The following is a 49,455-nucleotide window of genomic DNA, read 5'->3' as shown; positions in this document are numbered from 1 at the left end:
TTGAGGAACATGCGCCACCAGCGCAACCGCGCTTGCACCTCCTCTTCCCGTTCGGTGGCGTGGATGTAGGAATAGAGATAATCCGTGGCGACCAGATCGAAGAAGGCGTTAGGGTTCACCAGAAACTCGCGGCCGCGTCTGGTTGGCAGCAGCACATCCTTTTTCCGACGAAGCAGCTTCAGATGANGGGTCATGTCGCGCACGACCCAGAGCGGCGGCATGTCGCGTTCATTGAGCACCTTGTGCATGCTGTAGAGATCTTCGGCTGTAAAGTCGGGCCAGAGGAAGTTAACAGCGGCCCAATGCACGAACTTGCGGTTCATGGCGCCGGTTGCCGTCAATCCTATGCCACCCTCACCGTCGGCATAGGCAACAGCAAGAAGCATGCCGCGAAGAAGTGGTGACAGCGCGGCGACATTGACGTCACCCTGCAGTTTGATTTCCGGAAGCATCGTGCGGCTTTGATCCCCAACTGCGCCATGCAAGTGCTAGCGAGTATCGAGCGGTAAAAGAACAATTGCCAGTGAGAAAGCTAAAGCCGAAGGGGAATGTTATCACCCGCCCCCGCTCCGCCCTTACAACCCGGCCCAGCCGGCCGGATCGGGGGCTGATTGTCAGAGCCAGTGTCGCATTTCTAAATGGCTGAAGACCCGCCCAAGGTGACATTTCTACTTTGCAAACCGGCGGACATTTCAACCTGGCCGCCACAATGGATTGTAGGGGGGTGGGTTCTAGAATGAAGTGCGACTTGCTAATGATCCCAATGGGTTATCAATTGCAAGGACGATGCAATGAAGCGCACCTACTCTCAGATTGGATTGGACGAACGCCGTAAGATTGCCCGTTGGAGGTTGGCTGGGCTCAGTATTGACGCCATTGCAGAGAAGCTCGGAAGGCATCGTTCGACGATCTTTCGCGAAGTCCGGCGCAACATATTCGTCGACAAGGAAGTTCCTGATCTCAGCGGCTACTACTGCGTGACCGCCCATCAAATGGCCTGTGATCGCCGATTAAAGCTGCGCAAGCTCGCGCGCTTCTCGCATGTCCGGCAATCGGTGATCGAGCGGATCGTACACGGCTGGTCACCGCAGCAGATTGCCGGTCGGATGCGCCTGGAGCACCATCCGATCTCGGTGAGCCACGAGACGATCTACAAATTCGCATACTCGGCCGACGGCCAGGCGATCAAGCTGTGGCGACATCTGCCGGAGCGTCGTGCCAGGCGCAGGCCAAGACATGCCAGACGCAAGCACGGTCAACGCTTTAGCTCGGATCTGAACATTTTGCGTCGTCCCGACACTGTCGCTGACCGCAAACAGTTTGGGCACTGGGAATGTGATCTTATCCAGTTCCGCAAGAAGTTTGGAAAGGCCAACGTCACGTCGCTCGTCGAGCGCGTTAGCCGATTTGCGATCTTCCTGCGTAACAACGACCGTCAGTCACGTCCGGTCATGGACGGCCTCATACAGGCCCTCAAGGCCCTACCCCATCTAGCCCGTCGCTCGATCACCTTCGACCGTGGCACGGAGTTTACGGATTGGCCGTATCTTCAGGCGAGCATCGGCACCCAAACCTGGTTCTGCGACCCGCAATCGCCGTGGCAGAAAGGCACCGTCGAGAATACCAATGGCCGCGTCCGGAAATGGCTTTCGAGAGAGGTCGATCCATTATCGGTCACAGATGCCGATCTGATCGAGATCTGCAACCGGCTTAACGCAACACCCCGCAAATGCCTTGGATATCGAACCCCGGCCGAAGTCTTCCGAAAGAAACTGCTCGCGCAGATCAGACATGCCGGCTAGCTTGATGAGCCACAAAAGTCGCGGTTCAGCATGAACTCACAATCCCGTAAGGAATAGCGCACGAAGCACGCCTACCAACACCCCTCCTGGTGATCTATGCTCTTTCCTTGTGCGTAGACTGCCCTAGAATTCCTAGGACAGCCGGAGCCGTTGCCATGCGCGCCTTTCTCGCAGTTTTCATTCTGTGTGCCGCGTCCTTCGTTTTGTTTGCGGCCGCTCAAGCCGAAGATCCGATCGACGCGACGCGAACGATGATCGAGGCGCAGATCAAGGCGTTCCTGAACGACGACGTCGACACGGCCTATTCCTTTGCCGCACCCGGGATCAAGGCGATCTACCCCGACAAGAACGTCTTCTTCGCCATGGTCAAGAAAAGCTATGAGCCGGTTTACCACCCTGGCAATTATGCCTTTGGGCGCAGCCGCTCGATCGACAATGGCGCGATGATCTATCACGAGGTGCTGATATCAGGCCGTGACGGCAAGGATTGGACTGCCGTCTACCAGCTGGCGCGTCAGCCTGACGGAAGTTACAAGATCAACGGTGTGCAGATCGTGCCAAATACCGAAAGCAAAGGCATCTAAAGAAATGCCGCGGAAAGCCTCTCGCGATTTTTCGTTCGGAATTCAGATCAGACCGGCTGGTTCCAAGGCATCAGGTTGAGCAGCTTCGCCATGCCGCACCAGCCGGATATGCCGGCAAAGGCAAGCGCCGCGCCAAACAGGCCAGCAACGACGAAGCCGGCTGGGCTGATGAAGAAGCCGGCAAGCACCGACAGCAGCACGAGGAAGCCGACGACGATCTGGACCTGACGGAAGATCGTTAGGCGCGGGGCGGCTGTGCCGACCACCGGCAGGCCTTCCGCTTTCCAAGCAGCGATGCCGCCCTCAAGATTGAAGACCGGATACTCGCTTCCCTCCTGGGCTACCAGCCGCTCGCAGGCTTGCTGGCCGCGACCGCCCTTCAGGCACTGGAATACGACCTTGCGTCCGGCCGGGACGGAAAGGACTCGGGTGAGGTTTCCGACCTCGGACAGAAGCAGGGAAAGGGCCGAAGCGATATGCTCGCTGCGGAACTCCTCCGGCTCGCGGACGTCGATCAGGACCGCCTCGCCCGCACCTATCCACTCTTTCGCCTGGCGCGGTGTCACCACCTTCATCGACTGCGTCATTGCTCAAACCTTCCTGCAGAAGCGGTTGTAGAGAATTTCCATTATCTCCAGAGCCGCCGGATCGTTGATAAAATAATAGAGCGTACGGTGGTCCCGCCGGAAATCGACGAGGCCTTCCTTCTTCAATTTCGCCAGATGCTGCGACATCGAGGTCTGGCCGATGCCTGTCTCCTCGACCAGCGTACCAACGCTCTTCTCGCCGGCGGCAAGAAGACAGAGGATCAGCAGCCTGTGCGGGCTTGCAAGTCCACTCAGGAACTCCGCAGCCCCTTCCGCCTTGCCGCTCATCTCCAGCGTGAAGTCCGTCATCGGCGCCTCTTTACATTTCGTATTTTATTGATATCACATTTTTGCGAAATGAAAAGCAGGAAATACGGAAACAGAATGATGAGCAAGGATTACAAGCAGATCACCCGTGATATCGCCGCCTATACCGGAGAACTGAGAAAGCTGGCGCCGGAGGCCATGCTAGGCTTCTACGCACTAGCGAAGGGCGCAAGCGGCGATGGCGCTCTCGACAAGAAGACGAAGGAACTGATCGCGTTGGCGATCGGCGTCACTCAGCGCTGCGACGGCTGCATCGGCTTTCACGCCAAGGCATTGAAAGAACTCGGCGCTACTCGTGAAGAGGTCGCCGAGGTCATGGCGATGAGTGTTTATATGGGCGGTGGCCCAGCGTTGATGTATGCCGCAGACGCGCTGCGCGCCTATGACCAGTTTGCCGAAGCTTAAGGCGGCTCAGACTGGATCGAGATCGCCCCTCGCCCATTCCTCCATGGTCTCGGCCATGAAATCGGCGAAACGGCCTTCGGCGATCGACTTGCGGATACCCTGCATCAGCTCCTGGTAATAGGCGAGATTGTGCCAGGAGAGCAGCATGCCGCCGAGGGCCTCACTGGCGCGCACGAGGTGGTGCAGGTAGGCACGCGAGTAGTCGCGCGATGCCGGGCAGTTCGATTGTTCGTCGAGCGGCCGCATATCCTCTGCGTGACGGGCATTGCGGATGTTGACCTTGCCGCGACGTGTAAAGGCAAGCCCGTGACGGCCAGAGCGGGTCGGCATCACGCAGTCGAACATGTCGATGCCGCGAGCGACGGACTTCAGGATATCGTCAGGCGTACCGACGCCCATGAGATAGCGCGGCTTCTCCGTTGGCAATACCGGAAGGGTCTCCTCGAGCATCTTCAGCATGACCTCCTGCGGCTCTCCAACGGCGAGACCGCCGACCGCGTAGCCCTTGAGATCGAGATCGGTCAGTGCCGCGGCCGACCGGACGCGCAGCGCGGGTACATCCCCGCCCTGCACGATCCCGAACATGGCTTTACCCGGCTGGTTGCCGAAGGCAACCTTGCAACGCTCCGCCCAGCGCAGCGACAGCTCCATGGCGCGCTCGATTTCCCGCGGTTCCGCCGGCAGCGCCACGCACTCGTCAAGCTGCATCTGGATGTCGGAATCGAGCAGTCCCTGGATCTCGATCGAGCGCTCCGGCGACATGTGATGCAGGCTGCCGTCGACATGTGACTTGAAGGTTACGCCCTGCTCATCGAGCTTGCGGAGACCCGAGAGCGACATCACCTGGAACCCGCCGGAATCGGTCAGGATCGGATGCTCCCAGCGGATCAGCCTGTGCAGACCACCGAGCCGGGCCACGCGTTCCGCTGTAGGGCGCAGCATGAGATGATAGGTGTTGCCGAGGATGATGTCGGCGCCCGTGTCGCGAACCTGGTCGAGATACACGGCCTTAACGGTACCGACGGTGCCGACGGGCATGAAGGCCGGCGTGCGGATCGTGCCCCGCGGCATCGAGACCTCGCCCAGGCGAGCACCGGCGTCAGTCTTCTTGAGGGTGAACTGAAAGTTCTCGGTCATTTAGTCTTTCCGGAAAAGAAGGCTGGAATCGCCATAGGAATAGAAGCGGTAGCCCGTCGAAATCGCGTGCTGATAGGCCGCATGCATGGTCTCGAAGCCGGCAAAGGCCGAAACGAGCATGAACAGGGTCGATCGGGGCAAATGGAAGTTCGTCATCAGCATGTCAACCGCCTTGAAGCGGTAGCCTGGCGTGATGAAGATACCCGTGGCGCCGGCCCAGGCCCGGATCTCGCCATTGTCCTGCGCAGCACTTTCGATCAGCCGTAGCGAAGTCGTGCCCACACAGATGATGCGCCCGCCCCTCGCCTTCACGGCATTGAGGCTCGCAGCCGTTTCGGCGCTGACATAGCCGCTTTCGAGATGCATCTTGTGGTCATCGGTATCGTCCGCTTTGACTGGCAAGAAGGTGCCGGCGCCGACATGTAGCGTCACGAAATGGCGCTCGACCCCAGCCTTGTCGATCGCGTCGAAAAGCGCGGGCGTGAAGTGAAGTCCGGCCGTGGGAGCGGCGACGGCGCCTTCCTCGCGCGCATAGATGGTCTGGTAGTCGGCGCGGTCGCGCTCATCCTCGGCGCGTTTGGCGGCGATGTAAGGTGGCAACGGAATATGTCCGACGGAATGGATGGCCTCGTCGAGCATCGGCCCAGACAGGTCGAAGGCAAGGGTGACTTCGCCGCCCTCGCCTTTTTCCTCGACCGTGCATTCGAGCTTGCCGAGCAGGCAGCTGGTGCCGTCATGGCCAAATGAGATGCGATCACCGATCTTGATGCGCTTACCGGGCTTGGCAAAAGCCTTCCAGCGGCTGGTGCCGGTGCGCATATGCAGCGTTGCCGAAACCTGCTGACCGCCGGCGCCCTCACGATAACGGATGCCCTCGAGCTGCGCCGGGATCACCTTGGTGTCGTTGAAGACGAGCGCGTCTCCTGTCCTTAGAAAGCTGAGCAAATCGCTAACCCGATGGTCCGACAGCTGCACTTCGCCCGCCGGGTCGACGACGAGCAGGCGCGCGCTATCGCGCGGCTCGGCGGGCCGCAGGGCGATCCGTTCATCCGGCAGGTCGAAATCAAAGAGGTCTACGCGCATCACTCAAATCCAGGCAAAGCGAAACCCGCCCCACGCTTTCACGCAAGGGCGGGTTTCAGCAAAAATCACAATCAGACGTCAGCGGCAACCCGCATCGAGACGATCGAGTCCGGATCGACGACCGGCTCGCCCTTCTTGATCTTGTCGACGTTGTCCATGCCTTCGATGACCTGACCCCAGACGGAGTACTGCTTGTTCAGCCAAGGAGCATCGGTGAAGCAAATGAAGAACTGCGAATTGGCAGAGTTCGGGTTCTGGGAGCGGGCCATCGAGCACGTGCCTCTGACGTGGCTGACCGCCGAGAACTCAGCCTTGAGGTCGGGCTTCTCGGAACCGCCCATGCCGGCGCGGCTCGGGTTGAAGCTCTCGCCGCCCTTCTTGCCGAACTTCACGTCACCGGTCTGCGCCATGAAATCGTTGATGACGCGATGGAAGACAACGTTGTCATAGGCCTTCTCGCGAGCGAGTTCCTTGATGCGGGCGACATGTTCCGGCGCTACTTCCGGCAGCAGCTGGATGACAACCTTACCCTTGGTGGTTTCCAGGATGATGGTGTTTTCGGGATCCTTGATCTCGGCCATTCGTCTTCTCCTACTTGTCTTGAAACTTACTTGCTGCCGACGGTGACCTTGATCATCCGGTCGGGATTGCTGACTTCGCCGTTCTGGCCCTCGCCGCGCTTGATCTTGTCGACATTCTCCATGCCGGAGACGACCTTGCCAACAACCGTGTACTGGCCGTTGAGGAAGGAGCCATCAGCAAACATGATAAAGAACTGGGAGTTCGCCGAGTTCGGGTCCTGCGAGCGGGCCATACCGACCGTACCCCGCACGAAAGGCGTCTTCGAGAATTCGGCCGGCAGGTCAGGCAGGTCGGAGCCACCGGTACCGGCACGGCTCGCATCGAAGCCCTTTTCCATGTTGCCAAACTTCACGTCGCCGGTCTGGGCCATGAAGCCTTCGATGACGCGATGGAAGGCGACGTTGTCATACGCGCCCTTCTTGGCGAGCGCTTCGATCTGCGCGACGTGCTTCGGCGCGACGTCCGGCATAAGCTGGATCACGACCGGACCGTCTTTCAGCTGGATCGTCAGCGTGTTGCCGGACTGCGCGAATGCGGCGCCCGCGAACGAGGCAAGGGAAAGCACGGCTGCAAATGCGAAAGAGAAAAGTTTCATAATGGCTCCGTTGCGGCGAAAAGGTCGCCTAGGATTTGCGCTTGGATTGAAGAGCTTTCAAGACGGCAGCCGGCACAAAGGCGCTGACGTCGCCTCCCATGGCAGCGATTTGCCGGACCAATGTGGCGGTTATGGGCCGCGAGGCCGTTCCGGCTGGCAGAAAGATCGTTTGAATGTCGGGCGCCATCTGGCGGTTCATCCCGGCCATCTGCATTTCATAGTCGAGATCGGTGCCGTCCCTGAGGCCGCGGATCAGTAGGGTCGCGCTATGGGATCGCGCCGCGTCGACGACGAGATTGTCGAATGCAACGACTGAGATGTCGCCGGTCTTTTCAGGCATTGCTTCCGCGAGCGACTGGCGAATGAGATTCGCCCTCTCATCGAAGGAAAAGAGCGGCGCCTTGCCGGGATGAACGCCGATCGCGACGATAACCTTGGACGCAACGCTCAGCGCCTGGACAAGAACATCCAGATGTCCGTTGGTGATCGGGTCGAACGACCCCGGATAAAAAGCTGTCGTCATGGGTCTAGCCATTTGTTTCGACGCCCTTTTGTCATGGATGACGGTTGCCCGCAAGTCATTTGCCCATCGCTGAACGGCGGATGAATGCAGCATTCAAGGCGGCTTCAGACCGGCTCGCTATAGTTGAGACCGTCAACACCCGATGTCATTCCGACATCGGTCAGCCCCGGAAAACGCCCATGCTGATCATCCTTGTTGTATTCGCTGTCATCGTCTCGCTGCTTGCCGAATTTTTCCACGGCTACGTGCGGGAAATGCAGGATGCAAGTTGGGTGCGGCCAAGCGTACGGGAACATTATGCAATCGTGCGTAGGACAGGAAATGTGGCGTTTAAACCGATTAAGGATTCTGAATGCCAGATGAACGGCGCATTCAAGGTCGCTTCAGAACGGCCTTGCTAAACGACCCGTCAATATCCCTGGAACCATTTTCGCACGCATGCGTTCACTCAACCAGCGTAACGCGATACGCCGCACAAGGAAGAAGATATGCCCAATAAAATTACCATGATTAATGCTGTCTGGATGGTAATGATGACTGGTATGCTTGCAGCGACTGTCGCGCTTTACGATCACAAAGTGGAAGCGTCCAAGGTATATGGCCCTTATGCGTCGGCTCGTGCGGCGGTAATGAGCCAGTACTAAGGGACGTGAACGCAAAGCCCAGGAGGATTGCTCATGTTCACGATACTAGCTGTGCTCACCGCCCTTATCAGCATAATGTTTATCGTGTCCGTGGCTTCCACCATCTCTGCCCTTCGCCATGAAAGCGAAGAACTGAAGAAGACCGATGGAAAACACAGCTGGTTCTAGCCGCTGTCGACATCTGGGATTGCATGTTTTCAATCGAAATAGGCCGGATGAACGAGGTTTGTCCGGCCTTTTTCGTGCCTAGAGATGCCGTTCTCTCGCGCATAGCTTAACGTCGCTTCTAGCAGAGCCTTGGCACAGCCGCCGCTCCTTTCACTTCGACGCACATAGACCATGATGAGCGTTGCCCGATGCACCATCTTACTGGCACGCTGGCGGCTCAGCCCCCATCATCCCGACGGGCTCACCCTGCTTAAGGGCCACGAGAACAGGCCCGTCGACCAATCGCCTACGCCATTCATCGTCTGAGAGCGCTTCCCAGTCGCCGACGGTGCTGGCAAAGGCTGCGGGTTCGGTCCGCAGCGCTCCAGCCGAATGACATTGAAGATGGCAACATCGTCAATACCGAGAATCCGGATCACTCTGCCCTCCATTTTGGCTGCAGCACCGCCAGCCGGTTCCCGCAGTCAAGGTGCCCCCAAAAAAAAACCGGGCAGTCGCCCGGTTTTCAAGATCAAACGCTTAGAACATCACGCTTCCGTGTCAGGCTCACCTTCCGGAACCGAGGCAATGTCGTCGCCATTCTCGACAACCTCTTCAGCCTCCTCCTCGGGCTCGCTAATGCGCTCCACGGATACGACCTTTTCATCCTTGGCAGTCGAGAAGATGGTGACGCCCTTCGTTGCTCGGCTCGCGATACGGATGCCGCCCACCGGAACGCGGATGAGCTGGCCGCCATCGGATACGAGCATGATCTGGTCGCCTTCGTTGACCGGGAAAGCGGCCACGAGTTCGCCGATCTCCCCCGTCTTCGACGTATCGGTGGCGCGAATGCCCTTGCCGCCACGGCCGGAAATGCGGAAGTCGTAGGAGGAGGATCGCTTGCCGAAGCCCTTCTCCGAAACCGTCAGGACGTACTGCTCGCGCGCCTTCAGTTCCTCATAGCGCTCGTCGCTCAGTTGACCTTCCTCGGTCACTTCCTCGCCAACCAGCGAGATTTCCTCGGCGTCACCCGTCGCGAGGCGGCGTTCGCTCGCGGCCCGCTTCAGGTAGGCTGCGCGTTCCCAAGGTTCGGCATCGACATGTCCAACAATCGTCATCGAGATGATGCGGTCGCCGTCACCGAGGTTGATGCCGCGAACGCCGATGGAGTTGCGGCCAGCAAAGACGCGGACGTCATCGACGGGGAAGCGAATGCACTGACCGAGCGCCGTGGTCAGAAGCACATCGTCATGCTCGGTGCAGGTCTCGACTGAGAGGATTTCGTCGCCTTCTTCCTCGAGCTTCATCGCGATCTTGCCGTTGCGGTTGACCTGAACGAAGTCGGAAAGCTTGTTGCGGCGAACTGTCCCGCGCGTCGTCGAGAACATGACGTCGAGCTTATCCCAGCTGTCCTCATCCTCCGGCAACGGAAGGATCGTGGTGATGCGTTCGCCGGGCTCCAGCGGCAGCATGTTGATGAGCGCCTTGCCGCGCGCGGTCGGCGTGCCGATCGGCAGGCGATAGACCTTTTCCTTGTAGACGATACCGCGCGAGGAGAAGAACAGAACCGGCGTATGCGTGTTGAGAACGAATAGCTGGCTAACAAAATCCTCGTCGCGCGTCGTCATGCCGGAGCGGCCCTTGCCGCCACGGCGCTGGGCGCGATAGGTCGTCAGCGGCACGCGCTTGATGTAGCCGAGATGGGAGACCGTCACGACCATGTCTTCGCGGGCGATGAGATCCTCATCGTCCATTTCAAGGCCGCCGTCCATGATCTCGGTGCGGCGCGGCGTGCCGAATTCGTCGCGAACGGCTGCAAGCTCTTCTTTGACGATCGTCTGGATGCGAACCCGCGACGACAGGATTTCAAGGTAATCCTTAATCTCTTCGCCTATCTTGTTGAGTTCGTCACCGATTTCGTCACGGCCGAGTGCGGTCAGACGGGCCAGACGCAGTTCGAGGATGGCGCGCGCCTGCTCTTCCGAGAGGTTGTATGTCAGGTCCTCATTGATGCGGTGACGCGGATCGTCGATCAGGCGGATCAGGCTTTCGACATCGGCGGCCGGCCAGCGGCGCGTCATCAACTGCTCGCGTGCGGTCTGCGGATCCGGCGCCTGCCGGATCGTGCGGATGATCTCGTCAATATTGGCGACAGCGATCGCCAGGCCGACCAAGACGTGAGCGCGCTCGCGGGCCTTGCGGAGAAGGAATTTCGTTCTCCGGCTAACGACTTCCTCACGGAAGGAAACGAAGGCGCGCAGCATATCGAGTAGCGTCAGCTGTTCCGGCTTGCCGCCGTTCAGCGCCACCATGTTGCAGCCGAAGGAGGTTTGCAGCGGCGTGTAGCGGTAGAGCTGGTTCAGGATGACATCGGCATTCGCATCGCGCTTCAACTCGACGACGACGCGATAGCCCTGACGGTCGGATTCATCGCGTAGGTCGGAGATCCCTTCGATACGCTTGTCGCGCACCAGTTCGGCCATCTTCTCGATCATCGTCGACTTGTTCACCTGATACGGGATCTCGGTGATGATGATCTGTTCGCGATCGCCACGCATCGGCTCGATGGTGGCAACGCCGCGCATGATCACCGAGCCGCGACCGGTCTCGTAGGCCGAGCGAATGCCGGCGCGACCAAGGATCTTGGCGCCCGTCGGGAAGTCCGGACCCGGAATAATCTGCATGATGTCAGGCAGTTCGATCGCCGGGTTGTCGATCAGCGCAATGCAGCCGTCGATGACTTCGGACAGATTGTGCGGCGGAATATTCGTCGCCATCCCCACGGCGATGCCGCCTGCCCCGTTCACTAGGAGGTTCGGGAACTTTGCGGGAACAACGACGGGCTCGGACAGCGTGCCGTCATAGTTATCGCGGAAGTCGACCGTTTCCTTGTCGAGATCGTCGAGCAGCGAATGCGCGGCCTTCTGCAGGCGGCACTCTGTGTAGCGTTCGGCCGCCGGCGGATCGCCGTCGACGGAGCCGAAGTTGCCCTGGCCGTCGATCAGCGGAAGGCGGAGCGACCAGTCCTGCGCCATACGCGCTAGCGCGTCGTAGATCGCTGCGTTGCCGTGCGGATGGTATTTACCCATCACATCCCCGGTAACGCGGGCGCATTTGACGTATTTCTTGTTCCAGTCGATGCCGAGTTCGGACATGCCGTAAAGGATGCGCCGGTGCACGGGCTTCAGGCCGTCGCGGACATCAGGCAGGGCGCGGCTGACGATAACGCTCATGGCGTAATCGAGATACGACCGCTGCATTTCCTCCATGATGGAGATGGGCTCGATGCCTGGCGGGAGCTTCCCGCCGCCGGGGGGTGTTTGCTCAGTCAAAACAGATCACGATCTCTTCTAGAATCACTTGAAGATTTATAGCGGAAAGCCTGTTCCTACGCTAATTTTGGCACGGGTTTTGAACAGACTTTTGCGGTCTTATGAGGGCAATGGGAGTCTCTGGGACGGTTATTTGCACCGCCCTAATAACACCATTTGCCAAAATGGTCTCTCCGCATCACAATCGCGAAAAAACCAAGTGTTTATATGGGCTCACGGAGAGACAATGGCAAGCGTCGACCAACTGATCAACGCCTTCACGACGCTGCTTGTCACGATCGACCCGCCTGGTCTTGCTCCACTCTTTCTCGGGCTCACGACCGGCATGAGCCGCAGCCAGCGAAAACAGGTGGCGCTGCGCGGCTCGATCATCGCCTTTGTCATTCTTGCCGCTTTCGCCCTGTTCGGGGCCAGCGTGCTCGGGGTGCTCGGAATCTCGATCGGCGCCTTCCGCATTGCCGGTGGTCTTCTGTTATTCTGGATCGCCTTTGAAATGGTGTTCGAGAAGCGGCAGGACCGTAAGGAGAAGACGAGCACAGCCGCAATCACCGTCGATCATATCCATAATATCTCGGTCTTTCCGTTGGCGATCCCTCTGATCGCCGGTCCCGGTGCCATTTCGGCGACGATCCTAATTGCCGGATCGATGCAGGCTTCGCTCGAGCGGGCGCAATTGATCATTGTCATCGCATTGAGTCTGCTGCTGCTGTTTCTCTCGCTGCTCATCGCCGAAAGACTTGATCGCTTCCTCGGCGTAACGGGGCGCGCAATTCTGACACGCCTTCTCGGTGTCATCCTGGCGGCGCTTGCCACGCAGTTCGTCGTCGACGGTTTGAGATCTACCCTCATGACGACGCCAGCCGGCTAGGTCAAAAAGCCGGTTACCTGCACGGCTTCCATCGCGGCAAGCTCGGGGGGCGTCCAATCCCGGAGATTGAAAAGCGGACGGCGCACCTTGCGGCGCGCCGTCCAACTTATGCCACGAATACTCTGCGATCAAAACGGGATATCGTCGTCGAGATCGCGCGAGAAGTTTCCACCGCCGCCGCCACCGCTGCTGCGGCCAGATGATTGCGACGGCGCGCCGTAGTCGTCGCCGTAGCCACCGCCGCCACCGAAATCGTTGCCGCCGGCATTACTGCCGCGACCACCGCCGAAGCCGGAGCTTGCGCCGCCACCCTCGCCGCGACCGTCCAGCATCGTCAGCGTCGAGCCGAAGCCCTGCAGAACGACTTCCGTCGAATAGCGGTCCTGGCCGTTCTGGTCTTGCCACTTACGCGTCTGCAGCGCGCCTTCGATGTAGAGCTTGGCGCCCTTCTTCACATACTGCTCGACGACCTTGCAGAGGCCTTCGTTGAAGACTACGACCGTATGCCATTCCGTCTTCTCGCGGCGTTCGCCGGAGGTGCGATCACGCCAGGTCTCGGACGTCGCGATGCGAAGGTTGGCGATCGGCCGGCCATCCTGGGTCCGCCGGATTTCGGGGTCAGCGCCCACGTTCCCGATCAGAATTACCTTGTTTACGCTGCCAGCCATACTTTCACCTTACCTGCCGCCCTGCCCGGCGGCGCTTGAAACAATCGGTGCACCTTAAACCATAGAGCGCCGGCGATGGGTGTCCATCGCCGGTTCATCCACAAGGAATTTTGTTCTTTATTTGTTCTAGTTTATCCCTATGATCCTGTCAACCGAATCGAAAACCTTGCAGCAGACGGACATTCAGCCTCGACTCGCCAGCCGGCATCACTAAATAAGGGGCTTGTTCCAGCACAGAAGCAGAAGACGATGAGCGAACTGAAGACGATTTCCATCCGCGGCGCGCGCGAGCACAATTTGAAGGGCATCGATCTCGATCTGCCGCGAAACAAACTCATCGTCATGACCGGCCTTTCGGGATCCGGCAAGTCGTCGCTTGCCTTTGACACGATCTATGCCGAAGGACAGCGACGCTATGTCGAAAGCCTTTCGGCCTATGCGCGCCAGTTCCTTGAAATGATGCAGAAGCCTGACGTCGATCAGATCGACGGCCTGTCGCCAGCGATTTCGATCGAGCAAAAGACGACCTCGCGCAACCCACGCTCGACGGTCGGTACGGTGACCGAGATCTATGACTACATGCGCCTGCTCTTTGCCCGCGTCGGCGTACCCTATTCGCCCGCGACCGGGCTGCCGATCGAGAGCCAGACGGTCAGCCAGATGGTCGATCGCGTGCTGGAATTCGGAGAAGGCACGCGTCTCTATATTCTCGCCCCGCTCGTGCGCGGGCGTAAGGGGGAGTACAAGAAGGAACTGGCAGACCTGATGAAAAAGGGTTTCCAGCGCGTCAAGGTCGACGGCCAATTCTACGAGATCGCCGACGTGCCAGCCCTGGACAAGAAGTACAAGCACGATATCGACGTCGTGGTCGACCGTATTGTGGTGCGGCCGGATACGGCGTCGCGCCTTGCCGACAGCTTCGAGACTTCGCTCAAGCTCGCCGATGGCCTCGCCGTTGCGGAATTCGCCGACAAGCCGCTGCCGCCGGAAGAAACTGCCGCCGGCGGCTCCGCCAACAAGTCGCTTAATGAAACGCATGAACGCGTTCTCTTCTCCGAGAAGTTCGCCTGCCCGGTATCGGGCTTCACCATTCCCGAGATCGAGCCGCGGCTTTTTTCCTTCAACAATCCAGCCGGCGCCTGCCCGACCTGCGACGGTCTCGGAGCGCAGCAGAAGATCGACGCCAACCTGATCGTGCCGGAGCCTGAGCGCACGCTGCGCGATGGCGCCATTGCACCGTGGGCGAAGTCGACCTCTCCCTATTACAATCAGACGCTCGAAGCTCTCGGTAAGCACTATGGCTTCAAGCTCGGCGCCCGTTGGAACGATCTTTCGGAGCAGGCGAAGGATGTCATCCTGAATGGTACCGACGAAAAGATCGAGTTCCACTATGCCGATGGCGCGCGGTCCTATACCACGCACAAGAATTTCGAGGGCATCATCACCAATCTCGAGCGTCGCTGGAAGGAGACGGATTCCGCCTGGGCGCGAGAGGAAATCGAGCGCTATATGTCGGCAGCCCCCTGCCCGTCTTGTGGCGGTTTCCGCCTGAAGCCGGAGGCGCTTGCCGTCAAGATCAATACGCTGCATATCGGCCAGGTGACCGACATGTCGATCCGCGTCGCCCGAGACTGGTTCGAGGTCCTGCCGCAGTCGCTGAGCGCCAAGCAGAACGAGATTGCCGTTCGCATTCTCAAGGAGATCCGCGACCGCCTGCGCTTCCTCAATGACGTAGGCCTGGATTATCTCAGCCTGTCGCGAAACTCCGGCACCTTGTCGGGGGGCGAGAGCCAGCGCATCCGGTTGGCGTCGCAGATCGGTTCCGGCTTGACCGGCGTATTGTATGTCCTCGACGAGCCATCGATCGGTTTGCATCAGCGCGACAACGCTCGGCTGCTTGATACGCTGAAGCACCTTCGCGATATCGGCAACACCGTGATCGTGGTCGAGCATGACGAGGACGCGATCTTGACCGCCGACGATGTCGTCGACATCGGTCCCGCCGCCGGCATCCATGGTGGCCAGGTGATCGCCCATGGCACGCCACAGGAGATCATGGCGAACCCTAAGTCGCTGACCGGCAAATATCTGTCCGGTGAACTCGGCGTTCCGGTTCCCGACGAGCGCCGTAAGCCCAAGAAGGGCAAGGAAATCAAGGTCGTCGGCGCCCGCGGCAACAATCTGAAGAATGTCACCGCCTCCATCCCGCTCGGCGTCTTTACGGCGGTCACTGGCGTATCAGGGGGCGGTAAGTCCACGTTCCTGATCGAGACGCTGTATAAATCGGCGGCCCGGCGCGTCATGGGCGCCCGCGAAATCCCGGCTGATCACGATCGCATCGACGGCTTCGAACACATCGACAAGGTCATCGATATCGACCAGTCGCCGATCGGCCGCACGCCGCGTTCCAACCCAGCGACCTACACGGGCGCGTTTACCCCGATCCGTGACTGGTTTGCCGGTCTGCCGGAAGCGAAGGCGCGCGGCTACCAACCGGGACGCTTCTCGTTCAACGTCAAGGGCGGACGCTGCGAAGCCTGCCAAGGCGACGGCGTCATCAAGATCGAGATGCACTTCCTGCCTGATGTGTACGTCACCTGCGACGTCTGCCATGGCAAGCGCTACAACAGGGAGACGCTCGACGTTACGTTCAAGCACAAGTCGATTGCCGACGTGCTCGACATGACCGTCGAGGAAGGCGTCGATTTCTTCGCTGCCGTCCCGGCTGTGCGCGACAAGTTGCAGGCCCTGAAGGATGTCGGCCTCGGCTACATCAAGGTCGGACAGCAGGCGAATACGCTGTCCGGTGGCGAGGCGCAGCGCGTCAAGCTGGCAAAGGAACTGTCGAAGCGATCGACGGGCCGCACCCTCTACATCCTCGACGAGCCTACGACCGGCCTGCATTTCCACGACGTCGCCAAGCTCCTGGAGATGCTGCAGGAGCTGGTCAACCAGGGGAATTCGGTCGTCGTCATCGAGCACAATCTCGAAGTCATCAAGACGGCGGACTGGATTCTCGATTTCGGTCCGGAAGGTGGCGATGGCGGTGGGGAGATAGTCGCCGTCGGCACGCCGGAAGCGATCGTCAAGGAGAAGCGGTCCTATACCGGGCAGTTCCTGAAGGAGCTGCTTGAGCGGCGTCCCACACGAAAAACTGTAGTGGCAGCCGAGTGATGCTGAGAGCGGCGTCGCTCGATGACCTGCAGGCTGTCGAGGCGCTGACCGGCGAAGCCTATGCTCGATACACGCGTCTCCTTGGCCGCCCGCCCATTCCCGTTACCGAAGACTACGCACCGCGCATCGGTCGCGGTGAGGTCTGGTTGCGGGAGGTGCAAGGAGAGCTTGCCGGCCTGGCCGTCGTTGAACGGCACCCAGACCATGTGATGCTCTTCAGCATTGCTGTCTCCCCGAAATTTCAGGGCGCCCAGTACGGCCTTGCCATTCTGAGATGGGTGGAAGAGACGGCGCGGGAATGGGGGCTTCCGGAAGTTCGTCTCTACACGAATGCTCGCATGGAACGGAATATTGCGCTCTACCGGGCGTTTGGCTTTCAGGAAACGGGTCGCCGCGAGAATCCGCATAGGCCAGGATGGGTGATTGTCGATATGGCAAAGCAAGTCGGCGGACTGAGATAATCAGAGGAGGAAGAAATGACGAAATCCGGCAACATTCGCGTCGGCATCGGCGGCTGGACCTTCGAGGCATGGCGGGACCACTTCTACCCCGGGGATCTGAAGCAGAAGGACGAACTGAACTATGCAAGCCGCAAGCTGAAGGTCATTGAGATCAACGGCACCTATTACAGTTCGCAGAAGCCGGAAACCTTCGCCAAATGGGCGGCGGATGTGCCTGATGGCTTCATCTTTTCGCTCAAGGCCAGCCGTTTTGTCACCAATCGTCGTGTGCTCGCGGAGGCTGGCGAGTCGATGGAGCGCTTTCTCACTCAGGGCCTGACGGAGCTCGGCCCGCACCTGGGCCCAATCCTCTGGCAGTTCGCCCCGACGAAGAAGTTCGATCCGGATGATTTCGAAGCCTTCCTCAAGCTGCTGCCGAACAGGCAGGATGGCTTGCCTCTGAAGCACGTCGTCGAGGTACGCCATGACTCGTTCAAGGTGCCGGAATTCGTGGCGTTGCTTTCGAAATACGGCGTTGCGCCTGTCTGCGCGGAACACTTCGATTACCCGATGATCGCGGATGTAACTGCCGACTTCGTCTATGCGCGCCTTCAGAAAGGTTCGGACGATATCAGGACCTGCTACTCGCCGGGCGACTTGAAAGACTGGGCTACGCGCCTCGAAACCTGGGCGGATGGCAAGGTACCCGGCGATCTGCCTCTCATCGATGGCGATCGCAAGGTTGCAACCGAACCGCGGGATGTCTTTGCCTTCATGATCCATGAAGGCAAAGTCAATGCGCCCTTTGGGGCGATGGCGCTACAGGAAGCGGTGTTGCGATAGGCTTGTCGTCAGAGCGGACGAACCTCAGTCGCCAGCTCTTCCGCGGTCAGTCCTTTGCCAGCGCGCATGCCGGCGTCTCCATGCATGTAGACGCCGGCCGCGGCCGCCTCGAACGCAGGAACGCCCTGGGCCATCAGCGCTCCAATGACGCCTGCGAGAACATCGCCGGAGCCGGCGGTTGCGAGCCAAACCGGTGCGTTGGTGTTGATGCAGGCTCTCCCGTCAGGCGAGGCGATGACGGTATCGGCGCCCTTGTAGACGATGGCGGCATTCGCCCGTGCCGCGGCAGCCTGCGCTTTTTCGACCTTTCCCATGGCTGTGTCAGCGGCGATATCGGGAAACAGCCGGCCGAACTCCCCCTCATGTGGCGTTAGCACCAGCCGCGGCTCGCCGGAGAACTGTAAAAATAGTTCATCCGGGGCATCCTTAAACGACGAAAGCCCGTCTGCGTCGAGCACGAGATGGCGGTCGGAAAGTGCGGCGACGAAGCGCCGCGCCTTGTCACCGACTCCGAAGCCTGGGCCGAGAACGAACGTCTGCAGCCGCTCGTCGTGCAGCCAGTTGCCGAGTGCGGCTTCCTCTTCGATCGGATGCAGCATGATCGCCGTAAGGTGCGCCGCATTCTCTGCGACTGCATCTCCCGGCGCGGCGATTGTCACGAGTCCTGCCCCGGCCTTCAGCCCCGCCATCGCCGACATTCGGGCGGCGCCGGTCTTGCCTGCCTCGCCGGAGAAGACGACGAGGTGACCGCGTTTGTATTTATGTGTTTCCAGTCCGCTTGAAGGCAGCACCTGGCGCCAACATTCCGGCTGGTTCTCGGCGATTTGCAGTTTCTTCTCGGCGCGAACGATACGGGCGGGTATGCCAATGTCGAAGACTTCCAGTTCGCCGCAGAGTTCGCGCCCGGGCATCAGGAGATGGCCGGGTTTCCGCGTCATGAAACTAACGGTCCGAACGGCCGTGAAGGCCGCCCCTCGGACGGTTCCCGTACGACCGTCCACGCCCGATGGCAGGTCGACGGCAATTACCGGCACCTGCGCCTGCTTCACTCGCTCAATCACGTCAGCGACGCTCTTCGGAACATCGCGGGCAAGGCCAGCACCGAACAAGGCATCGATGATTACGTCGCCATTCCGTGGCAGATACGTCTCAAGCGGCTGTACTGCGTTCGGAAAATTGTCCCTGGCCCGGGCGGCATCGCCCTTGAGCTTCTCCGGTTCGCCCATCTGGAATACGACGACGGCAACGCCGCTATCAGCTAGCAAGCATGCGGCAACATAGCCGTCGCCGCCGTTGTTGCCCGGACCACAAAGAACGACGGCGCGAAGAACCGCGGGAAAATCACGCAACAAACTGGCGGCGACGGCGGCACCTGCTCGTTGCATAAGGGCATAGCTAGGGATGCCGGACGCGGCGGCGGCCGTATCGACTGCTGTCATTTCTTCCGGCGTGAGGAGTAGATTGGAGATTCCCGCGGTCATCGCCGCATTCAATCAGAAATCGCCTAAATAACAACCTGTCGAATGATCGGCGAAAAGATCGAAAAATGTGCAAACGCACAAAGGTTAGGCGAATGGCGAGTTTTGCCATCGACTATTAGCGTGGAGGAATATTCCGAAAAATGAGCCGGATTTGCCGCTTGCATGTCGATTTTCGAAGAATTTCAGCCCAAAACCAGTGAAAATCTGCCCGATTATGGGTTCCTGCGCCTGATCTGCGTTAATTTCTGAAAAATCCGCTTCCCAACTGGCACGATAACTGCATCATGACGGAAAGCAGGTCTGAGCCTGCCATTAACGGGAGAAGCGGAGAGTCATTTTCTCATGAAAAAGATCGAAGCGATCATCAAGCCCTTCAAGCTCGACGAAGTGAAGGAAGCCCTTCAGGAAGTTGGCCTGCAGGGTATTACAGTTACGGAAGCGAAGGGCTTCGGTCGCCAGAAAGGCCATACGGAACTCTACCGGGGCGCGGAGTATGTCGTCGATTTCCTGCCGAAGGTGAAGGTGGAGGTTGTCCTCGCGGACGAAAACGCGGAAGCCGTCATTGACGCGATCCGCAAAGCCGCCCAGACCGGCCGCATCGGCGACGGCAAGATTTTCGTCTCCAACGTCGAAGAGGTTATCCGCATCCGTACCGGCGAAACCGGCATCGATGCCATTTAATCTTTATCGCCTTCGGGCGAACCAAAGTATCGTCATCTCAAATAAAGGAACTATTTAATGGCGACCGCAAGCGAAATTCTTAAGCAAATCAAGGAAAACGACGTCAAGTTCGTAGACCTTCGCTTCACCGACCCGAAGGGCAAGCTGCAGCACCTCACGATGGATGTGGTCTGTGTCGACGAGGACATGTTCGCTGACGGCGTCATGTTCGACGGCTCTTCGATCGTCGGCTGGAAGGCCATTAACGAATCCGACATGGTGTTGATGCCAGACCCCGAAACGGTTCACATGGACCCGTTCTTCGCGCAGTCCACCATGGTCATTCTGTGCGATATTCTCGATCCGGTCTCCGGCGAAGCCTACAATCGCGATCCACGCGGCACCGCCAAGAAGGCTGAAGCCTACCTCAAGGCATCCGGCATCGGCGACACTGTCTTCGTTGGTCCAGAAGCTGAATTCTTCGTCTTCGACGACGTGCGCTACAAGGCAGATCCCTACAACACCGGCTTCAAGCTCGATTCCACGGAACTGCCGTCCAACGACGACACCGAATATGAAACCGGCAACCTCGGCCACCGTCCGCGTGTCAAGGGCGGCTATTTCCCGGTTCCGCCGATCGACAGCTGCCAGGACATGCGTTCGGAAATGCTGACGGTTCTGTCGGAAATGGGCGTGGTCGTCGAAAAGCACCACCACGAAGTGGCGGCTGCCCAGCACGAGCTCGGCATCAAGTTCGACACGCTCGTCCGCAACGCCGACAAGATGCAGATCTACAAGTACGTCGTGCACCAGGTCGCCAACGCTTACGGCAAGACGGCAACCTTCATGCCGAAGCCGATCTTCGGCGACAACGGCTCCGGCATGCACGTGCACCAGTCGATCTGGAAGGGCGGCAAGCCGACCTTCGCCGGCGACGAATACGCAGGCCTGTCCGAAACCTGCCTCTACTACATCGGCGGCATCATCAAGCACGCAAAGGCGCTGAACGCCTTCACCAACCCGTCGACGAACTCCTACAAGCGTCTCGTTCCGGGCTATGAAGCTCCGGTCCTGCTCGCCTACTCGGCCCGCAACCGTTCGGCATCGTGCCGCATTCCGTTCGGCACCAACCCGAAGGCCAAGCGCGTCGAAGTCCGCTTCCCCGATCCGATGGCAAACCCATACCTCGCTTTTGCCGCCATGCTGATGGCCGGTCTCGATGGCATCAAGAACAAGATCCATCCTGGCAAGGCCATGGACAAGGACCTTTATGACCTGCCGCCAAAGGAACTGAAGAAAATCCCGACGGTGTGCGGCTCGCTGCGCGAAGCGCTGGAAAGCCTCGACAAGGACCGCAAGTTCCTAACCGCCGGCGGTGTATTCGACGACGACCAGATCGATAGCTTCATCGAGGTGAAGATGGCGGAAGTCATGCGCTTCGACATGACGCCGCATCCGGTCGAATACGACATGTACTATTCCTCCTAAGAAGAGAGAAAGCCCCGGTTCGCCGGGGCTTTCGCCTGACCGGATGTCACAGTTATTTGATAGCGGATGTGACACTCATGTGACGAGATCCCGCAAAAATCTTGATTTGAGCGGGGCCAATCACCAAATCAGGTGATGAAAGGAAGTCGTACCATGAAAGAAAGAGTAGCAAAGTTCAGTATCGGTGAAGTGGTTCGGCACAAGGTATTTCCGTTTCGCGGCGTGATCTTCGATGTCGATCCGGAATTCGCGAATACGGAAGAATGGTGGAACTCCATTCCCGCCGAAGTGCGCCCCAGCAAGGATCAACCCTTCTACCATCTGCTGGCCGAGAATGATGAAAACGAATACGTTGCCTACGTATCCGAGCAGAACCTGATCAACGATGAAAGCGGCGTACCGCTCCGTAACGAACAGGTCTATCAGATTTTCGATATGGCACCGACGGGGCAGTTCAAACCCAAGATGAACTTGGCCCACTAACGTCCGCTAATATCATTCAAAACCCCGCTCCTCCCGCGGGGTTTTTCTTTGCTTGGGTCGTGTAACAAAAAACCCGGCGCAAGGCCGGGTTCTTTGCGAATCCGATGGCTCAGAATTACTGAGCCTTGGCAGCCTTCTGGGCCTCTTCAAGCTTCTTGCGGGCTTCGTCAGCCTTCTTCTGCATGCTGTCCTGCAGGCTCTTCTGGCTCTCAGCAAGCTTGGAAGCGGAAACCGGTTCGCCATCAAAGGCGCCGGTGAAGCCTTCGAGCGAGATCTTGATCGGGTTCGGCGCGCGGCGGAAGTTGATCGAGGTGAGAACCAGATCGGTGCCCTTCTTCAGGCTGGCGACCATGGCGTCAGTCAGCGGGATCTGGGCGACACATCGGTCGGGCATGCACATCAGGTAGTCGATTTTCTGGGCCTTGCCGCCGTCGATCTGCATCGCGACACCTGGCGGGATCAGACGAGCCGGCGGAACCGAAACCTGAAGGCTCTTGTTGTTGATCTTGCCGGAAACGCTGATGAGGCCAACGCCCGTGACGAGCTGGCCGCCGCCTGCGAGAACAACGTTCTGAACGACGCAGACATCATTGTCTTCCTGCTTACTACAGGTCTTGTACCAGCCGAGACGCGGGGCGCCGGCAGCAGTAGCCGGGTCGGCGGAGGCCGCTGCATCCTGCGCGAAGGACGATACGGGAGCTGCTGCAGCACCGAGCATCACTGCCAGAACGGACAGGGCTGCCCGCGTTTTGTTTTCAGCCTTGAACATCATAACGAATTCCGTCTCCTGAAATCCCTTAGGGACGACAACGGTGCCATCCTCACCAACAGGGTTGTTCGCAATCCACCTCTTAGAACAATGAGGCAAATGCATGACCCCCCGACTTCGGGTTCCCCTGTTACATTGCGTCGGGCCAGATATCCAGTATTTCTTTGACCTTTTCGGGGTCATCCGAAAGAATTCGGCGCGGATGGTGAACTGCGGTGGCTGCATGATAGTCTTGCGCCGAATCGTGCCGTTCCCTGAAAGGACCTCAACGATGCTTCGGATCGTTCTTCCCGTCATTTTTACACTCGTTGGCAGCGCGGCTCTCGCTGAGCCGGTGCATGGCATCGCGATGCATGGCGTGCCGGCCCTGCCCGCCGATTTCAAGCACCTTCCTTACGTCAATCCCGATGTGAAAAAGGGTGGGAAGATCAGTTATGGCGTCGTCGGGACCTTCGACAGCCTCAATCCCTTCATCTTGAAAAGCATGCGCACGACGGCGCGCGGCATGTGGGATCCGGAGTACGGAAATCTCGTTTTCGAGACGCTGATGCTGCGCTCGCGCGATGAACCCTTCGCCCTCTACGGCCTGCTGGCAGAGTCCGTCGAATGGGACGAAGACCGGACGTTTATCCAGTTCAATCTCAATCCAGCCGCCAAATGGTCGGACGGGCAGCCGGTGACCCCCGATGATGTGATTTTCACTCTCAATCTGCTCAAGGAAAAGGGGCGCGTTCCCTTCAGCACGCGATTGAATGCGGTCGAGAAGATGGAGAAGGTGGGCGACCACAGCGTTCGTTTCACCTTCAACGACAAGGCTGATCGCGAATTCCCGATGATTTTGGCCGGCTCCACGCCGATCCTGCCGAAACATGCCATCGATCCAGAGACATTCGATCGTTCGACGCTCACACCTCCCGTGGGATCTGGTCCTTACAAGATCAAGTCTTTGAAGCCCGGCGAGAGCATCACCTTCGAACGCGATCCCAATTACTGGGGCAAGGACATTCCGGCCAAGGTTGGGCTCGACAACTACGATCAGATAACGGTGCAGTATTTCCTGCAGGACACCACCCTGTTCGAGTCTTTCAAGAAGGGTGACATCGATATCTATCCGGACGGAAGTCCCGGCCATTGGGCAAGTGCTTACAATTTCCCGGCAGTGACCTCAGGCAACGTCGTCAAGGATACGTTCGAACCCAAGCTGCCGAGCGGCATGTTCGGTTTCGTCTTCAACACCCGGCGGCCGGTCTTTGCCAACGCGAAGCTTCGCGAGGGGCTGTCGCTGGTCTTCGATTTCGAATGGGCGAACAAGAACCTCTTCTCGAACGCTTATATCCGCACTGCGAGTTTCTGGCAGAACTCGGATCTGTCGAGTTTCGGGGTGCCGGCGGACGAACGCGAGCTGAAGCTTCTCGGCCCGATCAAGGATCGAATCGATCCAGCGATCCTGGATGGCACCTACAAGCTCCCAGTCACCGACGGATCGGGCCGCGATCGCAATGTCCTGAAGCAGGCAGCCGCGCTCCTCAAGGAAGCAGGGTATACGATCAAGAATGGCAAGATGAGCGACACCGACGGACGTCTGCTTGCTTTCGAGATCATGACGCAGAACACCGACCAGGAGAAGCTCGCAGTCTCCTATCAGCGTTCACTGCAACTGCTCGGCATTGTCGCGACCATCCGCACGGTGGACGATTCCCAATATCAGAGCCGCACGAGCAGCTTCGACTATGACGTGATCATCAAGTCCTATACGTCGTCCCTCTCGCCGGGCATCGAACAGCTCGGACGTTGGTCTTCCGCGGCCAAGGAGCGCGAAGGCACAGACAATTTCGCCGGAGTTTCCGACCCTGACATCGATACGCTGATCCAGCACATCCTTATGGCCCGGTCGGCTGAAGACTTTACCGCGGCGGTGCGTTCTCATGATCGGATGTTGCTGTCGGGGCACTATGTCCTGCCGCTTTACCATGTTGATCAGCAGTGGGTTGCGCGCAGCAAGCGCATCGCTCATCCGGACTCCGTGCCGCTCTATGGCTACCAGTTGCCGGCATGGTGGGATCAGAGCGTCCAATAGCAGGTTCCTTTTTTCTGCCTGGTTGAAGTCGCCCGCCGCAGGGACTAGATGGCGGGAAGGTTTCGATTTGAGAAAGAAGGAAAAGCCCATGGAACGCATTACCATCGACGTTGTCTCCGACGTCGTCTGCCCGTGGTGCTATCTCGGTAAGGCCCGGCTCGAGCTTGCGATCGCTGAAGTTCAGGACGAGGTCGGCGTGGATATCAACTGGCGCCCCTACCGCCTCAACCCCGATTATCCGCCTGATGGCGTCGACCAGAAGAAGGCGCTGGAGGAGAAGCTTGGCGGTGCCGAGCGCGTTGCCCAAGGACACAAGATGCTGACTGAGCTTGGTCGTGAAGTCGGCATCAAGTTCGATTTTGACGCGATCAAGATCGGCCCGAATACGCTGGATGCGCATCGCCTGATCCATTGGGCAATGGTTGAGGACCGCGACAAGGCGGACAAGGTCGTCAACGGCCTGTTCAAGGCGAACTTCGAGGAAGGCCGCAATGTCGGCGATCATGCCGTGCTGCTCGACGTTGCCGAGAAGGCAGGCCTTGACCGCACGGTCACTGCGACGCTGCTCGCCTCCGATGCAGATAAGGTCCTGGTGGTCGAAGAGATCGAGGCGGCGCAGAAGATGGGCGTGAACGGTGTGCCGTTCTTTATCTTCGATCAGCAATACGCCGTCAGCGGCGCTCAGACGCCGGACGTTCTGGCAGGCGCGCTTCGCGACATCGCCAAGGCGAAGGCGGAAGCGCGCGCCGGCATGAACTGAGCCCTTACCCCTTCGCCATTTCCGCAAGCTGCGTCATGATAACGGCTGCGCCCTGCAGCCGCTTTTCCGGCGTCGGCAGATCGCGTGTGAGGAAGACGCTCTGGTCCGGCCGAATCTTTGCCATGGTCCCCTGCTTGGCGATGTAGCCAACCAGGTTCGCTGGATGCGGAAACTCCTTATTGCGGAACTGGATGACCACCCCCTTGGGACCTGCATCCAGCTTCTCCACGTTGGCGACCCGGCAGAGCGATTTCACATACACGATCTTTAGAAGGTGCTGGACCTCGATCGGCATGGGGCCGAAGCGATCGATCATTTCTGCGCCGAAGGCATCGATTTCCTTCAGTTCCGTGATCTCGCCGAGGCGGCGATAGAGTGCCATGCGCAGATGCAGGTCCGGCACGTAACCGTCGGGGATCATCACCGACGTGCCCACAGAGATCTGCGGCGACCAGCCGGTATCCTGGATTTCGTCGACGCCCTTCACCTCGGCCACCGCCTCTTCCAGCATCTGCTGGTAGAGCTCGAAGCCGACCTCCTTAATGTGGCCGGACTGCTCTTCGCCGAGCAGGTTTCCTGCGCCGCGGATGTCGAGATCGTGGCTGGCCAACTGGAAGCCGGCGCCGAGCGTGTCGAGCGACTGCAGCACCTTGAGGCGCCGTTCCGCCGTCGCCGTCAGCACCTTGTTGACCGGCAGCGTGAAGAGCGCAAAGGCGCGCACCTTCGAACGTCCGACGCGACCACGCAGCTGGTAGAGCTGCGCCAGGCCGAACATGTCGGCGCGGTGCACGATCAGCGTATTGGCCGTTGGCACGTCGAGTCCCGATTCCACGATCGTCGTCGACAACAGCACGTCATAGCGGCCCTCGTAGAAGGCGTTCATGATGTCCTCAAGCTCGCCGGCGGGCATCTGGCCGTGCGCGACCGCGACCTTCAGCTCCGGTACATCCGACCGCAGGAAGGCGTGCACATCCTCCAAATCGGCAAGTCGCGGGCAGACATAGAAGCTTTGGCCACCGCGATAGTGCTCGCGCATCAGCGTTTCGCGGATGACAAGCGAATCGAAGGGCGAAATGAAGGTGCGAACCGCCATGCGGTCGACCGGCGGCGTCGTGATCAGCGACAGCTCGCGCACCCCAGTCATCGCGAGCTGCAGCGTGCGCGGGATCGGTGTCGCCGAGAGCGTCAGCACATGGACATCGCTTTTCAGCTCCTTCAAGCGTTCCTTGTGCTTGACGCCGAAATGCTGCTCTTCGTCGATGATCAGCAGCCCGAGATTGGCAAACTTGATCCCGGCACCAAGAAGCGCATGGGTGCCGACGACGATATCCGTCTTGCCCTCTGCTACTTCCTTCTTCGTTAACGCCAATTCCTTCGACCCGACGAGGCGTGAGGCTTGCTGGATGCGAACCGGCAGGCCGCGGAACCGCTCGGCGAAGGTCTTGAAGTGCTGGCGCGCTAGCAGTGTCGTCGGCACGACGACGGCAACCTGTATGCCGTTCATCGCCGCAACGAAGGCAGCACGAAGCGCCACCTCAGTCTTGCCGAAACCGACGTCGCCGCAAACGAGGCGATCCATCGGCCGACCGGCTCCAAGGTCGGAGCGCACAGCCTCGATGGCATTATCCTGATCCTCCGTCTCGTCGTAAGGGAAGCGCGCGGCAAACTCGTCGTAAAGCCCTTCCGGCGTCGTTAGCACGGGCGCATGCCGCGTCAGTCGCTCAGCTGCGATACGGATCAGCGCATCCGCCATATCGAGCAGCCGCTTCTTGAGCTTGGCCTTGCGCATCTGCCATGCGCCGCCGCCGAGCTTGTCGAGTTGCGCTTCCGTCCCCTCTCCGCCATAGCGCGACAGAAGGTCGATGTTCTCGACCGGCAGGAACAGCTTCGCGTCGTCTGCGTATTGCAGTTCGAGGCAGGCATGCGGTGCGCCCGCCGCTTCGATCGTTCTCAGGCCGACAAACCGACCGATACCGTGCTGTGCGTGGACGACGACCGAACCTTCGTCGAGCCCGGCAACTTCGGAGATGAAATCGGCGGCGCGCTTGCGTCGCTTCGAACGCCGCACCATGCGGTCGCCGAGAATGTCCTGTTCGCCGATGACGACGAGATTGCCGACTTCAAATCCGGATTCGAGGCTGAGCACGCCGGCAGCCGCCTCGCCTTTGGCAAGGCCATCCATCTCCTTCAGCGCGCCGACCGGCTTCACGCGCTCGAGCCCGTGTTCGCTCAGCACCTGCAGCAGACGCTCCAGCGAACCTTCCGACCAGGCGGAAATCAGGACCTTCGCGCCAGCCGAGCGCTTGTCGGCAATATGCTTCACGACAGCGTCGAACACATTGATCCGCTCGGCATTGCCGCCACCCTCGGCATTCGAGCGTGCCCAGCGCTCGCCTTGTCGCGCGTCGAGATTGATCACACGCCGCGCCTCTCCCTCATGCTCGTTAAAGGGCGAGATTCGCATCGCGTTGAACGCGTCGAGCGTGCTGGCGAACGTCTTTCCGTCCAGGTAGAGTTGGCTGGGCGTCACGGGCTTGTAGGGTGTCCCTTGCGCCATCTGTCCCTTGCTGGGCTGCCCGGAACTGAGGCGGGCGTCATAGTAGTCGAAGACGAGCTTGGACCGTTCCTCGGCGGCCTGGCGCACAGTATGATCGGTGACCATCCGGAAGTCTTTGAGATAGTCGAATACCGTCTCCAGCTTCTCGTAGAAAAGCGGCAGCCAATGCTCCATGCCTGGGTAGCGTCGGCCCTCCGATATGGCGAGATAAAGCGCATCGTCGCGTGTCGCCGCGCCGAAGGAAGAGAGGTAATTCTTCCGGAAACGGCTGATCGTATCGGGCGTCAGTGTGACCTCGCTCATCGGGTTGAGGTCGAGGGAGCGCACCTGCCCTGTGGTGCGCTGACTTGCCGGGTCAAAGCTTCGGATGCTTTCCAGCGTGTCGCCGAAGAAATCGAGGCGAACAGGCTCCTCGGAGCCCGGCACGAAGACGTCGAGAATACCGCCGCGCACCGCATATTCGCCGACCTCGCGAACCGTTGCGACGCGGTCGAAGCCGTTGCGTTCAAGGCGCCCGGCAACATCGTCCATGCGCACCGTATTTCCGGGGCGAGCTGAGAAGGCAAGGCTTTCGATAATCTCTTGTGGGGCGACTTTCTGCAGCATTGCATTGACTGTCACCAGCACGATCGCGGCATGTGGCTTCTTGTGATGCGCGATCAGGCCGCCCAGCGCCGCGAGACGGCGTGCCGACGTATCGGCGCTCGGGGAAACGCGGTCGTAAGGAAGACAGTCCCAGGCCGGCAAGGTCAGAACCGGGATCTCCGGCACAACGAAGCCCAGCATCTGCTCAAGGTCCACCATCCGCTGGCCGTCGGAAAGCACGTAAGCGACCGGCTCTCCGGCGCGCGCCAGATCGGCCAGCAACAAAGCTTCCATACCTGTCGGCACATTGCCGATTGTCAGCGGCTCGGCGACGGCTGACAGCTTCCTTACGTCAAAACCTGAGGTCATTAGGCATTCCTGGGCAGGGCGTCGGCTGGATATTCGAAATCGGGCTTGTAAGCGGCAAGGCGCGCAAACATCGGCGTCTGGAAACGCTCAGGCACCGGCCATGTTCCCATGATCCAGCGCACGAGATCGTTGTCCTCTTCGGCCATGATGGTTTCGAACTCGTCGAGTTCGGTCTCGGACAGGGTGGCGATCTCCTTCTCGGCGAACTGCCCGAAGACCAGATCCATTTCGCGGATGCCGCGATGCCAGCAGCGAAAGAGGATTCGGCGGCGGCGCGGATCAAGATCGGCGCTCGAGAGTGACACACCCGTCATGGCTTTACCTTCCTGTTGATGCGCCTCTATAGACCCTCGAAAGCAGCTTGTCAGCCTTGCCAAGGCCGCATTGTTCATCGCATTTTGCGGCCATGCGCCCAGCCATTCTCGATCCGCTGTTTTCGCCCGTTTCCGCCCTGCCCGGCGTCGGCCCAAAGATCGCCGAATTGCTGGTGAAGCTGCTTGGGCGCGAGACGCCCGAAGATACGCGCGTCGTCGATCTGCTGTTTCATGCGCCGCACTCGCTGATCGACCGTCGAAACCAACCGGGTATCGCCCGCGCCCCGCAAGGTGCAATCGTCACCGTCACGGCGCGGGTCGATCGTCACCAGGCGCCGCCGCGCGGCAAGAGCAACATTCCGTATCGCGTCACGCTGCACGACGAAACCGGCGAACTGACCCTTGTCTTCTTTCGCGGCCAGGCGGCTTGGCTGGAAAAGCAGCTGCCGTTGGACGAGGAGGTAACCGTCAGCGGCAAGATCGACTGGTTCAACGGTCGCGCGTCGATGGTCCATCCCGACTACATTGTGAAGGCCAGCGAAGCCGAGAACCTGCCCCTCGTCGAGCCGATCTATCCGCTCACAGCTGGTCTTTCGCCGAAGACATTGCGCAAGATCATCGAAGCGGCGCTGCCGCGCGCGCCGGAACTGCCGGAATGGATCGACTTCGCTCTTGCGCAGAAGCAGGGTCTGCCCTCGATATCAGACGCTTTCCATGGACTACACGAACCGCGCGATCCCTCGGATATCGATGCACAAGCCCCTGCCCGCCGCCGGCTTGCCTATGACGAGTTTCTCGCGGGCCAACTATCGCTGAGCCTCGTTCGCCAACGATTGCGCAAGCTTGCCGGCCAGCCCGTACACGCCACCGGTCAAGTCAGCAGGCAGATCCTGCAGGCTCTGCCGTTTTCGCCGACGAACAGCCAGAATGCGGCGGTCGCCGACATCCTGAAGGATATGGCCGGCGAGGACCGCATGCTCCGCCTTCTTCAAGGCGACGTTGGCTCCGGTAAGACCCTGGTTGCCCTCATGTCGATGGCAGCCGTGATTGAAAGTGGCGGTCAGGCCGTCCTCATGGCACCGACGGAAATTCTAGCCCGCCAGCACCATGCGACGATCTTCAAATTTGCCGCTTCCGCAGGCCTCGGAATCGAGGTTCTTACCGGCCGCACCAAGGGCCGCGAACGTGAGGATATTCTCGAGAGGATCGCATCCGGAGAGGCGCAGATCGTCATCGGCACCCACGCCCTCTTCCAGGACAGCGTCAACTACCGCAACCTCATGTTGGCTGTCGTCGACGAGCAGCACCGCTTCGGCGTCCACCAGCGCCTGCGGCTGACGGCGAAGGGCATCACACCTCATATGCTCGTCATGACAGCGACGCCGATACCGCGCACACTGGTGTTGGCTGCCTTCGGCGACATGGACGTCTCCAAGCTGACCGAGAAGCCGGCCGGACGGAAGCCGATCCAGACGATCACAGTGCCGACCGAACGTATCGGCGAGATCGTCGGGCGCCTTAAGAGCGCCTTGGCGGAGGGCAAGAAGGCTTATTGGATATGCCCGCTTGTAGAGGAGTCCGAGGAGAGCGACCTGATGTCGGTCGAGGAGCGTCATGCAACGCTCGTTTCGTCGCTCGGCGGCGCCATCGGCCTGATCCACGGCCGCATGAGCGGCCCGGAGAAGGATGCCGTAATGATGGCGTTCAAGAACAGCGAAATCCGCCTCCTAGTCGCAACAACAGTGGTGGAAGTCGGCGTCGATGTTCCCGATGCGACGATCATGGTGATCGAGCATGCCGAGCGCTTCGGCTTGGCGCAGCTTCACCAGCTTCGCGGACGCGTAGGGCGCGGTGACGAGGCTTCGACCTGCATCCTGCTCTACAAGGGGCCACTGGGCGAAACTGGTCATGCGCGCCTGTCGATCATGCGTGAAACGGAAGACGGATTTCGCATCGCTGAGGAAGACCTGAAACTGCGCGGCGAAGGCGAATTGCTCGGCACGCGCCAGTCGGGAACCCCAGGCTTTCGCATCGCGAGCCTCGAGGCACATGCCGACCTGCTGGAAATCGCCCGCCGCGATGCGGCCTACCTGATCGAGCGCGACCCCGATCTCACCAGCGAGCGTGGCAAGGCAGTACGCTCCCTGCTCTACCTTTTCCGCCGCGACGAGGCGATCCGCTTCCTGCATGCAGGGTGAGCCGAGCCCGGCCCACAGCGCGCCGAAGCCGTCTTACAGCGTCCGGAACATCACTAGAGCGTCAACGTAGCCTTTTGTCGGGTGCTCGAAGGCGCCGGGCAAGCGGCCGACCGTCTCAAAGCCCAATGTTTCCCAGAGACGAACGGCGCGTTCGTTGGCGCTGACCACGAAGTTGAACTGCATCGCCCGGAAACCACGCTCGCGGGCGCGGACGAGCGAGTGCTCGTGCATCTGTCGCGCCACGCCCTTGCCTGCCGCGGCAGCAGCGGTCATGTAGCCACAATTGCAGACATGTGCACCACCGCCCGCCTGGTTGGCGCGGAGGTAATAAGTACCGAGGATCTCGCCACTTTCGTCTTCGGCGACGAAGGTCTCTTTGTCCGGCCCCAGCCAGTAAGTGAGGGCATCGGTCTGGCTCATGTCGCGATCGAGCGTGTAGGTCTCCCCCGCGCGGATCGTCGGCTCGATGATGGTCCATATGGAGGAACGGTCTTCCGCGGTGGCTGGTCTGATCAGCATTGCGTATGTCATCCTTCAACCGCCATCGCATGGCAACATGGCGGAACCAACAGACGTGATCTCGCGTACGGGCCAAGCAGGAGCGGAAGTTACATTTCGATCGGCGCCGGCAGCGGCTTGCGTGTCCGCTCCTGTTTTTTCATGCGCCCGGCAAGCTCTTCGGGCGTGACGAGACCACCGGAGATCAGGAGCTTCGCCGCGTCCTCCGGTGACATGTCGAGCGGCACAATCTTTTCGCGCGGCGTGAAGATCAGAAATCCGGCCGTCGGCACCGGGGTCGGCGGCAGGAACACGCAGACCATGTCCTGACCCATCGCCTTGAACTTTGTCGCGATCTCGCCTTTGGCATCCGTCGAAATGAAAACGAGCGCCCAGAGGCCGGGGCTGGGATATTCGATGAGGCCGACCTTCTTGAAGGAGTTCGTCTTGTCCTTCAGCACCGTCTCGAAAATCTGCTTCACGCTCTGATAGATGCTCCGCACCAGCGGCACGCGGCGAACAAGCGATTCGCTGAACTGAACGATGCTCTGGCCGATGAGGTTCTTGCCGAGGAATCCGATAAGCGTGATCGCGACGAGTGCTATCAGCAGGCCGGACCCTGGCACCGCAAAGTTAAGGTAGTTATCCGGGTCATAGCGCGCCGGTAGGTAGGGTTTGACCCAGCTATCCGCCCACCGCACGACCGACCACGTCAGCCAAAGCGTAATCGCGACCGGCGCACAAATAATCAGCCCCGCCAGGAAGTCGTTCCTAAGGCGAGTGGCTATAGGCAATCGGGGCAGTTTTTCCTTCATCGCGTACTGATAACTCCGTTGAGCAGGCCGGCTATCAGAAATCAGCTCCCCCGTGCTTTCCTATCAGAAAGCTGCCAGAAACTACCAAGCCATACAAGCCTCCTGGAGGCGAACAAGCGGTCACTCCACCGTGACCGACTTCGCCAGATTGCGCGGCTGATCGACGTCCGTGCCCATGAAAACGGCCGTATGATAGGCAAGCAGCTGGATCGGCAGGGAGAAGATCATCGGCGCGATGATCTCGTTGACATCGGGAAGCACGATCGTCGCCATAGTCGGCAACTTCGATGCCGCCGCGCCCGCCTCGCCGGTAATGAAGATGATGCGTCCGCCGCGTGCGGCAACTTCCTGCATGTTCGAGACAGTCTTGTCGAAGAAGCGGTCAAACGGCGCAATCACGATAACAGGCATGTTTTCGTCGATCAGCGCAATCGGTCCGTGCTTGAGTTCGCCTGCGGCGTAACCTTCAGCATGGATATAGGAGATTTCCTTGAGCTTAAGCGCCCCTTCCATCGCAAGCGGGAAGCTCGTGCCGCGACCGAGATAGAGGACATCCCGGCACTTCGAAAGTTCGCGCGACAGGCTCTCCATCTGCGGCTGGATGAGGTTCAGCACGCGGCTCATGATGCGCGGCATTTCGGCGAGATGGCGGACCAGCTCCCTTTCCTGCTCTGCGCCGATCGTTCCCCTCGCCTTGCCTGCGCCGAGTGCGAGCGCGGCAAGGACGGCCAACTGGCAGGTGAAGGCTTTGGTCGAGGCAACGCCGATCTCCGGGCCTGCCATGATCGGGAAGACTGCATCCGACTCACGGGCAATGGTCGATTCCTTGACGTTGACCACTGCGCCAATCTTCAGCCCGCTCTCCTTGCAGTAACGAAGCGACGCCAGCGTGTCCGCCGTCTCGCCTGACTGCGAGATGAAAAGCGCAGCCTGCGAAGGCGACAGAGGCATCTCGCGATAACGAAACTCGGAGGCGACGTCGATCTCGACGGGCAGACGGGCGTAACGCTCGAACCAGTATTTGCCTACAAGCCCCGCGAGATATGCGGTTCCGCACGCGGAGATCGCCAGGCTGGTGGTAGCCTTGAAATCGATCGCGTTGATGCTGTCGCTGATCGTGTTGCTGGAAAAATCTACGTAGTGGCTGAGGGCATGCGAGATGACCTCGGGCTGCTCATAGATTTCCTTTTCCATGAAGTGGCGGTGATTGCCCTTGTCCACCACATAGGCGGTCGTCTGTGATATCTGACGGGCGCGCTTTACCTCGTTACCTGCGAAGTCGAGGATTGTCGCGCCGTTTCGCGTAAGCACGGCCCAATCGCCATCGACGAGATAGGTGATCTCGTTGGTGAAGGGGGAAAGCGCAATCGCATCCGAGCCGAGGAACATTTCGCCGGAGCCATAACCCACGGCAAGCGGCGGGCCGGACCGAGCCGCCATGAGCGTGCCCGGATCGCTTTGGAGCATGATCGCAAGAGCATATGCGCCTGTTACCCGGTTCAGCATCTTTAGCATCGCGGCGCGCGGCTCGAGGCCGTCACGGAGATACTTCGCCATAAGATGGGCGACGACTTCCGTGTCGGTCTGCGTCCCGAAGACGGCCCCTTCGGCGATCAGCTCTTCACGCAGTTCGGAGAAGTTCTCGATGATGCCGTTATGGACGACCGCGACGCCCTCGACGAAATGCGGGTGAGCGTTGGTCTCGTTGGGAATGCCATGCGTAGCCCAGCGCGTGTGCGCAATGCCGATCGTTCCCGGCAGAGGGTCACCGTCCAGGCGCTTCTCGAGATTGAAGAGTTTACCCTCGGCGCGACGACGAGCCATCTCGCCGTTATGTATCGTCGCAACGCCCGCAGAGTCATAGCCGCGGTACTCGAGCCGCTTCAGCGCATCCACGAGACGCCCCGCAACCGGGCTGCTGCCAACGATTCCAACAATACCGCACATAAACACCCCCAAAGCCTTCTGTTCAGAGGCCACTCGTAACGATTCCGTCTTTTTTCTCAATGGCCTCGGCGGTCACTTTCGGTTTCCACGCGTTACGCGGAAGCCTATGGTTTGGCCTTCTTTGCAGCCTTAATCGCGAATGCGCGTTCGCGGAGCACGGCAGCCCTGCCCGGCTTCAGCTCCTGGTGCGCCCGGCCAAGGGCCAGCGCATCGGCAGGAACATCCGCAGTGATGACACTGCCAGCGGCTATGTAGGCACTGTCGCCAATGCTGACGGGCGCCACAAGCGAGGAGTTTGATCCAATGAAGGTGTTCGCGCCGATCAGCGTCTGATGTTTGTTTACGCCATCATAGTTGCAGGTGATCGTGCCTGCACCGATATTCGCGCCAGCTCCGACCTTCGCGTCGCCGATGTAGGTCAGGTGATTGACCTTGGCGCCCTCACCGATCTTCCCATTCTTGACTTCGCAGAAGTTGCCGACCTTCGAGCCGTTGGCGAGGTCGGCGCCGGGCCGCAAGCGGGCGAAGGGACCAACGATTGCGCCGGCACTGACATGCGCGCCTTCGATATGTGAGAAGGCATGAATGATTGCGCCGCCGTCGATCGTCGCGCCGGGACCGAATACCACATTCGGCTCGATCAGCGCGTCCTGCCCGATGGTTGTATCGTAGGAAAGAAACACAGTCTCCGGCGCGATCATCGTCACGCCTGATATCATCATCTCGTCGCGTCGGCGTTCTTGCCAGAGCCGCTCAATCACGGCGAGCTCCGCGCGATTGTTGCAGCCAGTCATCTCAATTTCAGGAGCATCGACAGCCGTAACGCGGCCCCCAATGGAGTGAGCGATTTCCACCAAGTCGGTCAGATAGTATTCGCCCTTGGCATTGGCGTTGCCGATGCGAGACAGGAGCTCGAGCGCCTTACGGCCGTTGATCGCCATCAGGCCGCTGTTGCACCATTTCACGGCACGCTCGGCATCGGCGGCCTCTCGTTCCTCACGGATGGCGATCAGTTCGCCGTCCTTGACGAGCAGCCGGCCGTAGCCGGTCGGCTTGTCGGTGTGGAAACCGATGACTACGACATCGCTGCCCTCGGCAAGGCCCTGACGTGCTGCCTTGAGTGGCCCTTCGGTCTGCAACGGCACATCGCCGTAGGTCACGATGATATCGTCATATCCGCGAGCAATAGCATCGTGCGCTGCCAACACCGCATGACCAGTGCCGAGCCGCTCCTTTTGCAGATAGGTCTCGATTTTGACACCTTCGACCTGGGCCGCCTTCGCCACTTCGTCGGCATCACGCCCAACGACCAGCGCGACCGATGAGATGTCGCTTTTTGCCACGGCATCCAAGACATGGGCGATCATCGGGCGGTTCGCGATTGGATGCAGCACTTTCGATTTCGACGACTTCATTCGCGTGCTGTCACCCGCAGCGAGAATGATGGCGAGGCAAGTGCGTTCCATTATGTGCTCCGAGAATCCGTTATGTGCGGCCTTTGCTGCCTCATAGCAGCAAGACAAAGGCAGGACAAAGATCAAAAATGGATCAGGCGGATTCTCTGCTCATCGCCGCATAGGCCTCGCGGACGTGATCCCGGCCGTCGACAATCACGGCCTCCATCGCTTTTCGAGCGCCATCGATGTCGCCGGCAACGATCGCCTCCACGATGCGCATATGCGTGTCCGCAATATCTGAGAAGCCGTTCTGCGAGGGGGGCGTACTGATACGAAACATCCCAACCAACGCAGCTTCGATCAAGCTCCCTAGTGTTCGCATGAACGGGTTGTGAGAGGCATCGGCTATGGCGAGGTGGAAATGCAGATCGGCCAAGGCGAGGCTTTCGCTGGTATGACCCGGGGCTGCCATCTCCGTCGCTAGCGCGCGCAGATTTTCAATATCCTCCTTGCTCGCCCGCTCCGCTACGAGACCCGCGGCAAATGGCTCGAAGGCCATCCGAATGTCGTAAAGCTGCAACAGGAATTCTTCCGTCACGCCACAGTCGAAATGCCAAGCTATGATCTCGCTGTCGAACATGTTCCAGAAGTTTTTCTTCGTCACGCGTGTTCCGACACGGGCCTTGGCGATGATCATGCCTTTTGCGGCAAGCGTCTTCATCGTTTCCCGAAGGACCGTCCGCGAGACCTTGAAGTGTTGCGCGAGTTCGGCATCGCCCGGCAGAATGCTTCCGACAGGATAGGTTCCGGCAACAATCGCCCTGCCAAGGCCATCCACGACCTGGGCGTGGCTCGTTCGCGATTTGCGCGCTGTTCTTCCGGTCTCAAGCAATCTGTTACGCAACGAATACCTCCGCGTTCAGGCATACCTCTTATTCATACTGGAAAGGAAGAGAATAACCTTCTGCATTAGAATAAATGCAAAAAGCAATAGGCCGATCAAGATCTTCGTCCACCAGCTCGACAGCGTCCCGTCGAAGGTGATGTAGGTCTGAATGAGGCCTTGTATCAGGATACCGATGAAGGTACCCGCTACGAATCCCGCCCCTCCGGTCAACAGCGTCCCCCCAATGACCACTGCTGCGATCGCATCCAGCTCAACGCCGACTGCTGCCAGAGAATAACCGGCTGACGTATAGAGCGAAAAAACGATTCCGGATAGGCCAGCAAGAAAACCGGATAATGCGTAGATCTGTATCGTGGTGCGGCCCACGGCGACGCCCATGAGTTGCGCTGTTTGCGAACCGCCGCCTAGTGCGTAGACATTGGTCCCGAAGCGGGTGCGGTGCGCCAGGAATATGCCGCCGACAAAGACCAGAAGCATGATGCCGCCGATCAGCGTCAAACGCCCCCCACCTGGCAGCTTGTAATAGAGGCTCGTCAACGTGGTGTAATAGTCGTGATTGATCGGAATGCTGTCGATCGACAGAACGAAAGCCATGCCACGCGCAAGAAACATGCCTGCGAGCGTCACGATAAAGGCCGGCATTTCCAGATAGTGAATGATAGCACCCATTACGGCGCCGAACACGGTCGTGATGATCAGGACCAATGCGAACGCGACGAGCGGATGGATGGTCGTGTTCTGGAGGACGACTGCCAGGAACACACCGGTAAACGCAATGACAGAGCCAATCGACAGGTCGATGCCGCCGGAGATAATGACAAAGGTCATGCCGACTGCTGCAATCCCGAGAAAGGCGTTGTCGGTCAAAAGATTGCCGATTACGCGGGTCGACAGAATATTGGGATACTGCAGCGTGCAGATCGCATAAGAGAGAACGAAGATCACGACCGTTGCCAGAAGCGGCAGATATTTCGAGTTCATTGAACCTGCCCTTCCGTGACGCGGCTCGATCGCCGGCTCAGGACCACGGCGGCCGATTGGACCGCAGGCGACTGAATGACGAGGATCACGATGACGATCACCGCCTTGATGATCAGGTTGAACTCAGGCGGGAAGCCCGAGAGCAGAATGCCAGTATTGACCGCCTGAATGATCATTGCACCGATCAGAGAACCCAGAATGCTGAAACGCCCTCCAAGCAACGAGTTGCCTCCGACCACGACCGCCAGGATCGCGTCGAGTTCAAGCCAGAGACCGGCATTGTTCGCATCTGCGCCCTTGATATCGGCTGCGACAATGATCCCGGCAATCGAGGCGCAAAGGCCGCTCAACATATAAACGGCCATCAGCAGCACAGGCGTGCGCACACCCGACAACGTGCTTGCACGTCGATTGATGCCGGTTGCTTCAATCAGCATGCCAAGCGCTGTGCGTCTCACGAGGAGGATCACCAGGGCCCCCATGACCAGCCAGATGATAACGGGCATGGGTAGGAAAGCAAATGCGCCGCTGCCGAGTGCGATCAGCCCTTCATCGTTGAAGGTCATGATTACACCCTCGGTGACGAGCTGCGCGATCCCGCGTCCAGCGACCATCAGCACAAGCGTGGCGATGATCGGCTGGATGTTGAGCAACGCGACCAGGAATCCGTTCCATACACCGCAAAGCAGTCCGACGCCGATCGTTACCAGCAGCGTCGAAGCAAGCGAATGGCCGGACACGATGGATGATGCGGCAACCGCGCCGCAGATCGCGATCACGGCACCGACCGAGAGGTCAATCCCCTTCGTAGCGATCACGAGGGTCATGCCGATTGCCAACAAAGCGACCGGCGCGCCGCGGTTCAGTACGTCGATCAGGCTGCCGTAAAGCCGGCCATTCTGAATAACAACATTAAAAAACTGAGGGAACATAATGAAATTCAATAGGAGAATGACCGCAAGCGCGATAATTTGCGGCGCAAGCCGGGTCAACAAGGCATTGAGTGACGACTTCATGCGTCCTCCGTCTCTTTCTGGGCTGCGGCGATTGCGTCGACGATGCGCGCGGTGCTGACATTGTCACCTGTCAGCTCAGCGACATGTTCGCGGTCACGAAGCACCAAAATACGTGAGCTATAGGCGATAAGCTCTTCCAATTCCGAAGAAATCACGATCAGCGACATGCCATTCGCGCACAGTTCTTCGATCAAGCGGATGATCTCGGCATGCGCTCCGACGTCGATGCCGCGGGTCGGCTCGTCGAGAATGAGAAAGTCGGGATTGGTGGCCAACCAGCGTGCAAGGATCGCTTTCTGCTGATTGCCGCCTGACAGCAGACGGATGGGCTTTTCCCTGTCCGTCGTACGGATGTCGAGTGCGCTGATGTAGCGGTCGGCCAAGGCGTTCTGATCGGCGCGAGAAATCGGTCGGGCCCAGCCTCTACGCGCCTGCAGCGCCAACGCAATGTTCTCGCGAATGGACAGGTCGCCGATGATCCCGTCCGTCTTGCGATCCTCCGGACAAAAGCCGAAGCCGTTGCGGATCGCAGCACGCGGGTTCGACAGACTAACCTGCCTACCGTCGACCTTAGCGGTTCCGCTGTCGGCATGCTCGATCCCGAACAGCAATTCGGCGGTCTCCGTGCGTCCCGACCCGAGCAAGCCGGCAACGCCCACCACCTCGCCGACACGGACCTCGAGATCGAACGGCTTCACCTTGCCGCGCTTGCCATAACCCTCGAAGCTGTATTTCACGGGACCGGCAGCAACGGCGTGCGCCCGGGCGGTGGCCTCGGCCTTTGCCAGTTCATGGCCGAGCATCATTGAAATCAGGCTCTGGCGAGACAGCTCGGATGTCTCACGGGTGCCGACGAGCTTGCCGTTTCGAAGGACCGTGATGCGGTCACTGACCTCGTAAACCTGTTCGAGAAAATGTGTAATGAAGACAATTCCAAGGCCGCGGTCTTTCAAGTCACGCATGATGCGAAAGAGCATCGCGACTTCTTGCGTGTCGAGGCTTGCGGTTGGCTCGTCGAGGATGAGAACTTTGCCGGATAAATCGACAGCCCGCGCGATCGCCACGACCTGCTGCACGGCGACCGAAAACCGATCGAGTTGCGCGGTCACATCGATGTCCATCCCATACTGATCAAGCAGCAACCGTGCCTGTCGGTTCATCGCACGCACATCGATCATGCCGAAACGCTTCGGCTGGCGGCCAAGATAGAGGTTCTCAGCGACGCTCAGATTGGAGAGGAGATTGACCTCCTGATACACAGTCCCGATGCCCAGTTTCTGAGCCGCGAGCGTATCGGACGGATTGATTTCAGCGCCGTCGAGAACGAGCCGGCCTTGGTCGCGGTGGTAGGCACCGGTGATGCATTTGATCAGCGTCGACTTTCCTGCGCCGTTTTCGCCGAGAAGCGCATGCACCTCGCCCTTACGCAGCGAGAAGTCGACCTTATCGAGCGCAATGGCACCCGGGAAGAATTTCGAAATACCGGAAGCGGCTAGAACGGTCTCAAAATCGTGAATCATGAGTGCGGCTTTTCCTGATACAGACCTTGCGGTGCCGCGGCATTGAAGGACATGAGGTCCTGATTGGCAGGCGGCAGTTCCGCACCGGTCCATGATGGACCGGTGCGGTTCCAGCGTCAAAAATCAGTAGCCGAGGTTCTTCTTCGACTCGTAGACCTTCGTCGGGTCGTCAGCCGGCGTGTAGAGCTTGGATTCCGTCTGGATCCACTTCGCCGGAGCCTTCTTGTCCTTCAGGTATGCGTCGAGGACGTCGAATGCGGGACCAGCCATGTTCGGCGTGAGTTCCACGGTCGCATTTGCTTCGCCGGCTGCCATAGCCTTGAAGATATCCGGCACGGCGTCGATCGAGACGACCAGAATGTCCTTGCCCGGCTTCAGACCGGCTTCCTTGATCGCCTGGATGCCGCCCACGGCCATGTCGTCGTTGTGAGCGTAGAGGGCGCAGATATCCTTGCCGCCGTTTTCGGCCTTCAGGAAGCTTTCCATGACTTCCTTGCCCTTGGTGCGGGTGAAGTCACCGGTCTGGCTGCGAGCGATCTTGAAGTTTGCCTTGCCGGCGATGGCTTCTTCGAAGCCCTTCTTACGAGCGATGGCGGGGGAAGAGCCGGTCGTTCCCTGGAGTTCGACGATCTTGCAAGCCTTGTCGCCGACGGTCTTTACCAGCCAGTCGCCGGCAACCTTGCCCTCATGAACCTGATCCGAAGTGACAGCGGTCAGGTAGAGGTCTTCAGGCGCCTTGATCGTCCGGTCGAGCAGGATTACGGGGATTTCAGCTTCCTTTGCTTCCTTCAGAACAGCGTCCCAGCCGGTCTCGACGACGGGCGCCAGGAAGATAGCGTTGACGCCCTGGGCGATGAAGGAGCGGATCGCCTTGATCTGGTTTTCCTGCTTCTGCTGAGCGTCAGCAAATTTCAGGTCAACGCCACGCTTCTTGGCTTCTTCCTTCGTGACGGTGGTTTCAGCAGCGCGCCAACCCGATTCAGAACCGATCTGCGAAAAGCCGACGACCAGTTCCGCAGCCGATGCAGAACCGAACATGCAGGCAGCCAGAATCGTAGCACTCAAGAGTGCAGTCTTCAATTTCATTATGTCCTCCCAAAGCCGCCTCCACGCGGCACACCGAGAAAAAATCATATAGTATTACTTTTGTAAATGCACTTTCTGGTATGCGGTGCAAATAAAAAAAGGCGCTCAAAACGAGCGCCTTTTCGCACGTGCTAATTGCCTGACGAAATCACTTAGGCAGCTTGTCGTCGACGCCTTCGACGTAGAAGTTCATGCCGAGCAGCGTGCCGTCGTCAGCCTTTTCGCCAGCCTTCAGCCACGGGGTGCCGTCCTGCTTGTTGATCGGGCCGGTGAAGGGGTGAAGCTCGCCCGACTTGATCTTGGCTTCGGTATCCTGAGCCATCTTCTTCACGTCGTCAGGCATGTTGGTGTAGTCGGCCATCTTGAGGATGCCGTCTTTCAGGCCGTCCCAGCTCTGCTCGGACTTCCAGGTGCCGTCGAGCAGCGCGTGAACGCGCTTGGAGTAGTAGTTACCCCAGGTGTCGACGATTGCCGTCAGCTGAGCCTTCGGGCCGGCTGCGATCATGTCGGAGGCTTGGCCGAACGCATGAATGCCGCGTTCCTCGGCAACCTGCATCGGAGCAGTGGTATCCGTGTGCTGCGTCAACACGTCGACGCCCTGGTCGACCATGGCCTTTGCTGCATCGGCTTCCTTGCCCGGGTCGAACCAGGTGTTCACCCAGATGACCTTCAGCTTGAAGTCCGGATCGATGGAGCGGGCACCCTGTTCGAAGGCGTTGATGCCCATGACCACTTCCGGGATCGGGAATGAGGCGATGTAAGCAGCACCGTGGTTCTTCGACGTCTTGGCTGCGATCTGGCCGAGGATGTAGCGCCCTTCGTAGAAGCGCGAGTTATAGGTCGCGAGGTTCGGGCCGGACTTATAGCCGGTCCCGTGTTCGAACTTCACGTTCGGGAACTTTGCGGCGACCTTCACGGTGGCATCCATAAAGCCGAAGGACGTCGTGAAGATCAGCTTGCAGCCCGAACGCGCCAGACGCTCGATCGCACGCTCGGCGTCGGGGCCTTCCGGTACGTTTTCGAGGTAAGGCGTGTCGATCTTATCGCCGAATTCCTTCTGGATCTGCTGGCGACCGAGATCGTGAGCCTGGGAATAACCACCGTCCGTGTGTGACCCAACGTAGACGAAGCAGACCTTGGTCTTGTCAGCGGCCTGCGCGGACGAACCCACGCTCAGGACCGCAGCAGCTGATGCGGCAAATGCAAATGCGAGTTTTTTCATGATAACCCCTTTTAGTTTGTAATTTCCGGAAGCGCGTCTCATTCTTCTGTTTAGCGCTCCGGCACGAACGGTTTTCCCAGCGACGCAGGCGTGTTGATCAACGTCGTACGGCGATTATGAGAAATGATGACAAGGACCACAATAGTGGCAGCATAAGGGAGCATCGACAGAAATTGGGCCGGAATTCCAACGCCAAAAGCCTGTGCATGAAGCTGCAGGATCGTGACCGCGCCGAAGAGGTAGCCACCGGCAAAAACCCGCCATGGACGCCAGGATGCGAAGACGACGAGGGCGAGTGTGATCCAGCCACGGCCGGAAGACATGTTCTCCACCCATTGCGGCGTATAAACGAGGGAAAGCTGCGCTCCGGCGAGCCCCGCGCAGGCACCACCGAACATCACGGCGAGGTAGCGCGTGCGGATGACCCTGATGCCGAGAGCGTGCGCTGAACCGTGACTGTCGCCGATCGCGCGCAGCTTCAGGCCGGTGCGGCTGCGGAACAGGAACCAGCTCACGCCGAAGAGCAAAGCCAGCGACAGGTAGAATGTCAGATCCTGCCTGAACAGGACGGATCCGATGAGCGGAATGTCAGAGAGGTAAGGAATGACGATCGGCGCGAGGCGAACGCCCGGTACGCCAACATAGCCCTCACCCAGCATTCCCGACACCCCAAGGCCGAGGATCGTCAACGCCAGGCCAGTCGCCACCTGGTTTGCGACCAGCGTGAGGGTAAGGAAACCGAACAGCAGTGAAAACAGTGCGCCGGCGACGATGCCGCCCAGCAGCCCGATATAGGGAGACCCCGAAATCTGAGCGCTGGCGAAGGCCGCGACGGCCCCCATGATCATCATGCCCTCGACGCCGAGGTTTAGAACACCGGATCGTTCGGCGACGAGTTCGCCCAAGGCTGCAATAACGAGAGGTGTGGACGCTGTGATGACGGTCAGCAGAATAGCTTCGAAGATGCTCACGCGACGCCTCCCCGGACCCGCAACCAGACGATACGGATCTTGTAGTAGATGAGCGTGTCGCAGGAGAGCACGAAGAAGAGCAGCAAGCCCTGGAAGACGCGGGTGACCTTGTCGGATACGCCGAGCGAAAGCTGCGCCGCCTCGCCGCCGAGGTAAGTCAGCGCGAGCACAAGGCCGGATGCGATGATGCCGAGTGGGTTCAGGCGTCCGAGAAACGCGACAATGATCGCCGTGAAGCCGTAGCCTGGAGAAATCGCAGGCTGCAGGTGTCCGATCGATCCCGATACTTCGGAGATGCCGGCAAGTCCTGCAAGTGCCCCCGAGAACAGAAAGCTGAACCAGATCATCTTCTTGGACGAAAAGCCGGCGAAGCGCCCTGCCCGCTCGGACTGGCCGAGCACCACGATCTCGAATCCTCTCAGCGTGTATTTCAGCATGAACCAGACGAGAAGCGCTGCGACAATCGCGAACACGAATGCCCAATGGGCGCGGCCGGACTCTTCCCAGATCGCCGGCAGTGTGGCTTCGGGTGGAAACGGCACGCTTTCGGGAAAGTTGAAGCCTTGCGGATTGCGCCAGGCGCCGCGGATCAGCCAATCCAGAAACAGCTGCGCAATATAGACAAGCATTAGGCTCGTCAGGATTTCGTTGGTATTGAAATGCGCCTTCAGCAGCGCTGGAATGGCCGCAAACAACGCACCGCCGATCGCACCCATGACAAGCATCAAGGGCAGCACGAGAGGCGAGTGCCATTCTGTAAACACGATCGGCAGGATCGAGCCAGTAATCGCGCCGATCGTAAATTGACCCTCGGCGCCGATATTCCAGTTATTGGAACGATAGCAGACCGCCAACCCGACGCCGATCATGATCAGGGGCGCTGCCTTAACGGCAAGCTCATGCAGCGACCAGACTTCCAGCAAGGGTTCGAGGAAGAAGGCATCCAGCGCTTCGACGGGGTTCTTGCCCAAAATGGCGAACATGATCCCGCCGGCAATCAGCGTCAGCACCAATGCCAGTAACGGTGAGACGAAACCATAGAGCTTCGACGCTTGCGGCCGCTTCTCGAGCTCAATGCGCATTGGCCGTCTCCGACGCGGTCTTGCCTTCGTGCAGGCCGCCCATCAGAAGGCCAATCTTCTCTCGAGACAGTTCTCCCGCCGGGAAGGGTTGCGAAAGTCGCCCCTCAGAAATCACGGCAATCTCCGTTGCGACTTCAAATATTTCGTCAAGATCCTGGCTGATGACGACGACTGCCGAGCCTTTGCGCGCCAGATCAACGAGGGCCTGACGAATGCGACTCGCGGCTCCCGCGTCGACGCCCCACGTCGGCTGATTAACAACGAGAACCGCCGGTTGTCGGTCGAGTTCACGCCCAACGATGAACTTTTGCAGGTTTCCGCCAGAAAGCGATCCTGCGGCAGGGTCCTCTCCGCTCTTGCGCACGTCCATCGCGTCGGCAATCCGCTTTGTCGCGGACTTGACGGCACCGCGACGGATCACTTTGAGAAAAGAACCACCGAGGAAGGCCCTGCGGTCGGATTGGCTTCGCGCCAGCACAAGGTTGTCGGAAAGCTTCATGGCGGAGACGGCCGCATGGCCATGGCGTTCTTCCGGCACGAACCCGGCGCCAAGCAGACGCCGTGCCGTGATACCCTGGGTGCCCACCGCCTTCTTGCGGATGGTGATCGCATCCGGCGAGCTCACGGGATACTCTCCAGAGAGCGCATCGAAAAGTTCGCCCTGGCCGTTGCCGGCGACACCCGCAATCGCCAGGATCTCGCCCGACCGAACCGTCAGGGATACGTCCTTGAGGGGCATGGCAAAGGGCGTGCGGGCGGAGACGGAAAGATTGCTGACGGAAAGCTGCACGTCGCCCTTGTTGCCCCGATCGGGATGAGTGACGGTTGCGACGTCGCTGCCAACCATCATGCGGGCAAGCGAGGCAGGCGTTTCCTGGCGTGGATCACAGGCGCCGGTGACGCTTCCGTTGCGCAACACGGTCGCCCGGTCGCAGATGCGCTGAACCTCCTCGAGCCGATGACTGATGTAGAGGACCGATTTGCCTTCCGCCTTCAGCTTGAAGAGTGTTTCGAAAAGCTTGTCGGCCTCCTGCGGCGTCAGCACCGAAGTCGGCTCATCGAGGATAATGAGTTTGGGGTTTTGCAGCAGCGCACGCACGATCTCGATGCGCTGGCGTTCGCCGACAGAAAGATCGGCGACGTGGGCATGAGGGTCGAGCGGCAATCCATAGGCGCGCGAGAGCGCCCTTGCTTCTTCCGCAATCCTGCCGATCGGAATGCTGTCATCAAGGGAAAGCGCGATGTTTTCAGCAACCGTCAACGCCTCAAAGAGCGAGAAGTGTTGAAAGACCATGCCGATGCCGAGCTTGCGGGCATCACCCGGCGAACCGATCGAAACCGGCTGGCCCTCCCACAGGATATGGCCCTCGGTCGGTTCGAGTACGCCGAACAGCATCTTGACGAGCGTCGATTTGCCGGCGCCGTTTTCACCAAGGAGAGCATGGATTTCGCCGTGGGCGATATCGAGGTCGATGTGGTTGCAGGCAGCAAAGCTGCCGAAGAGTTTCGTCAGTTGCTGGACAGACAATAACGCGCCGGAACCCGGCACATCAGATAACGACACGTTCCCCTCATTTCTCTCTGCCGACCCTGCCCATTCGGGTCATTATGGGATCAGCAGCGTAGTTCCGGTAGTTCTTCTGGACTCCAGATCCATGTGAGCCCGTGCGACTTCACGCAATGGATAGGTTTGGTTGATATTGATACGCACTTTGTTGCTCAAAACAACATCAAATAACGCGTTTGCACAATTGGTTAGCTCTTCGCGTGTTGCGATGTAGGCGAAAAGCGTGGGCCGTGTTGCAAAGAGCGATCCCTTCTGCGCGAGCATGGCAAGGGTGAAGTTCTCGATCGGTCCTGAGGATTGGCCGAACGAGACGAACATGCCGAACCGTCGCAGGCAGTCGAGCGATTGCGGAAACGTGTCGCGGCCAATCGAGTCGTAGGCGACGTGGACCCCTGCCCCACCGGTGATCTCGCGCACGCTCTCTACAAAATTCTCGGTGTTATAGTTGATAACGTAGTCGTAGCCATGCTCGAGTGCCAAACGCACCTTGCTATCTGACCCCGCGGTGCCGATCACCGTTGCCCCGAGCGCCTTGGCCCATTGGCCTGCGATGAGGCCTACGCCACCGGCGGCGGCGTGAAACAGGATCGTCGTATCCGGGCCAACCTTGTATGTCCGGTTGAGCAGGTATTCCGCAGTCATTCCCTTCAACATCATCGAGGCTGCGGTTTCCAGGGGAATTCCATCCGGCACCTTGACGAGGTGCTTGGTCTCGACGTTCCGCTCGACGCTGTATGCGCCATCCGCACCGGCATAGGCGACCCGATCGCCAATTTTGAAATCCTCTACATCAGGCCCGACAGCGATGACAGTGCCAGCCGCCTCCTTGCCCGTCACGAAAGGCATATGCGGCGCCTTGTAGAGACCTGTCCGGAAGTAGACGTCTATGAAGTTAAGGCCGATGGCTGCATGCTTGATCTGCACTTCGCCTGCGCGGGCGGCGGCAGGTCGATATCGACATACTCAAGAACCTCGGGTCCACCGGTCCTGCTGAATGAGACCGCCTGCGTCTTTGCCATCGTCTTCTCCTAGGTTCTACGTCCAAGCGCCGGGAAGAACTGCAGCACGGCGCCGACGCAGTAGAGGTAGATACCGCTGAGGATAAAGAGGACAAGCGCCCACTGCGGGATCACGAAATGCGTCAGAAGCGCATACATTCCGAGCGCCGACCATAGGAAGAAAACACCGAGGTTGAGCGGACGCAGGCGCTGGACGCGGACAGGATGGAGAAAATTGATCGGCAGGAAGGTCAGGATGACGGAAACGATGACGACGACAAGTGCTGTGATCGCGCTGGCATCGATGACGAAAAGCGTAAAGACGATCATGTTCCAGACTACTGGGAAGCCGGAGAAGAAGTACTCGTCCGTCTTCATTCCGGTATCCGCGTAGTAGATTGCACTCGATACGACGATCATGCCTGCCGCCACGAAGGACCATGGTTCGCCGATCATGCCACTCTGGTAGAGGGCAAAGGCCGGCAATAGAACGTAGGTGACATAGTCAATGATATTGTCGAGCGTATCGCCCGACCAGTTTGGCAGCACCTCCTTGACGCTCACCTTGCGAGCAATCGGTCCGTCGATACCGTCAACTAGAAGCGCAAGGCCGAGCCACCAGAACATGTCGATGAACCGGTGCTCGGCAGCAGCGACCACGCCGAGGAACGCGAGAAAAGATCCGGATGCCGTCAGAATATGGACGGAAAATGCGCGCATCTCCGCGTAAGGTACGCGCTTGTAATTGAAAATCTTCATGTTTCCCCGAGCAGCCTATGGCGTCCGCGCATGGCAGACGCGGTTTTTGGCTTAATATGCATCCTTTGCTTCGCTTCGCCAGCGCAAAAGCGACGAAGCGACGCAAGGGGCAGAAATCCTGACGATGACACGCATATTTCGTTCAAGTCGCATGAGAAAGAATGGAATACCTTTAATCCCGACACTATTTGTAATATCTCGCTGGCATCGATAACATTGTGCGATGAATACGGGATCCGATACCGAAATGAACGCCCCTGCAAAGACCGAAGACTTCGCCTCCCCGATTCCGGCCGGAGTCTATGCCGAAACCGTGCTTAGCGTGACGCATTATACGGACCGCTTGTTCCGGTTCACGATGACGCGCCCGCAGGGTTTCCGTTTCCGGTCCGGCGAATTCGCGATGATCGGGCTGATGGTCGAAGGCAAGCCGATTTTCCGCGCCTATTCGATCGCAAGCCCCGCTTGGGCGGAGGAGCTGGAGTTTTTCTCGATCAAGGTCCCGGATGGTCCGCTGACCTCGCATCTGCAGGCGATCAAGCCAGGCGACCAGGTTCTGATGCGCAAGAAGCCGACGGGCACGCTGGTGCTTGACGCGCTGACGCCCGGCCGTCGTCTCTATATGTTTTCGACCGGCACCGGTATCGCCCCCTTCGCGAGCCTGATCCGCGATCCAGAAACCTACGAGAAGTACGAGGAAGTCATCCTCACGCACACGACCCGCGACGTAGCGGAACTGAAGTACGGCTTCGATCTCGTCGAGGAAATCAAGAACGACGAACTTCTGCAGGAGATAGTCGGCGACAAGCTGCGCCACTACGCGACGGTCACCCGCGAAGACTTCGCCTATCGCGGCCGCATCACGGATTTGATCTCGGCGGGCAAGCTTTTCACCGATCTCGGCGTTCCGCCGCTCGATCCATCAATCGATCGCGGTATGATCTGCGGGTCCTCGGCGATGCTGAAAGATACCAAGGAACTGCTGGAAAAGGCTGGCCTCAACGAGGGCGCAAACAGCAAGCCGGCGGAGTTCGTTATCGAGCGGGCATTCGTCGGCTAAATCAGCCAAGATAGAAGCGTTCACGGCCCCGAAATGGGGCCGTTTTCAATTGTGGCCACTGAGATACTTGATGAGGGCGCCCATCGTCCGGTTGGCGTCCTGGGATCTGCCCTGCTGAATGGCCCGTATGACCTCGACGTGCAGAGA

At 59.3% G+C, this 49,455-nt stretch carries 46 protein-coding genes and 2 pseudogenes (1 of these 48 cut by a window edge); 17 read left to right on the top strand and 31 right to left on the bottom strand.

Features of this window, described 5'->3' with window-relative positions:
- Positions 1–452 (bottom strand): annotated as a pseudogene (locus RHIBUN_RS0120595) (hypothetical protein); the annotation flags it as partial.
- 339 nt (positions 453–791) lie between these two features.
- Here RHIBUN_RS0120595 and RHIBUN_RS0120590 point away from each other — a divergent pair.
- Together RHIBUN_RS0120590 and RHIBUN_RS0120585 are read left to right on the top strand one after the other, a co-directional pair.
- On the top strand, positions 792–1,802 hold the full coding sequence (locus tag RHIBUN_RS0120590; RefSeq protein ID WP_025660999.1) for an IS30 family transposase: 1,011 nt from the start codon (positions 792–794) through the stop codon (positions 1,800–1,802).
- Positions 1,803–1,957: 155 nt separating this feature from the next.
- Positions 1,958–2,386: a DUF4864 domain-containing protein gene (locus RHIBUN_RS0120585; RefSeq protein WP_025660998.1), complete on the top strand. Its 429-nt coding sequence runs from the start codon at positions 1,958–1,960 to the stop codon at positions 2,384–2,386.
- 47 nt (positions 2,387–2,433) lie between these two features.
- On the opposite strand, the gene RHIBUN_RS0120580 is transcribed toward RHIBUN_RS0120585, so the two are convergent.
- On the bottom strand, positions 2,434–2,973 hold the full coding sequence (locus RHIBUN_RS0120580; RefSeq protein WP_025660997.1) for a rhodanese-like domain-containing protein: 540 nt from the start codon (positions 2,971–2,973) through the stop codon (positions 2,434–2,436).
- A gap of 3 nt (positions 2,974–2,976) precedes the next feature.
- A complete protein-coding gene (locus RHIBUN_RS0120575) occupies positions 2,977–3,282 on the bottom strand; it encodes a metalloregulator ArsR/SmtB family transcription factor (protein WP_018855053.1) in 306 nt (101 codons plus the stop codon).
- Between the two features lie 78 nt (positions 3,283–3,360).
- Here RHIBUN_RS0120575 and RHIBUN_RS0120570 point away from each other — a divergent pair, with 78 nt between their 5' ends.
- The gene (locus RHIBUN_RS0120570; RefSeq protein WP_025660996.1) at positions 3,361–3,705 is read left to right on the top strand and encodes a carboxymuconolactone decarboxylase family protein; all 345 of its coding nucleotides are present in this window, start codon (positions 3,361–3,363) and stop codon (positions 3,703–3,705) included.
- Positions 3,706–3,711: 6 nt separating this feature from the next.
- On the opposite strand, the gene tgt is transcribed toward RHIBUN_RS0120570, so the two are convergent.
- The 5 genes from tgt to coaD all read right to left on the bottom strand — a co-directional run bounded on the left by tgt (position 3,712) and on the right by coaD (position 7,625).
- The gene (gene tgt, locus RHIBUN_RS0120565; RefSeq protein WP_025660995.1) at positions 3,712–4,842 is read right to left on the bottom strand and encodes a tRNA guanosine(34) transglycosylase Tgt; all 1,131 of its coding nucleotides are present in this window, start codon (positions 4,840–4,842) and stop codon (positions 3,712–3,714) included.
- A complete protein-coding gene (gene queA / locus RHIBUN_RS0120560) occupies positions 4,843–5,925 on the bottom strand; it encodes a tRNA preQ1(34) S-adenosylmethionine ribosyltransferase-isomerase QueA (RefSeq protein WP_025660994.1) in 1,083 nt (360 codons plus the stop codon).
- A 71-nt stretch (positions 5,926–5,996) separates the two neighbouring features.
- Positions 5,997–6,506, bottom strand: a complete 510-nt coding sequence (locus RHIBUN_RS0120555) for a peptidylprolyl isomerase (protein WP_018855049.1) — start codon at positions 6,504–6,506, stop codon at positions 5,997–5,999.
- A 26-nt stretch (positions 6,507–6,532) separates the two neighbouring features.
- A complete protein-coding gene (locus tag RHIBUN_RS0120550; protein WP_025660993.1) occupies positions 6,533–7,102 on the bottom strand; it encodes a peptidylprolyl isomerase in 570 nt (189 codons plus the stop codon).
- A 28-nt stretch (positions 7,103–7,130) separates the two neighbouring features.
- Positions 7,131–7,625 carry a pantetheine-phosphate adenylyltransferase gene (coaD, locus tag RHIBUN_RS0120545; protein WP_018855047.1) on the bottom strand — a complete coding sequence of 165 codons (495 nt, stop codon included), beginning with the start codon at positions 7,623–7,625 and terminating at the stop codon, positions 7,131–7,133.
- Positions 7,626–7,804: 179 nt separating this feature from the next.
- Between coaD and RHIBUN_RS0120540 the strand changes: the two genes are divergently transcribed.
- The 3 genes from RHIBUN_RS0120540 (at position 7,805) to RHIBUN_RS37930 (ending at position 8,437) form a co-directional block, all read left to right on the top strand.
- Positions 7,805–8,026, top strand: coding sequence for a hypothetical protein (locus RHIBUN_RS0120540; protein ID WP_051420073.1), 222 nt, complete (start codon positions 7,805–7,807; stop codon positions 8,024–8,026).
- 87 nt (positions 8,027–8,113) lie between these two features.
- Positions 8,114–8,269, top strand: coding sequence for a hypothetical protein (locus RHIBUN_RS36900; protein ID WP_198021165.1), 156 nt, complete (start codon positions 8,114–8,116; stop codon positions 8,267–8,269).
- 33 nt (positions 8,270–8,302) lie between these two features.
- A complete protein-coding gene (locus RHIBUN_RS37930) occupies positions 8,303–8,437 on the top strand; it encodes a hypothetical protein (RefSeq protein ID WP_018855044.1) in 135 nt (44 codons plus the stop codon).
- Between the two features lie 29 nt (positions 8,438–8,466).
- Here RHIBUN_RS37930 and RHIBUN_RS37385 read toward each other — a convergent pair whose 3' ends face one another.
- Complete coding sequence (locus tag RHIBUN_RS37385; RefSeq protein ID WP_245271695.1) at positions 8,467–8,610, bottom strand: GNAT family N-acetyltransferase; 144 nt, start codon at positions 8,608–8,610, stop codon at positions 8,467–8,469.
- Between the two features lie 354 nt (positions 8,611–8,964).
- Positions 8,965–11,748 (bottom strand): DNA gyrase subunit A, encoded by a 2,784-nt coding sequence (gyrA, locus tag RHIBUN_RS0120525; RefSeq protein ID WP_037217258.1) that lies wholly within the window; start codon positions 11,746–11,748, stop codon positions 8,965–8,967.
- A 226-nt stretch (positions 11,749–11,974) separates the two neighbouring features.
- Between gyrA and RHIBUN_RS0120520 the strand changes: the two genes are divergently transcribed.
- The gene (locus tag RHIBUN_RS0120520) at positions 11,975–12,616 is read left to right on the top strand and encodes a MarC family protein (protein WP_025660990.1); all 642 of its coding nucleotides are present in this window, start codon (positions 11,975–11,977) and stop codon (positions 12,614–12,616) included.
- Between the two features lie 128 nt (positions 12,617–12,744).
- Here RHIBUN_RS0120520 and RHIBUN_RS0120515 read toward each other — a convergent pair whose 3' ends face one another.
- Positions 12,745–13,284, bottom strand: a complete 540-nt coding sequence (locus tag RHIBUN_RS0120515; protein ID WP_018855039.1) for a single-stranded DNA-binding protein — start codon at positions 13,282–13,284, stop codon at positions 12,745–12,747.
- 249 nt (positions 13,285–13,533) lie between these two features.
- Here RHIBUN_RS0120515 and uvrA point away from each other — a divergent pair, with 249 nt between their 5' ends.
- Genes uvrA through RHIBUN_RS0120500 form a run of 3 tightly spaced genes read left to right on the top strand, consistent with a single transcriptional unit; the run spans position 13,534 to position 17,741 of the window.
- Positions 13,534–16,458, top strand: coding sequence for an excinuclease ABC subunit UvrA (uvrA, locus tag RHIBUN_RS0120510; RefSeq protein WP_025660989.1), 2,925 nt, complete (start codon positions 13,534–13,536; stop codon positions 16,456–16,458).
- The gene (locus tag RHIBUN_RS0120505) at positions 16,455–16,919 is read left to right on the top strand and encodes a GNAT family N-acetyltransferase (RefSeq protein ID WP_025660988.1); all 465 of its coding nucleotides are present in this window, start codon (positions 16,455–16,457) and stop codon (positions 16,917–16,919) included. The genes uvrA and RHIBUN_RS0120505 overlap by 4 nt, the downstream gene beginning before the upstream one ends.
- A 15-nt stretch (positions 16,920–16,934) precedes the next feature.
- The gene (locus RHIBUN_RS0120500) at positions 16,935–17,741 is read left to right on the top strand and encodes a DUF72 domain-containing protein (RefSeq protein ID WP_025660987.1); all 807 of its coding nucleotides are present in this window, start codon (positions 16,935–16,937) and stop codon (positions 17,739–17,741) included.
- 8 nt (positions 17,742–17,749) lie between these two features.
- On the opposite strand, the gene RHIBUN_RS0120495 is transcribed toward RHIBUN_RS0120500, so the two are convergent.
- On the bottom strand, positions 17,750–19,222 hold the full coding sequence (locus RHIBUN_RS0120495; RefSeq protein ID WP_025660986.1) for a bifunctional ADP-dependent NAD(P)H-hydrate dehydratase/NAD(P)H-hydrate epimerase: 1,473 nt from the start codon (positions 19,220–19,222) through the stop codon (positions 17,750–17,752).
- A gap of 342 nt (positions 19,223–19,564) precedes the next feature.
- Between RHIBUN_RS0120495 and RHIBUN_RS0120485 the strand changes: the two genes are divergently transcribed.
- The 3 genes from RHIBUN_RS0120485 to hspQ all read left to right on the top strand — a co-directional run bounded on the left by RHIBUN_RS0120485 (position 19,565) and on the right by hspQ (position 21,853).
- Positions 19,565–19,903 carry a P-II family nitrogen regulator gene (locus RHIBUN_RS0120485; protein ID WP_003539626.1) on the top strand — a complete coding sequence of 113 codons (339 nt, stop codon included), beginning with the start codon at positions 19,565–19,567 and terminating at the stop codon, positions 19,901–19,903.
- 57 nt (positions 19,904–19,960) lie between these two features.
- Entirely contained in the window at positions 19,961–21,370 is a 1,410-nt protein-coding gene (gene glnA / locus RHIBUN_RS0120480; protein WP_018855034.1) for a type I glutamate--ammonia ligase, read from the top strand.
- Positions 21,371–21,523: 153 nt separating this feature from the next.
- Complete coding sequence (hspQ, locus tag RHIBUN_RS0120475) at positions 21,524–21,853, top strand: heat shock protein HspQ (protein WP_025660985.1); 330 nt, start codon at positions 21,524–21,526, stop codon at positions 21,851–21,853.
- Positions 21,854–21,968: 115 nt separating this feature from the next.
- On the opposite strand, the gene RHIBUN_RS0120470 is transcribed toward hspQ, so the two are convergent.
- Positions 21,969–22,625 carry an invasion associated locus B family protein gene (locus RHIBUN_RS0120470; RefSeq protein WP_018855032.1) on the bottom strand — a complete coding sequence of 219 codons (657 nt, stop codon included), beginning with the start codon at positions 22,623–22,625 and terminating at the stop codon, positions 21,969–21,971.
- A 268-nt stretch (positions 22,626–22,893) separates the two neighbouring features.
- Between RHIBUN_RS0120470 and RHIBUN_RS0120465 the strand changes: the two genes are divergently transcribed.
- Positions 22,894–24,699, top strand: coding sequence for an extracellular solute-binding protein (locus RHIBUN_RS0120465; RefSeq protein WP_025660984.1), 1,806 nt, complete (start codon positions 22,894–22,896; stop codon positions 24,697–24,699).
- A gap of 88 nt (positions 24,700–24,787) precedes the next feature.
- A complete protein-coding gene (locus RHIBUN_RS0120460; RefSeq protein ID WP_025660983.1) occupies positions 24,788–25,459 on the top strand; it encodes a DsbA family oxidoreductase in 672 nt (223 codons plus the stop codon).
- A gap of 4 nt (positions 25,460–25,463) precedes the next feature.
- On the opposite strand, the gene mfd is transcribed toward RHIBUN_RS0120460, so the two are convergent.
- Complete coding sequence (gene mfd / locus RHIBUN_RS0120455) at positions 25,464–28,970, bottom strand: transcription-repair coupling factor (protein ID WP_025660982.1); 3,507 nt, start codon at positions 28,968–28,970, stop codon at positions 25,464–25,466.
- Positions 28,970–29,284, bottom strand: coding sequence for a succinate dehydrogenase assembly factor 2 (locus RHIBUN_RS0120450; protein WP_018855028.1), 315 nt, complete (start codon positions 29,282–29,284; stop codon positions 28,970–28,972). The genes mfd and RHIBUN_RS0120450 overlap by 1 nt, the downstream gene beginning before the upstream one ends.
- Positions 29,285–29,376: 92 nt before the next feature.
- Here RHIBUN_RS0120450 and recG point away from each other — a divergent pair, with 92 nt between their 5' ends.
- Positions 29,377–31,482, top strand: a complete 2,106-nt coding sequence (gene recG, locus RHIBUN_RS0120445; RefSeq protein WP_025660981.1) for an ATP-dependent DNA helicase RecG — start codon at positions 29,377–29,379, stop codon at positions 31,480–31,482.
- Positions 31,483–31,515: 33 nt separating this feature from the next.
- Here the strand turns inward: recG and RHIBUN_RS0120440 are convergent, their stop codons facing one another.
- The 15 genes and pseudogenes from RHIBUN_RS0120440 to pcsA form a co-directional block, all read right to left on the bottom strand.
- Positions 31,516–32,001 carry a GNAT family N-acetyltransferase gene (locus RHIBUN_RS0120440; protein WP_018855026.1) on the bottom strand — a complete coding sequence of 162 codons (486 nt, stop codon included), beginning with the start codon at positions 31,999–32,001 and terminating at the stop codon, positions 31,516–31,518.
- Positions 32,002–32,090: 89 nt separating this feature from the next.
- Positions 32,091–32,795, bottom strand: coding sequence for a DUF502 domain-containing protein (locus RHIBUN_RS0120435; RefSeq protein WP_018855025.1), 705 nt, complete (start codon positions 32,793–32,795; stop codon positions 32,091–32,093).
- A 120-nt stretch (positions 32,796–32,915) separates the two neighbouring features.
- Positions 32,916–34,742 carry a glutamine--fructose-6-phosphate transaminase (isomerizing) gene (gene glmS, locus RHIBUN_RS0120430; RefSeq protein WP_025660980.1) on the bottom strand — a complete coding sequence of 609 codons (1,827 nt, stop codon included), beginning with the start codon at positions 34,740–34,742 and terminating at the stop codon, positions 32,916–32,918.
- Positions 34,743–34,846: 104 nt separating this feature from the next.
- Entirely contained in the window at positions 34,847–36,208 is a 1,362-nt protein-coding gene (gene glmU, locus RHIBUN_RS0120425) for a bifunctional UDP-N-acetylglucosamine diphosphorylase/glucosamine-1-phosphate N-acetyltransferase GlmU (RefSeq protein WP_025660979.1), read from the bottom strand.
- An 82-nt stretch (positions 36,209–36,290) separates the two neighbouring features.
- Positions 36,291–37,043 (bottom strand): FadR/GntR family transcriptional regulator, encoded by a 753-nt coding sequence (locus RHIBUN_RS0120420; protein WP_025660978.1) that lies wholly within the window; start codon positions 37,041–37,043, stop codon positions 36,291–36,293.
- A 15-nt stretch (positions 37,044–37,058) separates the two neighbouring features.
- Complete coding sequence (gene yjfF, locus RHIBUN_RS0120415) at positions 37,059–38,027, bottom strand: galactofuranose ABC transporter, permease protein YjfF (RefSeq protein WP_018855021.1); 969 nt, start codon at positions 38,025–38,027, stop codon at positions 37,059–37,061.
- The gene (locus RHIBUN_RS0120410; RefSeq protein WP_025660977.1) at positions 38,024–39,043 is read right to left on the bottom strand and encodes an ABC transporter permease; all 1,020 of its coding nucleotides are present in this window, start codon (positions 39,041–39,043) and stop codon (positions 38,024–38,026) included. Before RHIBUN_RS0120410 ends, yjfF begins: the two co-directional genes overlap by 4 nt.
- Entirely contained in the window at positions 39,040–40,563 is a 1,524-nt protein-coding gene (ytfR, locus tag RHIBUN_RS0120405) for a galactofuranose ABC transporter, ATP-binding protein YtfR (protein ID WP_025660976.1), read from the bottom strand. The genes RHIBUN_RS0120410 and ytfR overlap by 4 nt, the downstream gene beginning before the upstream one ends.
- A gap of 123 nt (positions 40,564–40,686) precedes the next feature.
- Complete coding sequence (gene ytfQ / locus RHIBUN_RS0120400) at positions 40,687–41,649, bottom strand: galactofuranose ABC transporter, galactofuranose-binding protein YtfQ (RefSeq protein WP_018855018.1); 963 nt, start codon at positions 41,647–41,649, stop codon at positions 40,687–40,689.
- 148 nt (positions 41,650–41,797) lie between these two features.
- Positions 41,798–42,871, bottom strand: a complete 1,074-nt coding sequence (locus RHIBUN_RS0120395; protein ID WP_018855017.1) for a BMP family ABC transporter substrate-binding protein — start codon at positions 42,869–42,871, stop codon at positions 41,798–41,800.
- 50 nt (positions 42,872–42,921) lie between these two features.
- Positions 42,922–43,842 (bottom strand): ABC transporter permease, encoded by a 921-nt coding sequence (locus RHIBUN_RS0120390; protein WP_018855016.1) that lies wholly within the window; start codon positions 43,840–43,842, stop codon positions 42,922–42,924.
- Positions 43,839–44,924 (bottom strand): ABC transporter permease, encoded by a 1,086-nt coding sequence (locus RHIBUN_RS0120385; RefSeq protein WP_025660975.1) that lies wholly within the window; start codon positions 44,922–44,924, stop codon positions 43,839–43,841. Before RHIBUN_RS0120385 ends, RHIBUN_RS0120390 begins: the two co-directional genes overlap by 4 nt.
- On the bottom strand, positions 44,914–46,488 hold the full coding sequence (locus RHIBUN_RS0120380) for an ABC transporter ATP-binding protein (protein WP_025660974.1): 1,575 nt from the start codon (positions 46,486–46,488) through the stop codon (positions 44,914–44,916). Before RHIBUN_RS0120380 ends, RHIBUN_RS0120385 begins: the two co-directional genes overlap by 11 nt.
- 42 nt (positions 46,489–46,530) lie before the next feature.
- Positions 46,531–47,510, bottom strand: a pseudogene (locus RHIBUN_RS33645) (quinone oxidoreductase).
- A gap of 9 nt (positions 47,511–47,519) precedes the next feature.
- Positions 47,520–48,248 (bottom strand): phosphatidylcholine synthase, encoded by a 729-nt coding sequence (pcsA, locus tag RHIBUN_RS0120370; protein ID WP_025660973.1) that lies wholly within the window; start codon positions 48,246–48,248, stop codon positions 47,520–47,522.
- Between the two features lie 247 nt (positions 48,249–48,495).
- Here pcsA and RHIBUN_RS0120365 point away from each other — a divergent pair, with 247 nt between their 5' ends.
- Positions 48,496–49,308, top strand: coding sequence for a ferredoxin--NADP reductase (locus tag RHIBUN_RS0120365; RefSeq protein ID WP_025660972.1), 813 nt, complete (start codon positions 48,496–48,498; stop codon positions 49,306–49,308).
- Between the two features lie 45 nt (positions 49,309–49,353).
- On the opposite strand, the gene RHIBUN_RS0120360 is transcribed toward RHIBUN_RS0120365, so the two are convergent.
- Positions 49,354–49,455, bottom strand: partial view of a GntR family transcriptional regulator gene (locus RHIBUN_RS0120360; protein ID WP_025660971.1) — the final stretch only. It continues 516 nt past the right edge of the window; 102 of the gene's 618 nt are visible here — the last part of the coding sequence; its start codon lies beyond the right edge, outside the window — the gene reads right to left on this strand; it ends in the stop codon at positions 49,354–49,356.

This window comes from Rhizobium sp. IBUN (assembly GCF_000510625.1).
GTDB classification, from domain to species: Bacteria; Pseudomonadota; Alphaproteobacteria; order Rhizobiales; family Rhizobiaceae; genus Rhizobium; species Rhizobium altiplani.
Note: the sequence above shows the minus strand (reverse complement) of the source record. Positions and strands in the feature narration are given on the sequence as shown.

Bases quoted from the DNA above. Each gene is read 5' to 3' on its own strand.
- RHIBUN_RS0120590 (WP_025660999.1), top strand. From the start codon at position 792: ATGAAGCGCACCTACTCTCAGATTGGATTGGACGAACGCCGTAAGATT.
- RHIBUN_RS0120585 (WP_025660998.1), top strand. From the start codon at position 1,958: ATGCGCGCCTTTCTCGCAGTTTTCATTCTGTGTGCCGCGTCCTTCGTT.
- RHIBUN_RS0120580 (WP_025660997.1), bottom strand. From the start codon at position 2,973: ATGACGCAGTCGATGAAGGTGGTGACACCGCGCCAGGCGAAAGAGTGG.
- RHIBUN_RS0120575 (WP_018855053.1), bottom strand. From the start codon at position 3,282: ATGACGGACTTCACGCTGGAGATGAGCGGCAAGGCGGAAGGGGCTGCG.
- RHIBUN_RS0120570 (WP_025660996.1), top strand. From the start codon at position 3,361: ATGAGCAAGGATTACAAGCAGATCACCCGTGATATCGCCGCCTATACC.
- tgt (WP_025660995.1), bottom strand. From the start codon at position 4,842: ATGACCGAGAACTTTCAGTTCACCCTCAAGAAGACTGACGCCGGTGCT.
- queA (WP_025660994.1), bottom strand. From the start codon at position 5,925: ATGCGCGTAGACCTCTTTGATTTCGACCTGCCGGATGAACGGATCGCC.
- RHIBUN_RS0120555 (WP_018855049.1), bottom strand. From the start codon at position 6,506: ATGGCCGAGATCAAGGATCCCGAAAACACCATCATCCTGGAAACCACC.
- RHIBUN_RS0120550 (WP_025660993.1), bottom strand. From the start codon at position 7,102: ATGAAACTTTTCTCTTTCGCATTTGCAGCCGTGCTTTCCCTTGCCTCG.
- coaD (WP_018855047.1), bottom strand. From the start codon at position 7,625: ATGACGACAGCTTTTTATCCGGGGTCGTTCGACCCGATCACCAACGGA.
- RHIBUN_RS0120540 (WP_051420073.1), top strand. From the start codon at position 7,805: ATGCTGATCATCCTTGTTGTATTCGCTGTCATCGTCTCGCTGCTTGCC.
- RHIBUN_RS36900 (WP_198021165.1), top strand. From the start codon at position 8,114: ATGCCCAATAAAATTACCATGATTAATGCTGTCTGGATGGTAATGATG.
- RHIBUN_RS37930 (WP_018855044.1), top strand. From the start codon at position 8,303: ATGTTCACGATACTAGCTGTGCTCACCGCCCTTATCAGCATAATGTTT.
- RHIBUN_RS37385 (WP_245271695.1), bottom strand. From the start codon at position 8,610: ATGGTCTATGTGCGTCGAAGTGAAAGGAGCGGCGGCTGTGCCAAGGCT.
- RHIBUN_RS0120520 (WP_025660990.1), top strand. From the start codon at position 11,975: ATGGCAAGCGTCGACCAACTGATCAACGCCTTCACGACGCTGCTTGTC.
- RHIBUN_RS0120515 (WP_018855039.1), bottom strand. From the start codon at position 13,284: ATGGCTGGCAGCGTAAACAAGGTAATTCTGATCGGGAACGTGGGCGCT.
- uvrA (WP_025660989.1), top strand. From the start codon at position 13,534: ATGAGCGAACTGAAGACGATTTCCATCCGCGGCGCGCGCGAGCACAAT.
- RHIBUN_RS0120500 (WP_025660987.1), top strand. From the start codon at position 16,935: ATGACGAAATCCGGCAACATTCGCGTCGGCATCGGCGGCTGGACCTTC.
- RHIBUN_RS0120495 (WP_025660986.1), bottom strand. From the start codon at position 19,222: ATGACCGCGGGAATCTCCAATCTACTCCTCACGCCGGAAGAAATGACA.
- RHIBUN_RS0120485 (WP_003539626.1), top strand. From the start codon at position 19,565: ATGAAAAAGATCGAAGCGATCATCAAGCCCTTCAAGCTCGACGAAGTG.
- glnA (WP_018855034.1), top strand. From the start codon at position 19,961: ATGGCGACCGCAAGCGAAATTCTTAAGCAAATCAAGGAAAACGACGTC.
- hspQ (WP_025660985.1), top strand. From the start codon at position 21,524: ATGAAAGAAAGAGTAGCAAAGTTCAGTATCGGTGAAGTGGTTCGGCAC.
- RHIBUN_RS0120470 (WP_018855032.1), bottom strand. From the start codon at position 22,625: ATGATGTTCAAGGCTGAAAACAAAACGCGGGCAGCCCTGTCCGTTCTG.
- RHIBUN_RS0120465 (WP_025660984.1), top strand. From the start codon at position 22,894: ATGCTTCGGATCGTTCTTCCCGTCATTTTTACACTCGTTGGCAGCGCG.
- RHIBUN_RS0120460 (WP_025660983.1), top strand. From the start codon at position 24,788: ATGGAACGCATTACCATCGACGTTGTCTCCGACGTCGTCTGCCCGTGG.
- mfd (WP_025660982.1), bottom strand. From the start codon at position 28,970: ATGACCTCAGGTTTTGACGTAAGGAAGCTGTCAGCCGTCGCCGAGCCG.
- RHIBUN_RS0120450 (WP_018855028.1), bottom strand. From the start codon at position 29,284: ATGACGGGTGTGTCACTCTCGAGCGCCGATCTTGATCCGCGCCGCCGC.
- recG (WP_025660981.1), top strand. From the start codon at position 29,377: ATGCGCCCAGCCATTCTCGATCCGCTGTTTTCGCCCGTTTCCGCCCTG.
- RHIBUN_RS0120440 (WP_018855026.1), bottom strand. From the start codon at position 32,001: ATGCTGATCAGACCAGCCACCGCGGAAGACCGTTCCTCCATATGGACC.
- RHIBUN_RS0120435 (WP_018855025.1), bottom strand. From the start codon at position 32,795: ATGAAGGAAAAACTGCCCCGATTGCCTATAGCCACTCGCCTTAGGAAC.
- glmS (WP_025660980.1), bottom strand. From the start codon at position 34,742: ATGTGCGGTATTGTTGGAATCGTTGGCAGCAGCCCGGTTGCGGGGCGT.
- glmU (WP_025660979.1), bottom strand. From the start codon at position 36,208: ATGGAACGCACTTGCCTCGCCATCATTCTCGCTGCGGGTGACAGCACG.
- yjfF (WP_018855021.1), bottom strand. From the start codon at position 38,027: ATGAACTCGAAATATCTGCCGCTTCTGGCAACGGTCGTGATCTTCGTT.
- RHIBUN_RS0120410 (WP_025660977.1), bottom strand. From the start codon at position 39,043: ATGAAGTCGTCACTCAATGCCTTGTTGACCCGGCTTGCGCCGCAAATT.
- ytfR (WP_025660976.1), bottom strand. From the start codon at position 40,563: ATGATTCACGATTTTGAGACCGTTCTAGCCGCTTCCGGTATTTCGAAA.
- ytfQ (WP_018855018.1), bottom strand. From the start codon at position 41,649: ATGAAATTGAAGACTGCACTCTTGAGTGCTACGATTCTGGCTGCCTGC.
- RHIBUN_RS0120395 (WP_018855017.1), bottom strand. From the start codon at position 42,871: ATGAAAAAACTCGCATTTGCATTTGCCGCATCAGCTGCTGCGGTCCTG.
- RHIBUN_RS0120385 (WP_025660975.1), bottom strand. From the start codon at position 44,924: ATGCGCATTGAGCTCGAGAAGCGGCCGCAAGCGTCGAAGCTCTATGGT.
- pcsA (WP_025660973.1), bottom strand. From the start codon at position 48,248: ATGAAGATTTTCAATTACAAGCGCGTACCTTACGCGGAGATGCGCGCA.
- RHIBUN_RS0120365 (WP_025660972.1), top strand. From the start codon at position 48,496: ATGAACGCCCCTGCAAAGACCGAAGACTTCGCCTCCCCGATTCCGGCC.